The sequence below is a fragment of the Comamonas sp. FG99 genome (assembly GCF_057808605.1).
The window spans coordinates 1-57,139 of record NZ_JBMDII010000001.1; the positions used below are offsets into that span (position 1 = coordinate 1).

Here is a 57,139-nt window from a genome sequence, read left to right on the forward strand (position 1 = left end):
ACAGCTTTTTGTGCCCCGCGAGAAGTTTTTGAAATTCTTTCGAACCACCCAAACCATCTCGCCGCTTCCGCACCCCAGCACTTCTCAATGCCCCGGCACTTCCGCCCCCCCAGCCGCATCACACTGTGTGTTCTGCGCCGCGAAGACCGCTATTCTACACAGAATTTCGCCGCCCATGCAAGTTCTCGCAAAAAACTTCGGCAACGGCCGCCAGCCTGTCCAGCGGCGGGCAGCCGCCGCCTTGGATAATGCCCGTCCTATGGCATTGATTACCTTATTAGATGCGCAGCTGGCGTTCGGCCATGTGGCGCTGCTGGACCATGCAGCGTTCGCGCTGGAGGCGCAGGAGCGCGTGGGGCTGATTGGCCGCAATGGCGCGGGCAAGTCGTCGCTGCTCAAGATACTGGGCGGGCTGGAGAAGCCCGACGATGGCGAGCTGCAGATCCAGAGCGGGCTGCGCGCGGCCTATGTGGCGCAGGAGCCGGCGCTCGATCCGGCCCATTCCATCTTCGAGGCGGCATCGGCGGGGCTCAGGCACATCACCGAGCTGCGGGCGCGCTATTTCGCGGCGGCCGAGGGCGAGGACCTGGATGCGCTGCAGTCGCAGATCGAGGCGCACAACGCCTGGAACTGGGAGCAGCGCGTGGAAGAGACGCTGCAGCGCCTGCACCTGGATGCGCAGGCCATCGTCGGCACGCTGTCGGGCGGCACCCGAAAGCGGGTGGCGCTGGCGCAGGCGCTGGTGTCGCAGCCCGACGTGCTGCTGCTGGACGAGCCGACCAACCACCTGGACCTGGATTCGATCGAGTGGCTGGAGGATCTGCTGCTGGACTTCAAGGGCAGCGTGGTCACCATCACCCACGACCGAGCCTTCCTGGACCGCATTGCCACGCGCATCGTGGAGCTGGACCGCGGCATCCTGCGCAGCTACCCCGGCAATTTCGCTCAGTATGTGCAGCACAAGGAGGAGCAGCTGGCGCAGGAGGCGGTGATCAACGCCAAGGCCGACAAGCTGCTGGCGCAGGAAGAGGTGTGGATCCGCAAGGGCGTGGAGGCGCGCCGCACCCGCAGCCAAAGCCGCGTTGAGCGCCTGAAGACGCTGCGCTCCAGCCGCGAGGCCCGGCGCGAGGCGCTGGGCAGCGTGAAGCTGGACATCGCCTCGGGCATGCAGGGCAGCTACCAAGGCAAGATCGTGGCGGAGCTGAGCCACGTGGGCAAGGCCTTTGGCGACAAGACCATCGTGCGCGACTTCAGCGCCACCATCCTGCGCGGCGACAAGGTGGGGCTGATCGGCCCGAACGGCGCGGGCAAGACCACGCTGCTCAAGCTGATCCTGGGGCAGCTCGCGCCCGACAGCGGCAGCATCCGCCAGGGCGCGAACCTGCAGGTGGCCTATTTCGACCAGATGCGCGAGGCGATCGACCTCGATGCCACGCTGGAGGATTTCATCAGCCCCGGCAGCGAGTGGATAGAGATCGGCAGCCAGCGCAAGCATGTCAAGAGCTATCTGAACGATTTTCTGTTCTCGCCGGCACGGGCGCTGTCGCCGGTGCGCTCGCTGTCGGGCGGCGAGCGCAACCGCCTGCTGCTGGCGCGCCTGTTTGCCCGCCCCGCGAATGTGCTGGTGCTGGACGAGCCGACCAACGACCTGGACATCGACACGCTGGACTTGCTGGAGGAGCTGCTGCAGAACTACGAGGGCACGGTGTTCCTGGTGAGCCATGACCGCAGCTTCCTCGACAACGTGGTCACCAGCATCATCGCCGCCGAGGGCGATGGCGTCTGGCGCGAGTACGAGGGCAGCGTGCAGGATTGGCTGACGCAGTCGCGCCGCGCCAAGGAGATCGCCGCGCAGCAGCAGGCCGCCGCCAGGCCGGCGCCCGCCGCCACGGCAGCTGCGGCCGCGGCCGCCAAGCCGGTGGCCGACGGCAAGCCGCTCAAGCGCAAGCTCAGCTACAAGGAGCAGCGCGAGCTGGAGCAGCTGCCCGCCGCGATCGAGGCGCTGGAGGCGGAGCAAAAGGCGATCCAGGCCGAGCTGGCCGACGGCAGCATCTATGCCAAGGACGGCGTGCGCGCGGCGCAGCTGCACCAGCGCGACGGCGAGATCGAGGAAGCCCTGCTCGAAGCCCTGATGCGCTGGGAAACGCTGTCGGCCTAGCGGCCCGGCAGCCAGGGAATCACGGCTCGCGGTGACCGCAGTCATCGCCAATGGCGATGGCAAACCCGGATTTTCTCTATAAAATGGCGGGAGCATTCTATTTACAAGAACACTTCCCACCATGAAAAGCTCCGAGCGCAGTTTTGCGCGCCGTATCGACCTGACTTCGCTGCAGCTCTTCGTGGCCGTGTGCGAGCTGGGCAGCATCGGCCGCGCGGCGGAGCGTGAATTCATCGCGGCCTCGGCCGTGAGCAAGCGCCTATCCGACCTGGAGACCGCCGTGGACACCGCCCTGCTCTACCGCCACAGCCGCGGCGTGACGCTGACCCCCGCCGGGGAAAGCCTGCTGCACCATGCGCGCAATGTGCTGTTCGGGCTGGAGCGCATGCAGGGCGAGCTGTCCGAATACGCCGATGGCGTGCGCGGCCATGTGCGCGTGCATGCCAACATCTCGGCCATCGTGCAGTTCCTGCCCGAGGATCTGGGCAGCTTTGCGCGCCAGCATGGCCAGGTCAAGATCGACCTGCAGGAGCACCTGAGCGCCGCCGTGATCCAGGCGGTGCAGGAAGGCACGACCGACCTGGGCATCTGCAACCTCGGCGCCCGTGAGCCGGGCGAGCTGGAGCTGCAGGCCCGCCCCTACCGCAGCGACCGCCTGATGCTGGTCGTGCCGCTGGGCCATGCGCTGTCCGGCCGCGACGCGATCAGCTTCGAGGAGGCGCTGGAGTGGGACATCGTCGGCCTGCAGTCGGGCAGCAGCATCAGCCAGGCCATGCGCACTGCCTCGGGCCTGCTGCACCGGCCGCTGCGCCAGCGCATCCAGGTCACCAGCCTCGACGCCATGTGCCGCATGATCGACAACGGCCTGGGCATCGGCCTGGTGCCGGACCGCGCCTTCGCGCTGATGCACGGCGTGGGCAACCTGCGCGGCATCCCGCTCACCGACGCCTGGGCCCAGCGCGAGCTGAGGCTGATCGCGCGCGACTTCGACACCCTGCCGGTGACCGCGCGCCTGCTGGTGGAGCACCTGTGCCGCCACCATGCCGAGCTTTCCACATCCGCTGCCGCAGCCCACTGAGCGGCGCAGCCCCCCACCCCTTGTTTGACGAAAGAGAACCACGATGACCGGACGCACGCTGTACGACAAGATCTGGGACGAACATGTCGTCCACACCGAAGAGGACGGCACCGCCATCCTCTACATCGACCGCCACCTGGTGCACGAGGTGACCAGCCCGCAGGCCTTCGAGGGCCTGCGCATGGCCGGCCGCAAGCTGTGGCGCATCAGCTCGGTGGTGGCCACGGCCGACCACAACACGCCCACCACCGGCTGGGAGCGCGGCTACGACGGCATCGCAGACCCGATCAGCAAGGAGCAGATCACCACGCTCAACAGCAACATCGCCGAATTCGGCTCGGCCGCCTTCTTCCCCTTCATGGACAAGGGCCAGGGCATCGTGCACGTGATGGGCCCCGAGCAGGGCGCGACCCTGCCTGGCATGACCGTGGTCTGCGGCGACAGCCACACCTCCACGCACGGCGCTTTCGGCGCGCTGGCGCACGGCATCGGCACCAGCGAGGTCGAGCACGTGATGGCCACGCAGACCCTGCTGGCCAAGAAGGCCAAGAACATGCTGGTCAAGGTGGACGGCAAGGTCGCGCCCGGCGTGACCGCCAAGGACATCGTGCTCGCCATCATCGGCAAGATCGGCACCGCCGGCGGCACCGGCTACACCATCGAGTTCGCCGGCTCCGCGATCCGCGAGCTGTCCGTCGAAGGCCGCATGACGGTGTGCAACATGGCCATCGAGGCCGGCGCCCGCGCCGGGCTGGTGGCGGTGGACGACAAGACCATCGCCTACGTCAAGGGCCGCCCGCTGGCGCCCACCGGCGTCGAATGGGAGCAGGCGGTGCAGTACTGGAAGACGCTGCACTCCGACGCCGACGCCAAGTTCGACGCGGTGGTCACGCTGCGCGCCGAAGACATCCTGCCCCAGGTCACCTGGGGCACCAGCCCCGAGATGGTGCTGGGCGTGGACGGCACCGTGCCCGATCCCGACAAGGAAAAGGACCCGAACAAGCGTGGCGCCATCGAGCGCGCGCTGACCTACATGAACCTCGAGCCCGGCAAGCCCATCAACGACATCTTCGTGGACAAGGTCTTCATCGGCTCGTGCACCAACAGCCGCATCGAGGACATGCGCGAGGCCGCCGCCGTGGTCAAGAAGCTGGGCCAGAAGGTGGCCCGCAACGTCAAGCTGGCCATGGTCGTGCCCGGCTCGGGCATCGTCAAGGAGCAGGCCGAGCGCGAGGGGCTGGACACCATCTTCAAGGCCGCCGGCTTCGAATGGCGCGAGCCCGGCTGCTCCATGTGCCTGGCGATGAACGCCGACCGCCTGGAGCCCGGCGAGCGCTGCGCCTCCACCAGCAACCGCAACTTCGAAGGCCGCCAGGGCGCCGGTGGGCGCACCCACCTGGTCAGCCCGGCGATGGCCGCGGCCGCCGCCATCCACGGCCACTTCGTCGATATCCGCAAATTCGCCTAAGGGAGGCAGACGCCATGCAACAATTCACCGTGCACAAGGGCCTCGTGGCACCGATGGACCGCGAGAACGTCGACACCGACGCCATCATCCCCAAGCAGTTCCTCAAGTCGATCAAGAAGACCGGCTTCGGCCCCAACCTGTTCGACGAATGGCGCTACCTGGACAAGGGCGAGCCCGGCGTGCCCGAATCCGAGCGCAAGCCCAACCCCGACTTCGTGCTGAACCAGCCGCGCTACCAGGGCGCCTCCATCCTGATCGCGCGCAAGAACTTCGGCTGCGGCTCCAGCCGCGAGCATGCGCCCTGGGCGCTGGACCAGTACGGCTTTCGCGCCGTCATCGCCCCCAGCTTTGCCGACATCTTCTTCAACAACTGCTTCAAGAACGGCCTGCTGCCCATCGCGCTGCCCGAGGCCACGGTGGACCAGCTGTTCAACGAAGTCTTCGCCTTCCCCGGCTACGAGCTGACGATCGATCTGGAGCGCCAGGTGATCGTGCGCCCGCAGGGAGAAGAGATCCCGTTCGACGTCATCGCCTTCCGCAAGTACTGCCTGCTCAACGGCTTCGACGACATCGGCCTCACGCTGCGCCAGGCAGACAAGATCCGCGCCTACGAAGCCAAGCGCCTGGCCACCAAGCCCTGGCTGGCGCACAGCCTGACCCAGATCTGATTCAAAAAAGTGAGCTTCCAGCGCTTGATACATAACAGTTTCAGATAGTTTTCTATCTAAAAACAGCTTGTACAAAGCGCTGACAGCTATCAAATCAACCAGGAAACACTCATGAAAATTGCAGTTCTGCCCGGCGACGGCATCGGCCCCGAAATCGTTGCGGAAGCCATCAAGGTGCTCGACAAGCTCAATCTCGGCATCGCCATGGACAGCGCGCCCGTGGGCGGCGCCGCCTACGAGGCCGCCGGCCACCCGCTGCCCGAGAGCACGCTCAAGCTGGCCCAGGCATCCGACGCCATCCTGTTCGGCGCGGTCGGCGACTGGAAGTACGACACGCTGGAGCGCGCGCTGCGCCCCGAACAGGCCATCCTCGGCCTGCGCAAGGCCCTGGGCCTGTTCGCCAATTTCCGCCCCGCCATCTGCTACCAGGAGCTGACCCACGCCTCCAGCCTCAAGCCCGAGCTGGTCGCGGGCCTGGATATCCTCATCATCCGCGAGCTCACCGGCGACATCTACTTCGGCCAGCCGCGCGGCCGCCGCGTGGCCACCGACGGCCACTTCCCCGGCGCCGAGGAAGCCTTCGACACCATGCGCTACACCCGCCCCGAGATCGAGCGCATCGCCCATGTCGCCTTCCAGGCCGCGCAAAAACGCGGCAAGCGCGTGACCAGCGTGGACAAGGCCAACGTGCTCGAAACCTTCCAGCTGTGGAAGGACGTGGTCACCGAAGTGGGCCAGCAATACCCCGACGTGCAGCTTGACCACATGTACGTGGACAACGCCGCGATGCAGCTGGTCAAGGAGCCCAAGCGCTTCGACGTGGTGGTCACCGGCAATATGTTCGGCGACATCCTCTCCGACGAGGCCTCGATGCTCACCGGCTCCATCGGCATGCTGCCCTCGGCCTCGCTCAACGACAAGAAGCAGGGCCTGTACGAGCCCAGCCACGGCTCGGCGCCCGACATCGCCGGCAAGGGTATCGCCAACCCGCTGGCCACCATCCTCTCGGCCGCGATGATGCTGCGCTTCTCGCTGAACCAGGAAGCCGCCGCGCAGAAGATCGAGGCCGCGGTGCAGAAGGTGCTGGCCCAGGGCCTGCGCACCGCCGACATCTACAGCGAAGGCACGACCAAGGTGTCCACCGTGCAGATGGGCGACGCGGTGGTTGCCGCACTGTAAACTTCGTCGAATCGACGAAAATACAACTTCAAAATCGCCTATTCATCCAGTAGGCGGCTTTTTTTCGCTGCAATTCGTTGTTTTTCAGACCACGGGCGCCACGGTTTTTCGCCACCGCGGCGCCCGTTGCCACTACAATGGCCCGCATGATGTCCGCGCCCCGCCCGCACTCCTTGCCGAACGCGCTGCCTGCTATTGAAGCCGGCCCGGCGGTGCGCGCCATCATCGCCAAAATTACGACGATTACCGGCTGACCCAGCCTGGTTCGTCGCGCGCCCTTGATCCGGCCCAGACGAGCCGGGCGAAGCAGTCGATCCAAGCACTGTTTTCAAAACTGAAAGGGCATTCACATGAGTAAGCCACAAGAGAAGCAACTGGTAGGCCTGGTCGGCTGGCGCGGCATGGTCGGCTCCGTCCTGATGGACCGCATGCAGGCCGAAGGCGATTTCGAGCTGATCGAGCCGGTGTTCTTCTCCACCTCCAACGCCGGCGGCAAGGCCCCCGCGATGGCCAAGCTGCACACCCAGCTCAAGGATGCGAACGACATCGCCGAGCTCGCCAAGTGCGACATCGTCATCACCTGCCAGGGCGGCGACTACACCAAGGAAGTCTTCCCCAAGATCCGCGCCGCCGGCTGGAATGGCCACTGGATCGACGCCGCCTCGTCGCTGCGCATGGAAGGCGATGCGGTCATCGTGCTCGATCCGGTCAACGAAGGCCTGATCCGGCAAAAGCTCGCGGCCGGCGGCAAGAACTGGATCGGCGGCAACTGCACCAACTCCATCCTGCTGATGGGCCTGGGCGGCCTGTTCAAGGCCGGCCTGGTGGAATGGGTCTCGTCCATGACCTACCAGGCCGCATCGGGCGGCGGCGCCAACCACATGCGCGAGCTGCTCAAGGGCATGGGCGTGGTGCACGCCGCGGTGGCCGAAGAGCTGGCCACGCCGGCATCCGCCATCCTGGAGATCGACCGCAAGGTGGCCGCCACCATCCGCGAGGACGTGCCCACCGAATTCTTCGGCGCGCCGCTGGCCGGCGGCCTGATCCCCTGGATCGACGCGCAGCTGGACAACGGCCAGTCCAAGGAAGAATGGAAGGGCCAGGCCGAGGTCAACAAGATCCTGGGCACCGAGGCCACCATCCCCGTCGATGGCCTGTGCGTGCGCATCGGCGCCATGCGCTGCCACAGCCTGGCGCTCACGCTCAAGCTCAAGCAGGACCTGCCGCTGGCCGAGATCGAGGCGCTGATCAAGGGCGGCAATCCCTGGGTCAAGTTCGTTGCCAACGAGCGCGCCCTCACCGTCAAGGAACTCACGCCCGCCGCCATCACCGGCGGCCTGGAGGTGGCCGTGGGCCGCGTGCGCAAGCTCAACATGGGCCCCGAGTACGTGTCCGCCTTCGTGATCGGCGACCAGCTGCTGTGGGGCGCGGCCGAGCCGCTGCGCCGCATGCTGCGCATCCTGCTGGGCGCATGACTCGGCGCTGACGCGCGCTGCAGCTACTCGAAGTCCGTCTCCGACGGCACGCCGAGGCGCTGCACCACTTGCTCCAGCACCCGGTACAGCTGCTCCACCTCGGCCGCGCCAACCAGGCTCTCGATCTGCGCATAGGTCGACTCCGAGTGCGGCGCGATCTCGGCCACGATCCTGCGGCCGGCCTCGGTGAGGCCGAATGCCGCGCCGCGCAAATCATCGGCAAGACGCCCTCGGTGGATCAGCTCCCTGACCTCCAGCGTCTTGAGCAGGCGCGACAGGCTGGGCATGCTGATGAAGGTCATCTGCGCCATCTCCATGGGCCGCAAGCTGCGCTCGGCCGCCGACATGGCACGCAAGACCCGCCACTGCTGCTCGGTCAGGCCATGCGCCCGCAGCATGGGCCGAAAGCGCACCATGACCGACTCCCGCGCCTTGAGCAGCGCCATGGGCAAGGAACGAGAAAAAGAACGCATGGATTCGGACGCAGCGGGGGGTCTGGATTCTGTCATGGCAAAAATTGTAGGCAGACCTGCCGCTTCTCTGCCGTTGAGGGGCTACCGCGCACCTGTGCGCCAGGCCGGTTTCCTCCACCACACCGTTCTGGCGCGTGCCCTTGCTCGTGCCCTTGCGCGAGCCGTCCAGCTCGCTCAGGTAGATGGATGGAACATGTGTGATCGCGGCCCGTGCCCGAGGCCTTGGTGCCGCCAAACGGCTGGCGCAAGTTGCGCACGTTCTGGCTGTTGACGAGGCACATGCCTGCTTCCATGGATGCCGCCACGCGGTGGGCCCGGCCAATGTTCTCGGTCCACACATAGCTCGACAGGCCACAGGCGATGTCGTTGGCGATGCGGATGGCATCCGCCTGGCGCGCTCTGTCGCTGCCAGCCCCGCGCATGCCGGGAAGGCATCCTTGGCGGCCTGCACGGCGGCATTGACTGCGGCCTCGCCGCCGGAGGCGGCGCATCCCCGTGCGCCCGCGCTCGGCGGCCCGGCTTGTCACCGCCCTCCTTTGCTGATAACGTGCCCGCACTAAAAATCATTGGATGAGAGGGACGGGCGTCGTGGCAAGGACAAAGGCAAGAACCATTCCGGCGGCTCCGGCCATGCCCCGGGCCAGCTTGCGGCGCTGGCGGCTTGCGGCGCTGGCGGCGGCCACCACGGCTGCGCTGGGCCTGCATACCGACGAGGCAGCCGCGCTCGCGCTGGGCAGGATCACGGTCCAATCCGCGCTGGGCGAGCCGCTGCGCGCCGAGATCGAGCTGCTCGACCTCTCGCCGGCCGAGGCCGCCTCGCTGCAGGTCAGGCCCGCAGCGGCCGGCGTGTTCCGCGCCCAGGGTGTGGAGTACAGCGGCACGGCCGCCAGCGTGCAGATGCGCCTGCAGCAGCGCGCGGGCGGCACAGCCGCCATCGTGCTCAGCACCCGTCAGCCGGTGAACGATGCCTTTGTGGACCTGGTCATCGACGCCAGCTGGAATGCCGGCCAGCTGGTGCGCAGCTACACCCTGCTGCTGGACCCGCCCCAGCTGCAAAATCCCGCGCCCGCCCCAGCAACCGCCCCGGCAACCGCCCAGACACCAGCCCAGACATCAGCCCCAGCCCCCGCTTCAGTGCCCGCTGCCACAGCGGCGCCCGCCAGCGCGCCAGCGATCCAGGTGCGCCGCGGCGACACCGCCGGGCGCATCGCGGCCGCACACCAGGCGGTGGGCGTGTCGCTGGACCAGATGCTGATCGCGCTGCTGCAGGCCAACCCCCAGGCCTTTGTCAACGGCAACGTCAACCGCCTGAAGGCCGGCGCGGTGCTGCACCTGCCCAGCGCGGCCGAGGCACTGGCCGTCGCCCCGCGCCAGGCCCGCCAGATGGTGGCCGTGCAAAGCCGCGACTTCAACGAATACCGCCGCCAGCTCGCCGGCAGGGCCGCCGCCAGGCAGGCCGGTGGCGATGCGCGCGCGGCCGGCGGCAAGGTGCAAGTCGCCGTGGCCGACCACCAGGCCCCCGCCGCCCGGCCCGACCGGCTCACGCTGACCAAGGGCTCCATCGAGGCTGCGGACCCGCAGTCCGCCGAGGCCCGCATCGCCGCGGCCGAAACGGCCCAGGCCGCCGCCAGCCGCAGCTCCGAGCTGGAGCGCAACATCGCCGAGCTGGACCAGCTCAAGCAGGCGGCAACCGCCACCGAGCCGGCATCCCTGCCCGCAGCAGCGGCTGCCGCCGAGACGCCCCGGCCGGATGCCCATGCGCCCGCCGCAGCGGCCGCGCCCAGGCCGCCCCTGCCAGTCGAGGCGCCAGTCGCGGCACCAGCCCCGGCGGCCGAAACCGGCACGGCCGCCGAGCGGCTTGGCCACCCGCTGCTGCTGCCCGCTGGCGGCGGCCTGGCCGCGCTGCTGCTGGGCCTGCTCGGCTGGCGCGCCTACCAGCGCCGCAAGGCCCATGCCACGCCGCTCGGCGCTGGCGATGGCAATAGCAACTGCGATGGCGCCCCTGCAGGCGACTTCGAGCCGCCGCTGGCCACTGCACTACCCCTTTCGGCCCAGGCCAGGCCGAGCGAGCCAGCGCCCACGCTGGATTTCGAGCTCGGCGGCTTCGACGCGCTCAGCACCACCGCGCCCCTGCCGCCGGCCTACGGCGCTGCGCCATCCCCGCAGGGCCTGGAATTCGACCTCAGCGGCCTGGCGCTGGAGCTGCCCGGCCATGCGGGGCCGAATGAAGAAATCGAACAGGCATTGGACGACGGCGCTGCGCTCGCCACCAAGCTTGCGCTGGCCCAGGAATTCCTGGCCATCGGCGATGCCGAGGGCGCCCGCGCGCTGGCCCACGAGGTGCTGGCCGCATCCAGCAGCGCCGCGCTCAGCGCTGCCGCGCAGAAGCTGCTCGCCGACATACGCTGATCCCGGCGCGGTATGATGGCCGGATGCGCGTAGCACTGGGGATTTCCTACAACGGGCAGGCGTTGCAGGGCTGGCAGAGCCAGCCTTCCGGCAACACCGTCCAAGACCAACTCGAAGCGGCCCTGGGCCGCTTCGCCACTTGTGCCGTCTCCACCGTCTGCGCCGGGCGCACCGATGCCGGCGTGCACGGGCTGATGCAGGTGGCGCACTTCGACACCGAGCTGCAGCGCGCCGAAAGCTCCTGGGTGCGCGGCACCAACGCCTTCCTGCCGCCGGCCATCGCGGTGCAATGGGCGCGGCAGGTGCCCGATGCCTTTCACTCGCGTGCCTGCGCCGTGTCGCGCCGCTATGCCTATGTGCTGCTGCAGTCGCCGGTGCGCCCCAGCATCGAGGCCGGGCGCGTGGGCTGGGTGTTCCAGCCGCTCGATCTCGCGGCCATGCGGGCCGCCGCCGCCATGCTGCTGGGCGAGCACGATTTCAGCTCGTTCCGCGCCGCCGGCTGCCAGGCCAAGACGCCGGTCAAGACGCTGCACCGCATAGCCATCAGCCACGGCACGCCGCGCGCGAGCCCGGCGCGCGATGGCGTGCCTTCGTGCTACTGGCGCTTCGAGTTCGAGGGCAATGCCTTCCTGCACCACATGATCCGCAACATCATGGGCTGCCTCATCATGATCGGCCAGGGCGCCAAGCCCGTGGCCTGGATGCAGCAGGTGCTGGAGGCGAGAAGCCGCGAGACGGCCGCGCCCACCTTCGCGCCCGACGGGCTGTACTTCCTCGGGCCGCAATACGACGCCAGCTGGGGCCTGCCCACGCAGGCGGTTTCCTTCGACTGGCTGGCAGGATCCGCACCATGACCCACCGCACCCGAATCAAGATCTGCGGGCTGACCCGCGAACAGGACGTGGACGCCGCGGTGCAGGCCGGTGCCGACGCGATCGGCTTCGTGCTGTACGCCCGGAGCCCGCGCGCGCTCACGCCGGCGCGCGCCGCCGCGCTGGCCCGGCGCCTGCCGCCCTTCGTCACGCCGGTGCTGCTCTTCGTCAACGAAGCGCCTGCAAAAATCATGGCCGCCTGCGCTGGCATACCGGGCTCCATCGTGCAATTTCATGGAGATGAAACGCCCGAGGACTGCCTGGCCGCCACCGGCCAGGGGCAGCGCCCTTTCCTGCGCGCGGCGCGCATTCCCCTGGGCGACGGAGCAGCGCGCTTCGACCTCGTAGAATACGCCCATCGTTACTCTCGCGCCCAGGCCATCCTGCTCGACGCCCATGTCGAAGGCTATGGCGGCGGCGGCAAGGCATTCAATTGGTCACTTCTGCCAACAAGCGTCAGCTCTCACCTCGTTTTGTCTGGTGGACTCACGCCTGCAAACGTGACCGATGGCATCTTGCAGGTGCGGCCGCGGGCGCTCTCGCTCGCGGTTGACATCAGCTCCGGCGTCGAGATGACTGGCCCCGATGGGCAGCCCGTCAAGGGCATCAAGGACGCCGACAAGATCCACCGCTTCGTGGCCGCCGTGCGCGCGGCCGACGAGCCACTTGCCAGGAAATGATTTCGCATGTTTGACTACCAGCAACCCGATGCCGCCGGCCATTTCGGCCCCTATGGCGGCAGCTTCGCCAGCGAGACGCTGACCCACGCGCTGACCGAGCTGCGCGAGGCCTATGCGCGCTACCAGCACGACCCCGAGTTCCTCGCCGAATTCCGCTACGAGCTGGCGCACTACGTGGGCCGGCCCTCGCCGGTCTACCACGCGGCGCGCATGTCGCGCGAGATGGGCGGCGCGCAGATCTACCTCAAGCGCGAAGACCTGAACCACACCGGCGCGCACAAGATCAACAACGTGATCGGCCAGGCCATGCTCGCCAAGCGCATGGGCAAGCCGCGCATCATCGCCGAGACCGGCGCCGGCCAGCACGGCGTGGCCACGGCCACCATCTGCGCCCGCTACGGGCTGGAGTGCGTGGTCTACATGGGCAGCGAGGACATCAAGCGCCAAAGCCCCAACGTCTACCGCATGAAGCTGCTGGGCGCCACCGTGGTGCCGGTCGAATCCGGCAGCCGCACGCTCAAGGACGCGCTGAACGAGGCCATGCGCGACTGGGTCGCCAATGTGGACAACACTTTCTACATCATCGGCACCGTGGCCGGCCCGCACCCCTACCCGGCGATGGTGCGCGACTTCCAGAGCGTGATCGGCAATGAATGCCTCACGCAGATGCCCGAGCTGCTGAAGGCCCAGCCCGCTGCCACAGCTACGGCGGCCGAGCAGCCCGACGCGGTCGTCGCCTGCGTGGGCGGCGGCAGCAACGCCATGGGCATCTTCCACCCCTACATTCCCTACGAGAACACGCGGCTGATCGGCGTGGAGGCCGCCGGCGAGGGCCTGGACAGCGGCAAGCACTCGGCCAGCCTGCAGCGCGGCTCATCGGGCGTGCTGCACGGCAACCGCACCTTCATCCTGCAAGACGAGAACGGCCAGATCACCGAGACGCACAGCATCAGCGCCGGCCTGGACTACCCCGGCGTCGGCCCCGAGCACGCCTGGCTGCAGGAGATCGGCCGCGCGCAGTACGTGGGCATCACCGACGCCGAGGCGCTCGACGCCTTCCACTACCTGTGCCGCGCCGAGGGCATCATCCCCGCGCTCGAATCCAGCCATGCCGTCGCCCATGCGATGAAGCTGGCCAAGACCATGCGCGCCGACCAGTCCATCCTCGTGTGCCTGTCGGGCCGGGGCGACAAGGACATCGGCACCGTGGCCGACCTCTCCGGCGTCGACTTCTACACCCAGCCCTCCGCCCGCGGCGTGAGCGTGAAAGGGGCGCAAGCCAAATGAGCCGAATACAAGCCACTTTCGAACAACTGCAGCAATCCGGCCGCAAGGCGCTGATTCCGTATGTGACTGCGGGCTTTCCGTTCGCCGACATCACGCCGGCGCTGATGCACGGCATGGTCGAGGCCGGCGCCGACGTGATCGAGCTGGGCGTGCCCTTCTCCGACCCGATGGCCGACGGCATCGTCATCCAGCGCGCCGGCGAAAAAGCGCTGTCGCTGGGCATCGGCATGAAGCAGGTGCTCGCCCATGTGCACGAATTCCGCAAGAAGAACGAGCACACGCCCGTGGTGCTGATGGGCTACGCCAACCCGGTGGAGCGCTACGACCAGCTGCACGGCGCGGGCGCCTTCGTGCGCGACGCGGCCGAGGCCGGCGTGGACGGCGTGCTGGTGGTGGACTACCCGCCCGAGGAATGCGAGCAGTTCGCCGCCGAGCTGCGCGCCCATGGCATCGACCTGATCTTCCTGCTCGCCCCCACCTCCACGCCCCTGCGCATGCAGCAGGTGGCACGCATCGCCAGCGGCTATGTGTACTACGTCTCGCTCAAGGGCGTGACCGGCGCCGGCACGCTGGACACCGCGGCGGTCGAGGAGATGCTGCCCCGCATCCGCGAGCATGTGAAGATCCCCGTCGGCGTGGGCTTCGGCATCCGCGACGCGCAGACCGCGCAGGCCATCGGCCGCGTCGCCGATGCGGTGGTCATCGGCAGCCGTATCATCCAGCTCATCGAAAACCAGCCGCATGAGAAGGTGGTGCCGGTCACGGCCGACTTCCTGCGCGGCATCCGCAAGGCGCTTGACGCATAATGCGAGCCCGCGCGGCGCCGATCACCCATGGCGCCGCGCGGTACCCGGAAAGGAAAAAACCAACCATGTCCTGGCTCGAAAAACTCCTGCCCGCCAAGATCCAGCCCACCGATCCCGCGGAGCGCCGCCAGATCCCCGAAGGGCTGTGGATCAAATGCCCCAGCTGCGAATCGGTGCTGTACAAGACCGACCTGGAGCACAACCTGAGCGTCTGCCCCAAGTGCGGCCACCACCACCGCGTGTCCGCGCGCATGCGGCTGGACCAGTTCCTCGACGCCGAAGGCCGCTACGAGATCGGCCAGGAAGTGCTGCCGGTGGACGCGCTCAAGTTCAAGGACAGCCGCAAATACCCCGAGCGCCTGAAGGAGGCGCTGGAGAATACCGGCGAGACCGATGCGCTGGTCGTCATGGGCGGCGCGGTCAAGAGCGTCAACCTCGTGGCGGCCTGCTTCGAATTCGAATTCATGGGCGGCTCCATGGGCTCGGTGGTGGGCGAGCGCTTCGTGCGCGGCGTCGAGACCGCGATCGAGCAGAAGGTGCCCTTCGTCTGCTTCACCGCCACCGGCGGCGCGCGCATGCAAGAGGGCCTGCTGTCGCTGATGCAGATGGCCAAGACCAATGCTGCGCTCACCCGCCTGTCCAAGAAGGGGCTGCCCTACATCAGCGTGCTGACCGACCCCACCATGGGCGGCGTCTCGGCCGGCTTCGCCTTCATGGGCGACGTGGTGATCGCCGAGCCCAAGGCGCTGATCGGCTTTGCCGGCCCGCGCGTGATCGAGAACACCGTGCGCGTCAAGCTGCCCGAGGGCTTCCAGCGCGCCGAATTCCTGCAGAGCAAGGGCGCGGTGGACTTCATCTGCGACCGCCGCGAACTGCGCGACACCGTGGCCAGCTGCCTGGCCATGCTGCAGCGCCTGCCGGCGGATGCGGTGGCCTGAGCGCCAGTTCCATCGACCCTCGCTCCATCCTTATGGATGGAATCGCAGCCCGCGTACCGCGCGTTCTCGAAGCCACGCTGAGGGGCGAAAGCGCTGGCCGAACCGCTCGGCGAGCGCATCGCAGCGCCCGACAAATGCCGGGCAGCCCAACGTGTCCATGTAACAAAAAGTGCCTCCCGTCCATGCCGGGAAGCCCAGGCCCAGCAGCGCCCCCAGGTCTCCATCGGCCGCCGAGGCCAGCACGCCTTCTTCCAGGCAGCGGGCGGACTCGATCGCCTCGATGCAGAGCAGGCGCGCGATGATGGTATCGAGATCCGGTTGCTCGCTGCTTCGCGGGAACTGCTGTGCCAGCCCCGGCCACAAGCGCTTCCCCGACTCGGGATAATCGTAGAACCCCGCGCCGCTCTTGCGGCCCAGACGCTGGAGTTGATTCATGCGCTCCACCACAGGCTGAGCCAGCGGGCGCAGGAATTTTTCCTCCAGTCCGTCTTTGCGCGCCTGATCGATGACCAGGGCCTGCAGGTCCAGCGAAACTTCGTCGGTCACCGCCAGCGGCGACGTTGCGAAACCCGCCTGCCGTGCGGCGTTCTCGATGAGCGCGGGGTTTACGCCCTCAGCCAGCATGGCCATGCCTTCGTCGATATAGGCGCAGAAAATGCGACTGGTATAGAAGCCCGGGCTGTCATTGACCAGGATGGGGGTCTTACCCAAGCGGGCGGCCAGATCCAGCGTACGGGCGATGGTAGCCTGGTCGGTACGCGCGCCCAGAATGATCTCCAGCAAAGGCATGCGAGGAACTGGCGAGAAGAAGTGCATGCCGATGACCTGCTGCGGCACGGCCCACGCGGATGCCAAGCCATTGATCGGCAGCGTGGACGTGTTGCTGGCCCAGACAAAGTGCGCTGGCCGCTCGTTCAACATGGGGGCGGCCCGGGTCATCAAATCGGCCTTGACGGTACGGTCCTCGAACACGGCCTCAATGACGAATTCGCAGCCCTGCAAGCGCTGCAGGTCGGCCGTGGGTTCGATGCGCTGGGCGATGGCCGCGGCGCACTCGCCATGGCTGCGCGCCAGGACGGCGGCGATCTTGCCGTGCGCAGCCTGAGCACGCTCAGCGCTGGTATCCACCATGACCACGTCGATGCCCGCCGCTGCGGCCACCTGGGCAATACCTGCGCCCATCAGGCCCGAACCCAGCACACCCAACTTGCGCACGGGCTGCTCGGGCACACTCGCCGGGCGGCGCACCAGTTGCCGCGCCTGGGCCTGGTGCAGCCACTGGGAGCGGATCTGATTGGCCGTGGCCGGCTCGGCCAGCGCCTGGGCGGCGCATTGCGCCTCTACTTTCAGCGCCGCGTCTATGGGCAGTTGCGTGCCTTCGTAGACGGCCGAGAGCAGGGCCAGCGGCGCGGGCTGGGTGTCGCTGGGCTTGCGCAGGCAGGCGATGTTGTCGGTGAAGCTGCGCCCCCCGTGCGCCGCCATCGCGCCCGCACCGCCGGGCAGGCGGTAGCCTTTGGTATCCCATGGTGCCTGGGTCTGCGGGTGAACCAGGAGCCACTCGCGCGCATCTTGCAGCGCCTTCTCCAGAGGTTGCACGCCGTTCAGCAGTCCTATCCTCCGGGCAGCGTCCGCCTCCCAAGCATCGCCCGCTAACAAGCCCTTCAGCACGGCAGGAATACCCCCAAGGCGAGGCAGGCGCTGCGTGGCGCCCGCGCTAGGCGGCAGGCCGCGCTTGACCAGCGGCAAACCCAGCCGCGCGCCCGGCACGGCCCAGCGCGCGTGGCAAGCCAGTGCAAACTCCAGGCACAAGTCCATGCACGCGCCTTCGATGACGATGGCTATGGGCTTGGGCAGGCGCTCCACCACGCGCAACAGGCTGGAGCGACTCTGCAGCACGGCAGCTATGACATTGACACCATCGTCGGCGCAACCCTGATGGCACAAATCGAGCCAGGCCTGCGCGCCCGCTTCGGGCAACCAGGCTGGGCCGCTCGCGTGCACCAACATGCCCCGCACGTCAACCCGCTCGGCAGCGGCCTGAAGCGCGGCAATCAGCGCTTCGAACTGCGGCGGGCAGACTGTGTCCGCATGGACGGATTGGGGGCCCAGGCGGATGAGCGCAATTCCGCCCTCTTGCAGCGTCAAGGGAAATTGGTCCGTCATTTCAAACTCGCTCGATGATGAGAGCAGTGGATTGGCCGGCGGCCGCGCACAGCGTGACCAGGCCGGTATTCAGGTCGCAGCGCTCCAATTCGTCGAGCAGCGTTCCTAGCAACATGGCCCCCGTGGCACCCAGCGGATGGCCCAGCGCGATGGCGCCACCGTTGGGGTTGATGCGTTGCGGGTCGATGTCGAAGTGACGCGCGTATCGCATGGGCACGACGGCGAAGGCTTCGTTGACCTCGAACAGGTCAATGTCTCGAATGCTCATACCCGCCCGTGCCAGCGCCTTGTCGGTCACGGGCATTGGGCCGCCCAGACTCAAAAGCGGTTCGTCGGCGCAGGTAGCGGCAGCGCGGATACGCGCGCGTGCACGCAATCCGCCTCGCTCACCAAAGTCACCGCAGCCCAGCAACACGGCACAGGCACCATCGACGATGCTGCTGGAGTTGCCGCCGGTGTGGATGTGCTCAATGCAGTCCAAGTGTGGGTAGCGGCGCAGCACGATCGAGTCGTAGCCCATTTCGCCGAGTTTGTCGAATACGGGCTGAAGTCTGCCAAGGTCGGCCAGGGTGGTTCCAGGACGATGGGCTTCGTCTCGCGCCAGCACCACGTTACCCAGGCGATCACGCACGGGAACAAGGGACGTATCGAACCTGCCCGCCTCTACCGCCTGCGCAGCGCGGCGCTGGCTCTCGACAGCATAGGCATCGACCTCCTCGCGAGTGATGCCGTCCAGCGCGGCCATCAGGTCGGCGGCCACGCCGTTGGGGATGTAGGGGTAGCGCTTTCCAATGTCTGGGTCGGTATAGACCGCGCCGCCGTCACTGCCCATAGCCACGCGCGACATCGACTCCACGCCGCCGCCGATGGCTGCTTCCGCCTGGCCCGAGGCGACCAGGCCAAAGCCCATCTTCACCGTGTCGAGCGCCGAGGTGCAGAAACGGTTGAGCTGATAGCCCGAGACCGTGTCGCCATAGCCGGCCTCCAACAGTGCCACGCGCGTAATGTCTGCGCCCTGCTCACCGATGGGCATGACCACGCCCAGGCCCACATCGTCAATGGCGCGCGGGTCGAAGCCATTGCGCTCGCGCAGCGCACGCAAGGTCTGCGAAGCCAGTTGTACAGGCGTGATGGGATGCAGCGCACCGCCGCAACGGCCCTTGCCGCGTGGCGTACGCACATGATCGTAGATAAAAACGTCTTGCATGGAATGGCCTACTTGCGGGTGAGCAAATGGGTGCCGAAGCGCTGGCGCAGCTCCAGTTTGGAGAGCTTGCCGGTGGCGGTGAGCGGAATTTTTTCAATGAACACCACGGCATCGGGCATCCACCACTTGGCGACCTTACCGTCGAGACCGCTCAGCACCTGCTCCTGCGTCAGTGTCGCCCCCTCACGCGGCTGCACGACCAGCAGGGGCCGCTCGCCCCACTGATCGTGCTGGGCGGCGATACAGGCCGCCTGCTCTACACCGGGCACAGCCATCGCCAGGTTCTCCAGCTCGACGGAGGAAATCCATTCGCCGCCTGACTTGATTACGTCCTTGCTGCGATCGGTCAGGCGCATGAAGCCGTCCGCGTCGATAAGCGCCACGTCGCCCGTGGGCAACCAGTCATCGGGCGTGACCGCATCCACGCTGGCGCCGTAATAGCGCCGGATGACCCATGGTGCCTTCACCTGCAGATCGCCTGGCTGGCCGCTGCCCCAGGGGATCTCGCGGCCTTGCTCATCGACGGTGCGCAGGTCGCCGCCCGCCACCACGCGGCCCGCCGTCTGGTAGATGGTGCGCTGCAGTTCAGCCAGCGGCACGCCCCGCTGATGCGCCAGCGGCTGGGTAGTGGAGGTCATGGCCGCCGTCTCGGTCATGCCCCAGCCCTGGGTGACCTGCACGCCCATGGCGGCATAGGCCTCGATCAGCGACAGCGGCGTGGAAGAGCCGCCCAGCAGCAGTCGCTTGAGCGTGCCAAAGCCCAGCCCCTGCTGCTGCAGGTACGACAGCATATTGAACCAGACCGTGGGCACGCCAATGGACATGGTGACGCCCTCAGCCTCAATGAGCTGGTGCAGTGACGCCGCGTCGAGCCTCGGTCCCGGCAGCACCAGTTTAGCGCCCGTGAGCGTGGCGGAAAAAGGCGACTCCCACGCATTCGCATGAAACATAGGCACAGCGGGCATGAGTACGCTGCAGGCCGAGACGTTCTGTGAGTCGGGCAATGCCACCGCATAGGCGTGCAGCACCGTGCCTCGGTGCGTGTACATCACGCCCTTGGGCTGGCCCGTGGTGCCGGAGGTGTAGCAGAGAAAGGCATTGGCGCGCTCATCGAACTCGGGCCAGGCCAGGCTGCCGTCCTGCGAGGCCAGCAGCGCCTCGTAGCCCTGCGGCTGTGCACCGTCGATAGGAATCCAGTGCCGCACGCTGGGGCACTGGGGCTTGATCTTCTCGACCAGCTCGGCGAAGTCCTGCGCGTAGTACAGGGCCACGTCCTGCGCGTCGTTGATGATATAGACGATCTGCTCCAGAAACAGGCGCGGGTTCACCGTATGGCAGACCGCGCCCACACCGGTGACGCCGAAGTACAGTTCATAGTGCCGGTGGTCGTTCCACGCCAGCGTGGCCACGCGATCGCCCTGCTTCACGCCCAACGCCAAAAGTGCCTGGCCCAGCTTGCGCGCGCGCAGCTCGCAATCGGCATAGGTGTGACGCACGGTGCGGCCATTGATGACCGAGACGATCTCGCCGCGCCGGTGGTGGCGCGCCGCGCCGCGCAGCAGGTTTTTGAGCAGCAAGGGCGCGTCCATGGCATAGGTTGGGGCTGCTTTGTTCACAGGGCTTGTCTCCGAAAGATGTGCGAGGATGATGCGGCGCCCATAGGGAGGCGGCAATCGTCGGGAGCGACGATTTTCATAGTTCGTCGGATCGGACGATTGCGGGTGGAATTCCGGCTCCCGATACTGCCCAGCATGGAACACCACGCACACACACCAGGGCCACTGCACGGTTTGAAGGTCGTCGAGATGGAGGGTATCGGCCCCGGCCCATTTTGCGCGATGGTGCTAGCCGACCTGGGCGCAGAGGTGCTACGCATCAGCCACAAGGACCAGCAAGCCACGCCGCACGACGTGCTGGCGCGCGGGCGGCAAGTGCTGTCGCTGAACCTACGCGAGCTGCATGCGCGCGAGCGGGCTCTGGCCTTCATCGCGCACGCCGACGTGCTCATCGAGGGCTTTCGCCCCGGCGTGATGGAACGCCTCGGCCTGGGCCCCGACGTGTGCCTGGCACTCAACCCCGCACTCGTCTATGGCCGCATGACTGGCTGGGGCCAGAGCGGGCCGCTAGCGCACGCTGCGGGGCATGACATCAACTACATCGCCATCAGCGGGGCGCTGCACGCCATCGGCCAAGCGGGCCAGCGGCCCACGGTGCCACTCAACTACGTGGGCGACTTCGGCGGTGGCGCAATGCTGCTGGCCGTGGGCATCCTGAGCGCGCTGTGGGAAGCGCGCCGCACCGGACAAGGCCAGGTGGTAGACGCTGCGATGACCGACGGTGCCGCCCTGCTCTCGGCCATGTTCTATGGCCTCAAGGCCGCCGGCCAGTGGAGCAACGAGCGCGGCGAAAACCTGCTGGACGGCGGCGCGCACTTCTACGACGTGTACGCTTGCGCCGACGGCAAGTGCCTGGCCGTCGGGGCCATCGAGCCGAAGTTCTACGCCGATCTGCGCCGCCGCTGCGGCCTGGCGGACAATCCCGACTTCGACCACCAGGCGGACGCGCGCTGGTGGCCTTCGCTGAAAGTGAAGCTGGCCGACCTGTTCCTCACCCGCACGCAGGAGCAATGGTGCGCGCTGCTCGAAGGCAGCGATGCCTGCGTCGCCCCCGTGCTGAACTGGGATGAGGCCCCCGCACATCCGCACAATGCGGCGCGCGGCACTTATGTTGAGGCCAACGGCATGATGCAGCCCGCGCCTGCGCCGCGCTTCGGCCGCCACACGCTACGCGTGCCACCGGCGCCACGACCCACAGATGCCCAAGCCCTGCTCGCGCGCTGGGCACAGCACAACACCCAGGAGACTATGTCATGATCGACTTCAGACGCAGCTGGGAAGATAGCGATCTCACTCTATTCCGTCAGACCGTTGCGCATTTCATCAATGACGAGATTCAACCCAGCGATGCGCACGCACGCGATCAAGGCCACGTAGGTCACGCACTGTGGCGCAGGGCGGGCGAGCTGGGGCTGCTGTGCTCCGACATTCCCGAGGAATATGGCGGCGGCGGCGGCGACTTCCGCCACGAGGCGGTAATCGGCGAAGAGCTGTACCGCCGCTCGCTCACCGGCATGAACGTGGCAGTGCACAGCATCGTGGCCCACTACCTGCTCAATCATGGCACGCCTGAGCAAAAGGCCCGGTGGTTGCCGCGCATGGCGCGCGGCGAGATGGTGGGCGCCATCGCCATGACCGAGCCCAGCGCGGGCTCCGACCTGCAAGGCGTGCGGCTGCGCGCAGTGCGCGAGGGCGACGAATACGTGCTGAACGGCACCAAGACCTTCATCAGCAATGGATTCCTGGCCGCTCTGGTGCTGCTGGTGGCGCGCACCACCCCCGACGCGGGCTCCAAGGGCATGTCCATCATCGCGGTGGAAACCAACGGCCTGCACGGCTACCGTGTGGGTCGCCTGCTGGACAAGATCGGCATGAAGGCACAGGACACAGCCGAGTTGTTCTTCGACGACGTACGCGTGCCCGCCGCGAACCTGCTCGGCGGCACGGAAGGCCGAGGTTTTGGCCAGCTCATGTCCGATTTGTCGTACGAACGGCTGCTGATCAGCGTGCATTCGCTGGCGATGATGGAAGGCGCCTACGAGAGCACGCTGCAGTATGTGCGCGAGCGCCAGGCATTTGGCCAGCCGATCGCAGCGTTCCAGAACACGCGCTTTCAGCTTGCGGGCATTGCAACGCAGCTCCAGGTGGGAAGGGCCTTCATCGACCGCTGCGTGGAGCAATACCTGGCAGGTGGTCTGGATGCAAGCACCGCCGCGATGGCCAAGCTCTGGACTTCGGAGGCGCTGGGCCGCGCGGTGGACAATTGCGTGCAGCTGTGCGGCGGCTATGGCTATATGAACGAATACCTGATCGGCCGCATGTACCTGGATGCGCGCATACAGCGCATCTATGGCGGAACGAGCGAGATCATGAAGGAAGTGATCGCACGAGCGCTCTGACGAATTGACAGCTGCCGGCACACAAGGGGCGCACTGCTCTCACATTCATGGAATCAGTCGCAGCCGCCGCGCTAGCGCTACCGCCTGCGTGCGGCTGCTCGCGCCCAGCTTGGTATTGATGTGACGCAGATGGGTGCGCACCGTCGTGTCGGCAACGACCATCTTCTCGGCAATGGCGCTGTTGGAGTAGCCTTCAGCCAGCAATTGCAGCACATGCAGCTCCTTGCGCGTGAGCGGTTCGGCGGGCGGAGAGAGCGTGTCCGGCGCAGAGCCGGCATCCAGCGAGATGAGGGCCGACGCCTGAAGCTGACCTAGATACTCCGCATAGATCGGATCACCGTCCTTGCCGCTGCCCTGTGCGGCAATGAAGTAGGCGCCCAGCAGCGGCGTGATCCACGGCGTCTCGTCCAGCACCAGGCGCACGAAGCCTTCGCGGCACGCGGTCTGCAGCAGCGGCTCCAGCAGCGCCATGGCAGGTCTCCCGGCGCGATGCTCGGCCAGCGCGTGGATCAATCGCAGCTTGAGTGCGCGGCGGTACCGGCCCTCCCGCTCGGCGGCTGTGGCCTGGGCGGCGGCATTGCCGGCTGCCGCGAGCGCGTCGCCGAAGCAGGCATTCCAACGCAGCTGTGCGAGCTCAGGGTACTCCAGATCCTGCGCCAGCAGGCGATAGCTGCCTATCGCGCCACTGTCACAGTGCTCGGATATCGGCGCAATAGCACCAACGCGGCGCAGCTCGTCCTGCGCAGCACGGCTGTTGCACTGCTGCATGAAGATGCGCGCGCGCTCCACGTGCGCGGCGGCCACCACTCGCGGCAGATGTCGCAGGTGCCCCAGGTGTTCCAGTTCTGTAAGGGTGTGCAGTGCGCTATCGACATCGCCAGCCGCAAAAGCCAGCCGCGTGCGCAGCGCGTGGCCCAGGATCATGTGGTCGGGCAAGCTCACATCACGTGCCATCGGTAGATAAATGTTGAGCAGGTGGTCAGCCTTCTCCAGTCGGTTAGCCTCATACATCGCATAGGCATAGAGCACGCCCGCCCATGCATTGCCATGGCTCTGGCTGTAGCTGGTCTGGTGGTTGGATTCGACCGCAATGCGAAAACGTGCCGTGGCCTGGCGCATGCTGCCTTCGAACAGGTCAAGCATACCCTCCAGCGATTCGGCATACATGCGGTTGAACGGGCTGCTGCCGAAGCGCGATCGCGCCATGCCCAACAACCGGCGAGATTCGCCGGTACGACCAAGTACCGAGGAGATATTGGCCATCAGGTTCAACAAGGCGCTATCGGCGAACGGCAGCTCTGATGGCAACGCCGCCAGCGCCTGCTGGCCCACTGCGTAGGCATCGGCATAGCGATCCTGCAACGCCAGCAGCATGGCCCGCAGAGCGAGGTGCTGCTCCCCCTTCCCCTGGTCCTGGGCAGGGTAGGCGTCGCCGCAGCCCATCTGCGCCAGTGTCTCGAAGGGGCCGCGCGTGAAGCAGGCGGCCCACAGCGAGAGGTGCGTCAGACGCTTGTGGCCCTGCAGCGCGGCGGGGCTGATGGCCTGAAACCAGCGGTCGAGCAAGCGCAACCGTCCCTGTTCTACGAAGGATTCCGCATGCTCTGCCAACAACGCGATGGCGCGCGCATGATCCTGCGCGAGGACGGCGTGGTCAATCGCAGGCACGGGACGACCCTCGGCCTCGTAGGCGCGTGAAGCAGCGGCATGCAACTCATGTATCTGCGCCCCCGGCTGCTGCATCAGCCGCGCGTGCAAAAACGAGGCGAACAGGCTGTGGTAGCGCCAGGTAGGCGGTGCCTCGCCGATACGGCTGATGAATACTCCGCGCATCGCCAAATGATCCAGCATGGCCGCGCAGTCGGTCTGCGGGCAGAGCGCGGCGCAGACCGAGACGGTGAGCTGCTTGAGCACACTGGTGCGCAGCAGGAACTCGCGCACCTCGGCCAGTTCGTGCGCCAGCACGTCCTCGGCCAGGTACTCGGCCAGCGCTTGGTCGGAGCCGGAAAAATTCTCGGCCAACGCCACCATGTCACGACGGTGCTGCAATGCGAGCGAGGCCAGCCAAAGCCCCGTGGCCCAGCCCTCGCAGCGGTTGTGCAAGGTGATCAGCGCATGCTCGGGCAGCGGCTCCTGCATGGGCGCGCAGCGGTTGCGCAGGAATTCACGCGTCTCCTCCAGGCTGAAGCGCAATTGCGCAGGACCGACTTCGACGAGTTGCCCACGCACGCGCAAACGCCCCAACCCCAGATCCGGCCAGCCACGCCCGCCCAGCACCAGCAGGCCGCCACGCGGCAAGCGCTCAATTAGCTCACGCAGCAGGCCAAGTACGCCCGCATCACGCAAGGCGTCCAGCTCGTCCATGAAGAAGGTGAAGGAGCTCTGGTGCGCGGCAATCGCGTCCACCGCCTCCACGGGACCAAGCGGCGGCACGCTGGCAATGCCCGCTTGCACCATCATTTCACCCAGGTAGTGCATAAAGCGCGGGAGGTCGTTGTCCAGCGCATCCAAGGTGAGCCAGGCCACCGACTGGTTCCTGGCCTCCATCGCGCGGTGGCACTGCATCATGACCGTGCTCTTGCCGAAGCCGGCTGGTGCGCGCACCAGCACCACGCGCGCGACAGAGGGAACCTCCAGCCCTGCAGGACGGCGCTCCAGCTGATAAGGAACGGAAGCCGCGGGCGTGAGCTTGGTGGAGAGGTGGGGAATATGGGCCGGTGTCATGACACTGGCGAATTTATCCCGGTTTCAGCCTTTATTTCTTCACCAGTTTGCAAGTGCTCTGCTCGATCGGCCGGAAAGCCTTGTCCGCCGGAATCACCGCCTTGAGCTTGTAATAGTCCCAGGGCTTCTTCGACTCCTCGGGCGCCTTCACCTCAAACAGGTACATGTCATGCACCATGCGTCCATCCTCGCGCACGCGGCCGTTTTCGGCAAATACATCGTTCACGGGCTGCTTTTTCATTGCCATCACGGTGGCCTTGGCCTCGTCCGTGCCCGCGGCCTGCACGCCCTTCAAGTAGTGCAGCACAGCAGAATACGTACCCACTTGCACCATCGTCGGCATCTTCTTGCGCTGCTCGAAAAAGCGCTGCGACCAGGCGCGGCTGGCATCGTTGCGGTCCCAGTAGAAGCCATCCGTCAGGAACAGGCCTTTGGCCGTCTTCAGGCCCAGTGCATGTACGTCGGTGATATGGGTCAGCGACGCTGCAATCACCTGCTTGGGTGTTACGCCGAACTCTGCCGCTTGCTTGAGCAGGTTCGCCGAATCGCCCGCTGCGTTGGCCATACCGATCACCTCGGCCTTGGAAGACTGCGCCTGGATAATTTGCGACGAAAAGTCGCCTGCGCCCAGCGCATGCTTCGCGCCACCCACGACCGTACCGCCGGCGGCCTTGATGGCCTCCTCAAAGCCGGCTCGCAGCGCCCGCCCGCCGGCATAGTCAGCCTCGATGAAGAACCAGCTCTTTTTTCCCGACTCGGTGATCGCGCGCGCCGTGCCCTGCCCTTGCGAGTATTCATCGTAGGCCCAGTGCATCGTCGTGGCATTGCAGTCGTCATTGGTGATGCGCAGCGATGCAGGACCGACCGGAATCACCACCTTGTTCTTCTCCACGGCCAGATTCATCACGGCCAGCGTCACGGCCGAGGAAGGGATGTCGGTCACCATGTCCACGCCCTCCCGGTCAAACCAGGTGCGCGCAATCGAAGCCCCAATGTCCGGCTTGAGCTGCATGTCCGCCGAGAGCAGCTTGACCTTGAAACTGGGCTTGTACTGCGCCACGAAATCATCGATGGCCATCTGAGCGGCCAGCACCGAGCCGCGCCCGCTGGCGTCCGAATACACACCCGATAGATCGGTCAGCACGCCAATGCGCACCTCACCGTCGGAAATGCCCTGCGCCGCGGCGGTGTAGGAGGCTGCAGCCAACGCGAGGGCAGCGCTCAAGGCGCGCAAGGGCTGAAGTGCTTGGTGGGGCATGTGCATTGTCTCCTGCAACAAGGGTTGGAATGCCCACGATTGTGTTCAGCCGCCCAGCTGCACGGTATCGTCCGTTGCGACGATCTGGCGCGAACCAGCCCTCTCGTTAACCCTGAAGCCTCTTACGCCCGCTCATCCCATCACGCGCGCCTGCAGCGTCCCCAGCACGATCATCGCCACCTGCAGCAGCACCAGCACCGCCAGCGGCGACAGGTCCACGCCGCCCACCAGCGGCAGCACGCGGCGCAGCGGGCGCAGCAGCGGATTGGCCAGGCGGGCCAGCACCTCGGCGATGGGCGAGCGCGTCTGCACCCACGACAGCACCGCATAGACGATCACCAGGCCGGTCAGGCCCGACACCGCCACCCGCGCCAGGCCAAAGATGGCCAGCCACGGCAGCTTGGCCAGGCCGGCGCCCGCGCCCAGCAGCAGCCACAGCAGCAGGTATTGCGCCAGCTGCAGCAGCAGCGCGCCCACCACGCACGAAAGATCCCAGCGGCCGGCCGCGGGCACGATCTTGCGCAGCGGCAGCACCAGCCAGTCGCTGAGCGCGAACACGAAGCGGCCCACCGGGTTGTCGAAGGGCACGCGCTGCAATTGCATGTACAGGCGCAGCAGGCAGGCGCCGGTCAGCAGGCCGGCAGCCACGTCAAGCAGCAGGGAGATGATCTGGAACAGCATGAGATGAATGGCGAAGCGTCCGTGCGATGATAGCGGGGCCGCACGAATACCCTTCCATACCCCTCCATGCCCCAGCCACCGACCCTGACATCGCTGCCGCTGTTCCCGCTGGGCACGGTGCTGTTTCCGGGCGGCCTGCTGCCGCTGCGGGTGTTCGAGGTGCGCTACCTGGACATGGTGCGCAAGTGCCGGCAGGCCGGCACGCCGTTCGGCGTGGTGGCGCTCACCGAGGGGCACGAGGTGCGCCGCGCCGGCGCGCCCGAGGAGCGCTTCCACGATATCGGCACGCTGGCCACCATCGACCAGCTGCAGACGCCCCAGCCCGGCCTGCTCACGCTGCGCTGCCACGGCACGCAGCGCTTTCGCATCCTGCGGCGCAGCCTTTTGCCGCATGGGCTGTGGATCGCCGATGCGCAGCCGCTGCCAGACGACGCACCGGTTGCGCTGCCGCCCGACCTGGCGCCGCTGGCCGCCGCGCTGGCGCGGATGCAGGCGGCGCTGCGCGAGCGCGGAGCCGACCTGCCTGGCGACCTGCCCGGTGACATGCCCGCCGACTGCGGCTGGGTCGCCAACCGCTGGTGCGAGCTGCTGCCCGCGCCGCTCGAATTCAGGCAACGCCTGATGGCGCTGGACAACCCGCTGTTGCGCCTGGAACTGGTGGGCGACCTGCTGGCGCGCTCGGGCTTGGTTCCTTGAAAAAAACATAGCTATCATCGCTTACCTGTAGGCAATTTCAAATACTTTTCTATTTGAAATCAAGGCATACCAATCGCCAGCAGCTCCTGTTTTTGCATTGCCAGCGCAATATGCTGTGCCTCGTAAAAAAACTAGAATCATGGGTTTTGGCCCAATGCGGCGCATAACTGCTCCTGGGCCTGTTTGCCTGTTTCCTACGCACACCAGCCCGCGGGCTGCGCCATCCATGTCCGACAACCAGAACACCGCAGCAGCCCCGACGGCTGCGCCCCAAGACGAAAACCAGCTGATCGCCGAGCGCCGCGAAAAGCTCAAGGGTCTGCGCGAGGCCCAGGCCAAGGGCTTGGGCGTGGCCTTCCCCAACGACTTCAAGCCCAGGCACCGCGCGGCTGCGCTGCAGCAGGCCCATGCCGAGGCCTCGGCCGAGGCCCTGGACGCCGAGCCGGTCGCCGTCAGCGTGGCCGGCCGCATGATGCTCAAGCGGGTGATGGGCAAGGCCAGCTTCGCCACGGTGCAGGACGCCTCGATGGGCCCCACCGGCGGCCGCATCCAGCTCTACGTGACGCGCGACGCGGTCGGCGAAGAGGCCTATGCCGACTTCAAGAAGTGGGACCTGGGCGACATCATCGGCGCCGAGGGCACGCTGATGAAGACCAAGACCGGCGAGCTGTCGGTCAAGGTGACGCGGCTGCGCATGCTCACCAAGAGCCTGCGCCCCATGCCCGACAAGTTCCACGGCATGGCCGACCTGGAGCAGAAGGTGCGCCAGCGCTATGTGGACCTGATGATGGACGAGCAGGCGCGCCGCCGCTTCATGGCGCGCAGCAAGGCGGTGTCCGGCATCCGCGAATTCATGGTGGACAACGGCTTTCTCGAAGTCGAGACGCCGATGCTGCACCCCATTCCCGGCGGCGCCAACGCCAAGCCCTTCGTCACCCACCACAACGCGCTCGACCAGGAGATGTACCTGCGCATCGCGCCCGAGCTGTACCTCAAGCGCCTGGTGGTCGGCGGCTTCGAGCGCGTGTTCGAGATCAACCGCAACTTCCGCAACGAAGGCATCTCGGTGCGCCACAACCCCGAGTTCACGATGATGGAGTTCTACGCGGCCTACTGGAACTACCGCGACCTGATGGACTACACCGAGGCACTGATCCGCGACGCGGCGCAAAAGGCCGTGGGCACGCTGCAGCTGAGCTACGGCGGCAAGCCGGTGGACCTGGCCAAGCCCTTCGAGCGCCTGAGCATCCCCGAGGCCATCGCAAAGTACACCGAGGCCGGCGACCAGGTGGCCGACCGCGAATGGCTGACCAACGCCCTGCGCAAGCTGGGCCTGAGCGAGGAAAAGGATCGCCTGGCGAGCCGCACGCTGGCCGGCCTGCAGGTGCTGTACTTCGAGGAAGTGGTCGAGGAAAAGCTCTGGAACCCCACCTTCATCATGGAGCACCCGACCGAGATCTCGCCGCTGGCGCGCGCCAACGACGAGCGCCCCGAGGTCACCGAGCGCTTCGAGCTGTACATCACCGGGCGCGAGTTCGGCAACGGTTTTTCCGAGCTCAACGACGCCGAGGACCAGGCCGCGCGCTTCAACGCCCAGGTGGCCGCCAAGGACAGCGGCGACGACGAGGCCATGTTCTTCGACCACGACTTCGTGCGCGCGCTGGAATACGGCATGCCCCCCACCGGCGGCTGCGGCATCGGCATCGACCGGCTGATGATGCTGCTGACCGACAGCGCCAGCATCCGCGACGTGATCCTGTTCCCGGCGCTGCGCCGCGAGCAGTGAGCTCTCTTGCATGGCCTGCGCCCGCCAGCGGGCCGGCCCTGTCCTACATGGGCATCCATCAATAGCTGGCACATCCTCGATAGCGCTGCACGCATACTTTGACTCACGGCGGCCGCGGCCCACCAGCGCGGCCGAAAGCCCAACCCTTGAGGAAACTGTCATGCTTCACTACGCAGTCGTTTTTCTGGTCATTGCACTGGTCGCCGCGCTGTTCGGCTTCGGCGGCATCGCGGCAGGAGCCGTTGGCATTGCCAAAATCCTGTTCTTTGTGTTTATAGTGCTGGCCGTGATATCGTTCCTTTTCGGTCTTGTCAAAAAGTAGCAAGCCCGACGCCAGTTGGCATTTGCCGGTGTCCATGCCGCCTACGCCAATGCACGCCATGTAGTGATACGTAGAAAGAGGTCATAGTTATGAGCGTAGAAAAAACCGCCAAGGATGCTGTGGAAAAAGTGCACAACGCAGCCGAGGACGTACTCGACCATGTCGAAGACGCGGTGGACACCGCACGCGGCGCAGCCCGCTCCGCCTACAGGAAGGCCGAACACAAGCTGGACGACATGAGCGAACGTGTCAGGATCGACGATCTGGCCGCCCGGGCCCAGGACCTGGCCAACCGCGGCATCAATTACGCGGCCGACACCTCGCACCGTGCCCGCAAGCACTTCCACCGTGCGCAGGAGGCCACCACGACCTACGTCAACGAGCAGCCCGGCAAGTCGTTGGCGATGGCGATGGCCGCAGGCGCGGCGCTGGCCACGCTGGTCATCATGGCCACCCGCAGCCGCGATTGAAGATTTTTTACCGTTGTCGGTTATGCGTGGATGCAGCCGCTGATCGATACTCACCATCGTTGCCATGCATCATTTTTTCGGAGGACATAAGACCATGAAGAAAATTACCCGTACCCTCGCCATCGCAGCCATGACCGGCGCCACCCTGGTGATCGCCACCGGTTGCTCGGTTGCCCGCAAGCAGGAGACCGTGGGCGAGTACATCGACGGCTCCGCAGTGACCACCGCGGTCAAGGCCAAGCTGGCCAATGACGCCACCACCTCGGCCGCCAACATCAACGTCAAGACCATCGACGGCGGCATCGTGCAGCTGTCCGGCTTTGCCAAGTCGCAGGCCGAAAAGGATCGCGCTGGCGAACTGGCACGCTCCGTCAAGGGCGTGACCGAAGTGCGCAACAGCCTGATCGTCAAGCAGTAAGCCACGGCAGCTGCAGTAAAACGGGCCCTTCGGGGCCTGTTTTTTTCTCTACTGTCAACCATCCCCACGCCATGCAAATCTTCCACTGCGGCCAGTGCGGCCATGTGGCCTTCTTCGAGAACGTGCAATGCCTGCATTGCGGTGCGGTGCTGGCCTTTGTTCCCGAAGCCGGCGCGGTGCAGGCCGTGGCGCCGCTGGAGCCGAATGCGGCCGAGCCGCTGACCGCCCTGTGGCAGCCGCTCGGCGAAGGCCAGCCGCGCTACCGCATGTGCGCCAACCGGGTGAACCACCAGGCCTGCAACTTCGTGGTGCGCGAGGACGACCCGCACGAGCTGTGCGTCTCGTGCCGGCAGACGCAGATACAGCCCGACCTGTCCGTGCCCGGCAACCTGCTGCGCTGGCAGAAGATCGAGGCCGCCAAGCGCCAGCTCTTCTACACGCTGGCCAAGCTGGGCGTGCCGCCGCAAGCCCCCGAATGGTGGCCCAGCTACCAGTTCCTGGCCGATGTTGCGGGCGAGCCGCCGGTGCTCACCGGGCATGCCAACGGCATCATCACGCTCAACACCGCCGAGGCCGACGACGACGAGCGCGCGCGCCGCCGCGTCGAGCTGCACGAGCCCTACCGCACACTGCTGGGCCACCTGCGGCACGAATCCGGCCACTTCTACTGGGACCGCATGGTGCGCGACGGCGGCGAGCTGGAGTCGTTTCGCGCGCTGTTCGGCGACGAGCAGCAGGACTACCAGCAGGCGCTGCAGCAGCACTACCAGTCGCCGCCGGATTTCGCGCGCTGGAGCGCCTCCCACGTCAGCGCCTACGCCTGCGCCCATCCCTGGGAGGACTGGGCCGAAACCTGGGCCCACTACCTGCACATGATGGATCTGCTGGAGACCGCCGCCAGCTACCAGGTGCAGCTGGCCATCGCCGGGCCGTCGGGCTCCAATCCGGTGCAGGTGCTGGACCCGTTCGCGCCCGACGCGCCCGGCTTCGAGGCCTTGATCCAGCAATGGGTGCCGCTGACGCTGATGCTCAACAGCCTCAACCGCAGCCTGGGCCAGCTGGACGCCTATCCGTTCGCGCTGGCGTCGGGTGCGATAGAGAAGCTGGGCTATGTGCACCGCCTGGCACAGCGCTGGCGCGGCAAGGCCGAACCCGCCTGAGCCTGCGCGCCGCACCATCGCGGTGCAGGCATGGAAGTTGCTCTTTCCCCGGCATATCGCCAGGAGATACTCCATGCTGAGCCGCACCGCCGACCACCTGTTCTGGATGGCCCGTTACATGGAGCGGGCCGAAAACACCGCCCGCATGCTGCATGCGGGCTACCAGACCGCGCTGCTGCCCCGCCAGGCGGCGGCAGCCGAGCACCTCTGGCAGGGGCAGCTGTCCATCAGCGAGCTGCTGCCGGCCTATACCGCGCGCCATGGCCCGGTGGCGCCCGGGCGGGTGCTGGACTTCATGGTCGGCGACGCGGCCAATCCCTCGTCCATCCTGGCCTGCCTGTGCGCGGCGCGCGAGAATGCGCGCGCGGTGCGCGGCACGCTGAGCACCGAGGCATGGGAGGTGCAAAACCAGACCTGGCTGGAAGCCAGGCGCCTGCTGCGCGGCAACGCGCTCGAACGCGATCCGGCGCAGCTCTTCGAGTGGGTGGTCTTCCGCTCGCACCTGTCGCGCGGCGTGGCCGTGGGCACCATGCTGCAGGACGAGGCGCAGCAGTTCATGCGCCTGGGCACCTTCCTGGAGCGGGCCGACAACACTGCGCGCCTGCTCGGCGCGAAGTTCCACGCCGCGCCGCCGCCCCCGGCCCTCGGCACGGCGGCGCCGGAGCATGATCTCTACCACTGGAGCACACTGCTGGCCAGCGTCTCGGGCCTGGAGACCTACCGCAAGGTGTACCGCGACGCGGTGACGCCCGCGCGCGTGGCCGAACTGCTGATCCTGCGGCCCGACATGCCGCGCTCGCTGCACGCCAGCATGCGGCAGGTACAGGCCAACCTGGAGCTGCTGGCCGGCGACCCCCAAGGCTCCCAAAACCGCCAGGGCCAGCCAAGCGAAGCCTGCCGCCGCGGCGGCGAGTTGCTGGCGCGCCTGCGTTTTTCCCGCATCGACGAGATACTGGACAGCGGGCTGCATGCCTTCATCACCGGCTTCCTGGGCCGGCTCAACGAGCTGGGCGCGCGCATCCGCCGGGATTTCCTGGCGCCGGCCTGAGAACGTGTTTAGGGGCCCAGCATCTGCGCGGCCGGCGCCACCGTCACGCTGATGCGCAGCGCATGGTGCTCGCCGCCATGGATCACGCCGCGCAGCGGCGACACGTCGGAGAAGTCGCGGCCCCAGGCCAGGGTCACATAGTCTTCGCCCGCCGCGCGGTCGTTGGTCGGATCCAGGTCCAGCCACTGGCCGCCGCCGTCCGGCGCGGGCGACCACACCGAGACCCAGGCATGCGATGCATCCGCGCCCACCAGGCGGGGCTGGCCGGGCGGCGGCACGGTCAGCAGATAGCCGCTCACATAGCGCACCGCCAGGCCCAGGCTGCGCAGGCAGCCGATCATCACGTGGGCGAAATCCTGGCACACGCCGCGGCGCAGCCGCAGCGACTCGAGCGCCGGGGTGCCGGCATCGGTGGCCTCGGCGGCATAGGCGAAGTCCGCGTGGATGCGCGACACCAGCTCGCGCGCCGCCTGTGGCAGCGGCCGGCCCGCGGCAAAGCTCGGGCGGGCATAGGCCGCGAAATCCGCATGCCGGGGCACGTAGGGCGAGGCAAAACCGAACTGGGCCGCACTCTCGTAGCCCGCGCCGCGCCGGTAGCGCAGGCGCTCGCGCACCGCTTCCCACGGCAGGCCCGGCGCGGCCTCGGGCGGGGCACAGGTCTCGAGCAGGCTGTCCGCCCGCACGCTCAGCGCATCGTGCATGAACGGCAGGCTGAAGAAACAGCGCGGATTGCCGAAGGCATCCTCGCCGTCGCTGCATTGCGTGGGCTGCGGGCTGATGTGCAGCGCATGCGACAGCGTGCGCTGGGTGGCGGTGGCGCGCGGCCGCAAATGGGCCAGGTGCTGGGCATTGGCCGCCGGCGGGCTGTAGTCGTACACCGTTTCGTGGATCACGTGCAGCTGCATGGGCCTGTTCCTTCGCGGCCTCAAGCGCCGACGCTGTGGCGCGCCGCATCGGCCGCATGGGTGAAGTAGCGCGTGGCCAGCAGGTCCGACAGGCGCCAGGCGCCGCTGCGGCACTCGTGCAGGTGGCGCAGCAGCGCCGCATGGCGGCCGCCGCCATCCTGCGCGCACAGCGCCTGCAGCGCAAGGCCCGCGGCATCGGGGATGAGGGTGCCCGCCGCCGGCGCGGCGGCCTCGGCGGCGGCCTCGATCTTGGCCAGCCGGCCGCGCACCGTCTGCGCCACCCAGGCCAGCGAGCGCGGGTTGTCGTGGTCGAGCACCAGCAGGTCCAGCAGCGCCGGCAGGTCGCGCCGCTGCTGGTACTGGGCATGGAAGGTGATGGTGCTGTCGAACAGCGCCAACATGGCCTCGAAGCCGTCTTCGGCGAACACCGCGCCGAATTCGACGCCGCGCGCCAGCGCGTCGGCAAAAAAGCCCAGCCGCTCCAGGTAGCGGCCCACCGACAGCAGGCGCCAGCCGTCGTCGCGCGTCATGCGGTCGGACTGCTCGCCCGTCATCGCCGCGATGCGGCCCAGCAGCGCATCGAGCACGGGCACCACCTCCGGCGGCGCCAGGCCGATGCCGTCGCCGCCCTCGCGGCACTGCCGCACGAAGTCGGCATGGGCGCGCTCGATCAGGCTCCAGTACGCCGGCGAGAGGCGCTCGCGCACCGCCGATGCGGCACCGCGGATGCCGCCCAGGTTGTAGCCCACGCTGGGCGTCTCGGCATCCGCCAGCCCGGCGATCAGCGCGCGCTCGAAGCCCAGGCGCGCCGCCGTGGCCGGCACCATGCCCTGCTCCGCGGCCAGTGCGCCAATCCAGGCCAGCAGCGGGCGCGAGGCCTGCTCTTCGCCGCTGCTGCATTGCAGCGCGATGCGCGCCAGCCGCGCCGTGTTCTCGGCGCGCTCGGTATAGCGGCCCAGCCAGAACAGGTTCTCGGCCGCGCGGCTGGTGACCTGGCGGCTGCGCTGCACCACCGCCGGCGCCGCGCGCCCGGGGGGCAGCAGCGTGGTCGCGTCCACCGGGCCGCCGGTCTGCACCCAGACGTCGGCGCTGCTGCCGCCGCGCTGCATCGAGGCGATCTCGCGCTCGTCGGTGGCAATGCGCGCCAGCCCTCCGGGCAGCACCTGCCACGACTGCGCGCCGTCGCAGACCGCGAACACCCGCAGCATCACCGAGCGCAGCGCCATCGGGCTCTCGCCCGGCGCGCGCGCTTCGCGCCAGGTCGGCATCTGCGACAAGGGCTGGTAGGCCTGCACGGTATAGGCATCGCCCTGCTGGCGGATGCGCTCGGCCCATTGCTGCAGCTGCTGCGGCGCCAGCGCTCCGCCCAGCACCGCCACGCCCTGCGGGCCGGGCCAGGTGGGCCGGATCACGCTGCGCGCCAGGCGCGGCAGCACGTCGAGCATGGCGGCCTCCTCACCGCACCACCAGGTGGGCAGCGCCGGCAGCGCCAGCTCCTCGCCCAGCAGCTGGCGCGCCAGCGCGGGCATGAAGCCGAGCAGCGCGGACGACTCCAGCCAGGCCGAGCCCGGCGCATTCGCCACCAGCACATTGCCGGCGCGGATGGCCTGCAGCAGCCCGGGCACGCCCAGGCGCGAGTCCGGGCGCAGCTCTAGCGGGTCGAGGAACTCGTCGTCCAGCCGCTTGAGCATGCCGTGCACCGGCTGCAGGCCATGCAGCGTCTTGAGGTACAGGCGCGCATCGCGCACGGTGAGGTCGCTGCCCTCCACCAGCGGCAGGCCCAGGTAGCGCGCCAGGTAGGCGTGCTCGAAGTAGGTTTCGTTGTAGGGCCCGGGCGTCAGCAGCACGATGCGGGCGTCGCCGCCCTCGGGGCACATGCGCCGCAGGCCGTCGAGCAGCGCCCGGTAGGTGGCGGCGATGCGCTGCACCCGCATGGGGCCGAACGCCTCGGGAAACAGGCGCGAGACCAGCAGCCGGTTCTCCAGCAGATAGCCCAGCCCCGACGGCGCCTGGGTGCGCTGCGACACCACCCACCAGCCGCCCTGTGCATCGCGCGCCAGGTCGAAGGCCGCGATATGCAGGTGCGTGCCGCCCACCGGCCGCACGCCGTGCATGGGCCGCAGGTAGCCGGGGTGGCCATGCACCAGCGCGCCGGGCAGCAGGCCGCGCTGCAGCAGCTGCTGGGGGCCGTAGGCGTCGGCCATCATCCGCTCCAGCAGGCGCACGCGCTGCAGCACGCCGGCCTCGATGCGCTGCCAGTCGCCCTGCCCGAGGATGAGCGGAAACAGGTCCACCGACCACGGCCGCTGCGGGCCGCCGGCATCGGCATAAACGTTGTAGGTGATGCCGTTGTCGTGCACCTGGCGCTGCAGGCTGCGCATGCGGCGCCCCAGGTCCTGCAGGCCATGCGCCCCGAGCTGCGCGAAGAAGTCGCCCCAGGCGGAGCCGGCCGGCATGCCGTGGCCGCGCAGCTCGTCGAAATGCCCGGCGGCGGCCGGCGGCGCGAGCGCGGCCGCCAGGCTGGCGGCGTCGGCAAAGTCAGCCAAGCCGGCTAAGGGCGGAGTGTCTGTCAATGGATCCACAACGCCGGATTGTCCACCATGCATGGGGGCGTTCAGGGCCGCATCTGCCGGCGCAGGTCGAGCGTGAACGGGAACTCGCGGCTACCCGGCAGCTCGATCGTGGCCGGCGGCACGGCCATGCGGCCGGGCGTGTGCCCCATGCGGAAGAAGCGCGCCAGGCGGCGGCTCTCGGCCTCGTAGGCATTGACCGGGAAGGTGGCGTAGTTGCGGCCGCCGGGATGCGCCACGTGGTACTGGCAGCCGCCGAGCGAGCGCTGCATCCAGGTGTCCACGATGTCGAAGCTCAGCGGCGCATGCACACCGATGGTGGGGTGCAGCGCGCTCGGAGGGTTCCATGCCTTGTAGCGCACGCCGGCCACGAACTCGCCCTGCGTGCCCGTGGGCTGCAGCGGCAGCGGCTGGCCGTTGACGGTAATGGCGTAGCGGCTGTCGTTCAGGCCTGTGACACGCACCTCGATGCGCTCCAGCGAGGAATCGACGTAGCGCACGGTGCCGCCAATGGCGCCCTCCTCGCCCATCACATGCCATGGCTCCAGCGCGCAGCGCAGCGTGAGCTCGATGCCGCGCGACTGCACCGCGCCGACGAACGGGAAGCGGAATTCGAAATGCGGCGCGAACCATGCCGGATCGAAGGCATAGCCGGCCTCGGCCATCTCGGCCAGCACGTCGCGCAGGTCCATCTGGATGAAGCTGGGCAGCAGCCAGCGGTCGTGCAGTTCGGTGCCCCAGCGCGCGGCGGGCGCCTGGTAGGGCTCGCTCCAGAAGCGGGCGATCAGCGCGCGCAGCAGCAGCTGCTGCACCACGCTCATGCGCGCATGCGGCGGCATCTCGAAGGCGCGCAGCTCCAGCAGGCCCAGGCGGCCGGTGGCCGAGTCGGGCGAGAACATCTTGTCGATCGAGAACTCGCTGCGGTGGGTGTTGCCGGTCACGTCGACGAGGATGTTGCGCAGTGTGCGGTCCACCAGCCACGGCGGCATGTGCTGGCCGTGCAGCTCACGGTTGCGGCGGATCTCGCGCAGCGCGATCTCCAGCTCGTACAGCTGGTCGTTGCGCGCCTCGTCCACGCGCGGTGCCTGGCTGGTGGGTCCGATGAACAGGCCGCTGAACAGGTAGGACAGGCTGGGGTGGTTGTGCCAGTACAGCAGCAGGCTGGCCAGCAGCTCGGGCCGGCGCAGGAAGGGCGAGTCGGCCGGCGTGGCGCCGCCCATGACCATGTGGTTGCCGCCGCCGGTGCCGGTGTGGCGGCCGTCGGTCATGAACTTCTCGGCCGACAGGCGCGACTCCCAGGCCGCGCGGTACAGGAATTCGGTGTGCTGCACCAGTTCGCGCCAGTGGTGCGCGGGGTGGATGTTGACCTCGATCACGCCGGGGTCGGGCGTGACCTGCAGCAGCTTCAGCCGCGCATCGCGCGGCGGCGGATAGCCTTCGAGCACGATCTTCACGCCCAGCGCCTCGGCCGTGGCCTCGACTGCGGCGAGCAGCTCAAGGTAGTCGTCCAGCCGCGCCAGCGGCGGCATGAAGACATAGAGCACCCCGCCGCGGTCGGCCGCGCCCTCGGCCCGGGGGCCGTTGGCACGCTGCGGATCGCGCACCTCCACGCACAGCGCGGTGCGCAGCAGCCCTTGGGCCGAGGTGAAGCGCGCCGGCAGCCGCACGGTTTCGCCACTGCCAGCACTGCCGACCTGATCGGCCATGCCGCCGCCTTCGCCCTCGGCGAGCGGCTGGGGCGCCTGCATCGCATAGCGCGCGCGCATCGCCGCGGCGGCACGCAGCGCCGCCTGCGGCGCGCTCGGGTCCTGCGCGATCTGGTGGGGGTAGTCGCCCGCGCTCACCCAGGGCAGCGAGTCCAACGGCAGGCGCAAGCCCATGGGCGAGTCGCCGGGCACGAGGTACATGCGCTCGTCGCGGAAGAACCACGGCCCGGTGCTCCAGCGGCTACCCGCGGCCGCCGGGCCGTCGTCCGCCTGCAGCGGCAGCACGTAGCCGACCACCGCGTCGAGCTTTTGCGCGAACACGCGGCGCAGCCGCGCGCGCTCCAGCTCGTCGTCCAGCCGCGCGTCGAACGGATCGACATTCACCGGCAGGCGCCGCTCGCGCCACAGGTAGTAGAACACGTCCTCATAGCCGGCCTCGATGTGGCGCCCGCTCAGGCCGAGCCTGCCCGCCAGCGCATGGACGAAGCGGCTCGCGTCCGCACTGGTGTAGTGCGAGGGCTCGCGCTCGTCGGCGAACAGCTGCGGGTTGCCCCAGGCCGGCTGGCCATCGGCGCGCCAGCAGATCGACAGCGCCCAGCGCGGCAGCTGCTCGCCCGGATACCACTTGCCCTGGCCGAAATGCAGGAAGCCGCCCTGGCCGTATTCGGCGCGCAGCTTGTGCACCAGTTCGGTGGCAAAGCCGCGCTTGGTCGGCCCGAGCGCATCGGTGTTCCATTCGGGTGCATCGCGGTCATGCACCGCGACGAAGGTGGGCTCGCCGCCCATGGTCAGGCGCACGTCGCCGGCCTGCAGATCAGCGTCGACCTGCTCGCCCAGCGCCAGCACCGCCTGCCACTGCTCGTCGCTGTAGGGCTTGGTGACGCGCGGCGATTCGTAGACGCGCGTGACCCGCATCTCGTGCCTGAACTCCACCTCGGCCTCGTCCACCAGCCCTTCGATGGGCGCGGCTCCCGAAGGCTGCGGCGTGCAGGCCAGCGGGATATGGCCCTCGCCCGCCAGCAGCCCGCTGGTGGCGTCCAGGCCGATCCAGCCGGCGCCGGGCAGGTAGACCTCGCACCAGGCGTGCAGGTCGGTGAAGTCGTGCTCGGTGCCGCTCGGGCCGTCGAGCGCCTTGACGTCGGGTGCGAGCTGGATCAGGTAGCCCGAGACGAAGCGCGCCGCCAGGCCCAGGTGGCGCAGCAGCTGCACCAGCAGCCAGCCCGAGTCACGGCAGGAGCCGCTGGCTTTCTCCAGGGTTTCCTCGGGCGTCTGCACGCCCGGCTCCATGCGGATGAGGTAGCGGATGTCCTGCGCCACCTGGCGGTTGAGGTTCACCAGGAAGTCGATGGTGCGCTGCCCTTCGGCCCCCAGATGGCTCCTGGTCTTGTCCAGGTAGGCCTGCAGCAGCGGCGTCAGCGGCGCGGCGGCGAGATAGGGCGCCAGCTCCTGGCGCACCGTGTCGCCATACTGGAAGGGCACCTGCTCGGCCTCGGGCTCCAGGAAGAAGTCGAAGGGGTTGTACACCGCCATCTCGACCACGAGATCGACCTCGACCTTGAAGCTTTGCGTCTTCTCGGGAAACACCAGCCGCGCCTGGTAGTTGGAGAACGGGTCCTGCTGCCAGTTGATGAAATGCTGCGCGGGCTCTACCCGCAGCGAATACGACAGCACCCGGCTGCGGCAGTGCGGCGCCGGGCGCAGGCGCACGGTCTGCGGCCCCAGCTCGACAAGGCGGTCGTAGGTGTAGTGCGTGACGTGGTGGAGTGCGGCATGGATGGACATGGAATACCCGGTTCTTGGTGGCGTCCACGCCAGCGCATGCAAGTTCCAGGCCACGGACAACGCACCGAATTGGTGCACCGCGCACCAAGGGGGATCCATCGCCCCGGCTTCGGCCGGGGCAGCGGACTCAGGCGCTGCGCTGTGCCACTTTCCTGGCCAGCAGCGCCGCCACATGGGGCGAGACGAACTGGTCCACCTCGCCGCTCAGGGTGGCGATCTCGCGCACGAAGGTGCTGCTGATGAACTGGTAGCGCGTGCTGGGCGTGAGGAAGACCGTCTCCACATCGGGCATCAGCGAGCGGTTCATGCCGGCGAGCTGGAATTCATAGTCGAAATCGGTCACCGCGCGCAGGCCGCGCACCACCGCGTTCGCGCCCTGCGCCACCACGAAGTCGCGCAGCAGGCCGTCATAGGTCTCGACCCGCACGCCTTCGTAGCCCTGGACCGATTCGCGCACCATGGCCAGGCGCTCTTCCAGCGAGAACATGGTCTTCTTGTGGTGCCCGGTCGCCACGGCCACGATCACATGGCCGAAGAGCTGCCAGGCGCGACGCACCACATCCTCATGGCCCAGGGTGATCGGATCGAAGGTGCCGGGGTAGACGGCGACGACGTGGGGGGTCACAGGCAATTCCTCGTGTCAAAGCGCAGACCGCCGCAGCATAGCCGATTTCTACGCGGGCTCCGGTCGCAGCTTGGTCAGCAGGTGGGCATGCACGGCGCCGGCCTTCAGGTGGCGGTGCAGCGCCCAGCCCAGCGGCGCCAGGGCCTCGGCGCCCCAGGCCTGCGGCGCCTCCAGGTACAGGTAGCCGTCGTCGGCCAGCGCCGCATGGCCGGCCTGCAGGGCCGGCTCGAACCAGGCACCGGAAAACGGCGGGTCCAGAAAGATCGCATGCCAGTGGCCCGGCGCGCTGGCCTTGAGCGCGGCCACGCCGTCGCCGCGCACGATGTGCACCATGCCGGCGCCCAGCTTGGCACCCTGCTCGCGCAACTGCTGCGCGAGGCCGGCGTCGGACTCGACCATGCGCACCTCGGCGGCGCCGCGCGAGGCGGCTTCCCAGCCCAGCGCGCCGCTGCCGGCAAAGGCGTCGAGGCAGCGCCAACCGGCAAGGTCCTGCCCGAGCCAGTTGAACAGGGTCTCGCGCACGCGGTCGGGCGTGGGCCGCAGATCGGGCCGCTGCAGCACCTGCAGCCGGGTGCGGCGCCACTGGCCGCCGATGATGCGGATCTCGCCGCTGGCGCCGGCCGCGCCGCGCCGGGCAGGGACCGGCTTGGGGTTGGCGCGGGCCATCAGGGCTTGGCCCCCAGCACCACGGTCACCATTTTCTCGGGCTGCACCATGCGCGCCATGGCGCGGCGCACGTCCTGCACGGTCAGCGCCTCGACGCGCTCGCTCCAGTGCTCCAGGTAGTCCAGCGGCAGGCCGTTCCAGGCGATGTTGGTCACGTTGCCCAGCAGCTTGGCATTGCTGTCGATGCGCAGCGCAAAGCCGCCGATGAGGTTGTCCTTGGCGTCGCGCAGCTCCTTGTCGGTGGGGCCGCCGGCAATGAATTTCTGCAGCACCTCGCGCGTCACCTGCAAGGCCTGGGCGGCCTGGTCGGGCCGGGTCTGCAGGCCGACGACGAAGGCACCGGCATCCAGGCCCGGGCTGAAGCTGGAATACACGCCATAAGTGAGGCCGCGCTTCTCGCGCACCTCCTCCATCAGCCGCGACGCGAAACCGCCGCCGCCCAGGATATGGTTGCCCACCAGCACGGCCAGGAAGTCCGGGTCGGCGCGGCGGATGCCGGGCTGCCCGAGCAGCACCTGGGCCTGCGCGGCGGCAAAGGGAATGTCCTGCTGCTCTGCCTTGGCCAGCGGCTGCACCGCGGGCACCGCGGGCAGCGCCGCACATTGGGCCGGTATCCGCGCCAGCAGGCGCTTGACCAGCGCATCGGCCTGCGCCTGGTCCAGCGCGCCCACCAGCGTGACCTTGGCGCGGCAGGCGTCGACATGGCGCAGCAGGTAGGCCTGCATGGCGGCCGGATCGATGCGCGCCAGCGTGGCTTCGGTGGGGCGCTGGCCGTAGGGATGCGCGCCGAACACCGCGCCGTTGAGCGCCCGCGCCGCGACCACGCCCGGGCGGGTGTCGCCTTCCTTGATGGCCGCACTCCAGCGTTCGCGCTCGCGCTGCCAGATGGCGGCATCGTAGCTGGGCTGGCCGATCTGGCGCGCGGCCAGGTCGGCGGCGCGCTCCAGCAGGCTGCGATCGCTGAGCGAGCGCAGCGAGAAGCTGAGCGCATCCTCGCTGGCGCCGGCGTTGAAGCTCGCGCCCAGGTCGGCCCAGGCCTCGCCGATGGCGTTCTCGTCCATGGCGGGCTGGCTGGCGTCGGCCTTGACGCCCTTGGAGGCCATGCGCGCGGCGGCGCTGGCCAGGCCGGCCTGCTCGGCCGGGTCGCGGCGGCTGCCGGCATCGAAGTTCAGCTGCACGTCCACCATCGGGATGGTGGGGCTGTCGACCAGCCAGACCTGCGCACCGCTGTCCTGCGTCCAGTGCTGGATGGGCAGCAGCGCCCAGGCGCTGTGGGCGGACAGCAGCGCGCCGGCCCCGACCAGGGCGGCCTGCGCAAGCCGGCGAGAGAATGGGAAATGGATCATTTTTTGCATCGAATTTGGCTACAGGGCTTATCTGTATTAGGCAATCAGCTATGGATTTTGACAGTCAATGCACCGCACCATTGGCGCTGGCATCGCCTGCGCGCCGCTGCGCCGCCCGGTCGGCATCCGACAGGGGCTGCGGCACCAGCGTGGCCACGGTGAGCTGGTCATCGCCAAAGTACTTGGCCGCCGCGGCCTGCACCTGCGCCGGGGTGATGGTCTTGAGCAGCACCAGCAGCTTGTCGTTGGCATCGAGCGGCAGGCCCTGCACCCAGTTCGAGCCCAGGTCGTTGGCCTGGCCGAAGACCGAATCGCGCTCATAGACGGTCGAGGCCGTCCACTGGGTCTTGACCCGGGCCAGCTCGGCATCGCTCACCCCTTCCTGGGCCACACGCGCCACCTCGGCGCGCAGCGCGTCCTCCACTTCCTTGGCGCTGTGGCCATTGGCGGGAATGCCACCCAGCACGAAGGTCGCCGGCCCGCGGTTGACCACGTTGGCGCCGCTGAAAGTGGCATCGGCCACGCGCTTGTCGCCCTGGGTCAGGCGCCGGTCCAGCCGCGCACCGTCGTAGCCGCTGAGCACGCCCGAGAGCATCAGCAGCGCCAGCGCATCCTGGTCGCCGGCCTGGGGCGCATTGAGCGACTCCAGGTCCGGCACCTTGAAGGCCATCAGCACATAGGCCTGCTCCGCCGGCGCCTTGTAGTCGACGCGGCGCACGCCCTTTTGCTGCGGCTCGGGCCGGGGCTTGCGCCCCGGCAGCGCGCGGGCGGGAATGGAGCCATAGTATTTCTCGGCCAGCGCCCGCACCCGGGCCACATCCACGTCGCCGGCCACCACGACCACGGCATTGGCGGGCACATACCACTGGCGATGGAATTCGCGCGCATCGTCGGGCGTCATCGAATCGAGGTCGCCCATCCAGCCGATCACCGGGCGGTGGTAGGGCGAGGCGACGAAGGTGGCGGCGTTGAGCTGCTCCATCAGGCTGGCGCGCGGGCTGTCCTCGGTGCGCATGCGGCGCTCTTCCTTGATGACCTCGATCTCCTTCTTGAACTCGCTGTCGGGCCACTGGTTGTGGGCAAAGCGGTCGGACTCGAGGCGCATCACCTGCTCCAGCCGGTTCGCTGGGATCTGCTGGTAGTAGCCGGTGTAGTCGCGGTTGGTGAAGGCATTGTCCTGCCCGCCCAGCGCCGCCACCTTGCGCGAGAAATCGCCCGGCGCCACCGTGGGCGTGCCCTTGAACATCATGTGCTCCAGCGCATGGGCCAGGCCCGAGCGGCCATCCACCTCGTCGATGGAGCCGACCCGCACCCACACCATGTGCACCGCGGTGGGCGCGCGCCGGTCGGGCTGCACGATCAGGCTCATGCCGTTCTTCAGCGTGAACTGCTGCGCGCCGGCGGCGTTGGTGGCGATGGGAGCCGCGGCTGCCTTGGCGACAGGAGCAGCGGGAGGTGCCGCCGAGGCAGCGGCACAGGCGATCCAGGCCGTAGCGGCCAGCAGGGACAGGGAACGTTTCATAGAATAGGACCAATACCGTTGGCAGCCCATCGAGGTCGGGGCTGCAGACCGGTGTGATTCTACGTAGCCGCCAATGTTCAGTTTCTTTAAGAAAAAATCCCCCACCGCCGATCCCGCAGCCGCCAGCCCGGCGCCGGCACCCGCCCCCACGGAGCCAGAAGCGCCCGCCGGCAAGAGCTGGCTGCGCAACCCCTTCGGCAAGAGCGAGGCGGCGCCCCCCCCTGCACCGGCTCCCGCCGCCCTGCCCGCGCCACCGGCACCTATACCTGTACCTGCGCCTGTACCGGCACCGCAGGCGGATGACCCACCCACCGTTACCAGCACGGGCAGCGAGGCCGAGCGCCAGGGCTGGATGTTCCGGCTCAAGAGCGGGCTGCGCAAGACCGGCAGCAGCATCACCACCGTCTTCACCGGCACGCGCATCGATGAGCAGCTGTACGAGGAGCTGGAAGAAGCGCTGCTGATGGCCGATACCGGCGTCAAGGCCACGCAGCATCTGCTGGCCGACCTGAAGCGCCGCGTCAAGGAAGCCAAGGCCACCGAGCCCGCCGCGGTCAAGTCGCTGCTGGCCGATGCGCTGGCCGATCTGCTGGCGCCGCTGGAAAAGCCTTTGGTCATCGGCGAGCACCAGCCCACCGTCATCATGGTCGCAGGCGTCAACGGCGCGGGCAAGACCACCTCGATCGGCAAGCTGACCAAGCACCTGGCGGACAGCCAGCAGGCGGTGCTGCTGGCCGCGGCCGACACCTTCCGCGCCGCGGCGCGCGAGCAGCTCGGCGTCTGGGCCGACCGCAACATGGTCGAGATCGTGAGCCAGGACGGGGGCGATCCGGCGGCGGTGAGCTTCGATGCCGTCACGGCCGGCAAGGCCCGGGGCAAGGACGTGGTGCTGGTCGATACCGCCGGCCGCCTGCCCACGCAGCTGCACCTGATGGAGGAGCTGAAGAAGATCCGCCGCGTCATCACCAAGGCCGAGGGCTCGGCGCCGCACGAGGTGCTGCTGGTGATCGACGGCAATACCGGCCAGAATGCGTTGAACCAGGTCCGCGCCTTCGACGACGCGCTCTCGCTCACCGGCCTGATCGTCACCAAGCTCGACGGCACCGCCAAGGGCGGCGTGCTCGCTGCCATCGCGCAGGAGCGGCCGATCCCGGTCTACTTCATCGGCGTCGGCGAGAGGCTGGAAGACCTGGAGACCTTCAGCGCCCGGGAGTTTGCCCAGGCGCTGCTGAGTTGATGCTCAGCTTTTCCCGCGGCCCCTCAACGGGCACTCAGCGGGGAGCGGCGTGAGCGCCGCCAGGCCAGCGCACCAACCGCCCAGGAGAGCCCCAGCAGGGCGCCCGCCCCCAGTGCAGGCACCGGGGCAGGTCGGGTGGGTTGAACCGGAGCCGCGGCGCGCACCGCCACGCCGCCGGGATCGGTGATGCTGCCGTTGGCCTGCAGGTCGTCGTCGCCATCCGCACCATCGGTGAGCGTAAGCACCACCCGGTTGCCGCTGATCCGCGCACCGGAGAACTCATACCAGTGCGGCTGCGGATTGGCCCGGGTCTTGCCGTACTTGTAGTACTTGCTGTTCGCGGGTAGATCCTCCGGGTACAACAGCTCGACCGTTGCCGGCTGGCCCGCCTCGCCGCCGCTCAGCGTGAAGCCGGCCACACCGAACGGGAAGCTCAAATCCTGCGGCGCACCGGACGCCGCTGCCACCGAGAATGCGCTGCCGGCATCGAAGGCCCACAGCCCGCTGCCGCCGCCGCTCACCTGCGCCGCCACCGCGCCCGGCTTGCCGACCGGCGCCAGCGATGCCTCGGCGGGCAGCGGCGCAAAGCTGAACTCCACATGGCAGCTGCCGCTGATTTCGCCGGTGGTATAGACCGTATGCTCGCCATTCCACGAGCCGGCCGGGCAATTGCCGCCGGGCGCCGTGCCAAGCACCTGGTAACCCGGCTTGGGTGTGACGGCGCAGGCGCTGGTCTGGCCCGGCACCGCACCACTGCACGACACGCTGCCGCCGCTGGGCGAGTTCGAGCCGCCGACCACGTTGCCGGTGCCGTCGCCCGCGATCAGCGTGACGGGCTTGCCAACGATCACGTAGCTATAGCTGCTGGCGCCCATCCGGTAGCGGTAGCCGGGCATCACCACCGCGGTGCCGGCGGTCTTGAAGCTCAGCGTTCCATTCTCGGCGGGCTCGGCCGTCGCGGTGCCGCCAATCAGCACCAGCTCGTTGGCCGCCACGGTGCTGACCGCCTTGCCCTGCGTGGTGAGCTGCACGTTCAGCCCCACCGGCTGGTGCAGCGCCACCTGGGCGGGCACGCCGGTGGCCTCGATCTCCACCGGGAAGTTCGTGGCCCATTTGGCATAGTCGGTGGTGAGGCCGTGCGTGCCCCAGCTGTAGAACTTGTAGAAATCGTTCTCGTTGTTGAGCGTCCACGGCCAGAAGGTGGTGCCGCGGTGCTTGGCCGCCTCCATGGTCTCGCGCTTGAGGCCGCCGTAGGACGGGTTGTAGGTGGAGCCATTGGCCTGCGTGGCCTCCAGCACCCGGCGCAGGCTGTCGAGCACGTTCGTGCTGTCGGCATTGCTGTTGAGGTAGCCCAGCGTCAGCTCGGGTATCTGCTCGCGGCTGCGCTTGAGCTGCGCGGCGTCGAACGAGATCGCGACAGACTGGTCGGCTGCCGCCCCGTCGGCGATTTCCTGCTTGAGGCGCGTGATGACGGACGGGGTGGAACTCTTGATTTCAATGAAATGCGTGACCGGCTTGTCCTTGAACGCCTGGAAATACTCGCGCATCGTGGGAACCTGCCATTGCCTGCCCTTGGTGCGCAGCTGCTTCACCTGGGCCAGCGTCATGGACTCGATCGCCCCCGTGCCGTTGGTGGTCCGATCCACGGTGGCGTCATGCATGATGACCAGGTGCCCGTCGGTGGTGACATAGATGTCGTTCTCGACCGCATCGGCGCCCGCCGCCACCGCTGCCTGGGCGCTTTCCAGCGTGTTTTCGTCGTTCTCGCCTCCCGCGGGCATGCCGCGGTGGCCGGTGATCAGCGGCTTGCGCAGCAAGGTGTTGGCCGGCAGCTTCCTGAGCACCTCGGCAAAGAGCTCGCTGCTCGGCGTGAGCAAGCCGTTGACGCCCGTGGTCAGTACATTCGCAGCCTCCTGCGGTGTCCGGGCATCGGATGCGGCCCAGACCGTAAGCAGCATGCGCTGCAGGTACGACACGTTGGCGCGCGTGGTGAAGCTGGCGGGCAGCAAGGCGATCTTTGCGCCCGCGCGGTTCGTGTCGCCAACGATCTGGAGCAGCGTTTGCTTGCCTTCGGCCAGGGCGCTGCCCGAGAAATCCAGGACAGTGCGGCTGCCGGGCAGCTGCTCGCGCGCATAGCCGAGCAGTTGCACGTCGTCGGACAGCAGCGTGATGTCGAAGAGCATGTGCACGTCCGCGGAAAAGCCGGCCAGCGCATCCACCGTGGCCTGGTCCCGGATGCGCAGCACCGGCACGGTGATACGCGAGGCCTGCGCGAACAGGTCCTTGAGCGTGCCCAGGGGCTCGCCGTGGGCGCCGGTGAGCTTGAGCGCCGCGTCCAGCGTGAACAGCGAGTTGCTGGAGCCATCGCCTTGCTCGGTGGCGAGGGCCGACATGCTCTGCACCAGCGTGGGCGGCATCGACGCGGCCGTGCCCGTCTCCTGCACCGCGACCGGCATGTCCAGCTCCGGCAGCGCGGCAAGCTGCTCGCTCACCTTGATGCGCTTCACGCGCAGCAGCGCGCCGGCAGTCTGCATGCCGATACCGCCCTTGGCCAGGCCGCTGGTGATGGTGGTGTCGTGCAGCAGCACATCGTTCAGGTACTGGCGCACCCGGTTGCCATGCACGATCACCGTGGCCTTGTAGGTCTTGTTCTTGTCGATGGTTTCGGTGAACGGCTTGGTGCTCTGGACATTCCAGCCGCCATTATTGCGATACGCGAATTCCGTGCCGTTGCTGGCCACCGCGTTCTGGCGGATGGCGAACTGGTGGTAGGGATCGAAGGCGATCGCACCGCTCTCGGGCGAGGTGCGGTACATCACGCTGATCCAGCGCGCCGCATCGTTCACCGCGTCGATGGTGAACTCCATCTCGACGCGGTAGTTGGACAGGCGCTCCAGTTCGGCGGGCAGCATCAGCGCCGTCATGGAGGTGGAATGGGCCCGCCCGTCGATCAGCAGGTTTCCGGTGGCGCCGTCGATGGCAACCGTGCCCTTGTTCCAGTTCGGCTTGCGCCAGCCTTCAGGCAAGGCAGCGGCAGTACTATTGAAAGCCTGGTCGATATAGACCTGCTCTTGCGCAGCGGTCTTGAGCGCCATGCCTGCCGCAGTTGCCGCGCCTGCGTTGCCGGCGATGGCTGCGTTGCTGTCCGCAGTTTGTGCCGAAAAAGCGAGCAGTGTCGCCATGGCAGTAGCCAGTTTCACGCGTTGCATTCTGTTCCCTCGTAAAGAAAACGGAAGTCTTGCAAAGGTGAATGACAGCGTAGTTAACCGCCAATGACAGGCTTGTCACATCCAGAGCGTTAAAATATGTTACCCATCGTTCGATGACCAGGCGCAGGCCGTCCGACTGGGGTGCCACCCGGTATTCGATATTGCAAGCAAGCGCGCCAGGCGATTCTTTGGAGGACGCCATGAAAAATACCGCTCGTAAGCTCCTATTGGCCGCCTCGCTGGGAGCCAGCTCGTTGATGGGTCCATCCGCGCAGGCGCAATGGGTTGACTACCAGTCGATGATCAACCGCCAGATGCAGGAGATGAACCGCAACATCGCCGCCGGGCAGCAGCAGGTTCAGGCCACGGTGCAGCAGCGCATGCAGGACCCAGCGGTGCGGCAGGCCTACCAGCGCCACCTGGCCGAGGCGGCGCAGCGCGGCGTGACGCCCTACGACTACCCGACGTTCACCTACTACTACATCTACACCAACGGCTTCTCGGCGCAGGGCGTGCAGCACATGCGCCGCAATGAGGCGAACATCCAGGCCAAGGAGCAGGCGGCGGTGGCCGGAGTGAGGCAGGCCGAGGCCAATCGCGCCGCAGCGCAGCAGGGCCTGCTCAACGGCCAGGCGCGCATCGCCAACGAGCGCGGCAACCTGTTGCGCGGCAATAGCACCTTCGTGGCCGGCAATGGCAACGAACTGGTGCTGCCGCACACCTGGCAGCGCAACACCACGCACCAGTACCAGGGCAATACCTACCGGGTGGACCAGAGCGGCCAGTACTGGGTCGCCACACCGGGCGGCTGGTGGATGCCGCTGCAGCAGCGCTGAGCGCTCAAGCCTGCAGCCGCCCAGCCACCTGCTGCGCCACCCACTGGGCATAGGCGGGCGCGGCGCCGCAGGTGCCGTGCGTCCACTGCGCCAGCTCATAGGGATGCAGCGGCGCCAGGTGCGCATGCAGCGCATCGAGCTGGCGCAGGCCGGTCTTCCAGGTGATGCGCCATTCGGCCCCGGATTGCAGTTCCCCTTCCCACCAGTAATGCGATGCAATCGCCTCGACCTGCGCGCAGGCCGCCAGGCGGGCCTCGACGCCGGCCCGCGCCAGCAGCCGCGCTTGGGCCTCGCTGTCGACGGTGGTGGCCAGCCAGGCGATGTCGGCCATAGGGTGCAGGGTCGGGGATCGGCTTGCGGTGCTCATGGCCGCATGCTATCGGAGCGAGAGGAATTTTTTATGCAACTTTCTGCTAACGATTGCGTCAAACTGCCCGTATTGAATATATGGCGGCACTGGAGAGCCGTTCGAATCGCGTTGGTAAATTATTCTGAAGCGCTATCGAAATCAGTAGCGCGCGGGCAGCGCAGCATGTAAGGCCCGTCGGTTTTCCACCTACGAGACAAGCCGCTTTTCCCCGTCTTTCCAGGGGGAACTCCGAGGACTTTCGGGGAATCGAAGCGGTGTTACCATGCATCGCATGGAAGAAAGGACTTCTAGCATGACAACCCATTCTGGAGCCATCGCCGTCAACAACAACGCATTGGCTCCTGCAAATCCGTGGTCCTTGGTGCCGCCGCTGGGCAATCTCGATGCCTACATCACGGCGGTCAACCGGATCCCTCTGCTCACCGCAGAGGAGGAGTTGCGTTATGCGCGCCAGCTCAAGGAGACGTCCGACGTGGACGCCGCCGGCCGGCTGGTGTTGTCGCACCTGCGCCTGGTGGTGTCCATCGCCCGCCAGTACCTGGGCTATGGCCTGCCGCACGGCGACCTGATCCAGGAAGGCAACGTGGGCCTGATGAAGGCCGTCAAGCGCTTCGACCCCGACCAGGGCGTGCGCCTGGTGAGCTACGCCATGCACTGGATCAAGGCCGAGATCCACGAATACATCCTGAAGAGCTGGCGCATGGTCAAGGTGGCCACCACCAAGAGCCAGCGCAAGCTGTTCTTCAACCTGCGTTCGCTCAAGCAGGGCTTCAAGGCCGATGCGGGCGTGGACGATGCCAGCGTGCACCGCGAGACGCTGACCGACCGCGAGATCGACGCGATGGCCGAGCAGCTCAACGTCAAGCGCGAGGACGTGATCGAGATGGAAACCCGGTTGTCCGGCGGCGACGTGCTGCTCGACCCGAGCCCGTCCCATGACGATGACCAGGCCTTCGGCCCCATCGCCTACCTGGCCGATGCCGCGCACGAGCCGACCGCGATGATCGAGGCGCGCCAGCGCGACGTGCTGGCCACCGACGGTATCCGCGATGCGCTGGCCACCCTCGACGAGCGCAGCCGCCACATCGTGGAGGAGCGCTGGCTCAAGGTCAACGACGATGGCTCGGGCGGCATGACGCTGCACGACCTGGCCGCCATCTACGGTGTGAGCGCCGAGCGCATCCGCCAGATCGAGGCCGCCGCGATGAAGAAGATGCGCAAGGCCCTGGCCGAATACGCCTGAGCCTCGCGGCCTGCAAACCAGCAGGCCGGCCATCTTTGGCGATAATCCGAGCGCACAGCCTTTGGGTTGTGCGCTTTTTTATCGCCCCTCTCGGAGGGGCAGCGACCACACGCAGTGGGGAGCGTGGGGTGTCATTTTTTATTGGAGACCTTCTATGTTTTCGTTGCTGTCGCGCCGCGTCGCCCTGGTCGCAGCCTGCTGCGCCGCCTGGGGCGGCGCCGCCTTTGCTGCCACTGGCGACGGCTGGCCCAGCAAGCCCCTGCACCTGATCGTGGGCTTTCCCGCGGGCTCGTCGCCCGACCTGACTGCGCGCGCGCTGGCCGAGCCGCTGGAAAAGGCGCTGGGCCAGCCCATCATCGTCGAGAACCGGGTGGGCGCGGGCGGCAACATCGCCGCCGAATACGTGGCGCATGCCACCGACGGCCACACCTTCAGCGTGATGATCAACGGCAACATGACGATCGCCAAGCTGCTCAACCCCAGCGTGCGCTACGACCCGCTGAAGGACCTGCAGCCCGTGAGCCTGATCGGCGTGGCGCCGCTGGTGCTGGTGGCGCCGGCCAAGGCGCCCGAGGGCAAGGCCTTCTTCGCGGCCGCGGCCGCCGCCGGCCCGAAGTGGAGCTACGGCTCGCCGGGCGTGGGCACCGTGGGCCACCTGGGCATGGAGCTGCTCAAGAGCCGCTCGGTGATCAAGGCCGAGCACATCCCCTACCCCGGCTATCCGCAGGTGTTCAACGCCATCCAGGGCGGCGACCTGCAGCTGTCCATGCTGCCGCCGGCGCTGGCCATGGCGCAAATCCAGGCGGGTAAGCTGCGCGGCATCGGCGTCACCTCGGCGGCGCGCAGCCCGCTGGCGCCCGGCCTGCCCAGCCTCAAGGAGCTGGGCGTGCAGAACTTCGACCTGGAGATCTGGAACGCGGTGGCCGCGCCCAAGGCTATGCCGCTGTCGCATGTGGCCCAGCTGGCCACGCTGGTGAGCGACATCGTGCGCACGCCCGAGATGCGCGCCAAGCTCGCGGTGCAGGGCTGGCAGGCGGTGGGCAGCTCGCCCGAGGGGCTGGCCAACCGCATCCACGCCGACGTGAAGGCGCTGGGCAGCATCATCCGCGACCAGCATATCCAGACCCAGTAAGGCGAAAGGCTCCATGAACGCAGCAGCAGCCTTCACCCAGCTGTCCGCCTGGCAGGTCATGGCCTGGGGCCTGGCGCTGTTCGGCAGCCTGTACCTGGCCGGCGGCTGGGGCATGGGCTGGCTCACGCGCAGCCTGGCGCGCCGCGGCATTGGCCGCGTGCTGGATACGCGCCCGCTCAAGCCCGACCAGCTGCGGCGCGAATGGCGCCAGTCTTTCCACTCGGTGCTGATCTTCGGCCTGGGCATGGTGGTTCCCTGGGGCTTCGTGCAGCTGGGCTGGGCACGGCTGAACCCCGATGCCGGCGGCTGGCTGATCGCCGTCGAGATCGCGCTGCTGCTGGTGTGGAACGATGTGCATTTCTGGATCAACCACCGCCTGCTGCACACGCGCTGGTTCAAGCGCTTTCACGGCGACCACCACCGCTCGGTGGTCACCACGCCGTGGTCCACCTACAGCTTCCACCCGGTCGAGGCGCTGATGCTGGGCAATGTGATCCTGTTGCCCATGGTGCTGCACGACTTCAGCTTCTGGTCGCTGGCCGCGGTGCCGGTGCTGAGCCTGCTGCTGAATGCGATCGGGCACTCGAACTACGACTTCTTCCCGCAGGTGCCGGGCACGCACCCGCTGGCCGCCAGCCGCCGCCACCACCTGCACCACGCCCGGCCCGCAGGCAACTACGGCTTTGCGCTGGATTTCATGGACCGGCTGATGCGCACCAGCGTGAAGCCCGCCCCGCGCTGATGCCGGCACTGATGCCACGCCTGCGCTCCTGGCGGGACTTGCAGTCGCTGGCCTACATGGCGGCGCTGCCGCTGCTGGTGTGGTGGCAGTGGCGCCACGGCTGGAATCCGTGGCTGTATGCGCTTGAGCTGTTCCTGACGCTGGGCATAGGCGTCATCCACCACAACCACACGCATCTGCGCATGTGGCAGGGCCGCTGGGCCAACCGGTTCACCGACTATCTGCTGACGCTGCTGCAGGGCCACCCCACCTTCGTGTTCTGGCCCGCCCATGTGGCCAACCACCATCGCCATCGCCATGGCCCGCTCGATGCCGCGCGCACCTACCGCTTCGGCGGCGACCACAACCACCTCGGGGGCTACCTGCTGCACCCGCTGCAGGCGGCGGCGGTGCTGTACCCGCTGTTCCTGCGCTGGCTGGCCGGCCTGCGCCTGCGCCAGCCCGGCGCCTTCTGGTACTGCATGGGCCAGTACGCGCTGTGGCTCGCCAGCTGGGCCGCGCTGCTGGCGCTGGACTGGCGCAAGGCGCTGCTGCTGGTGATCGCCCCGCAGCTGCACGGGCTGCACTGGCTGCTGGCCACCAACTACCTGCAGCACGCGCATGCGGACGGCCGGCCGCTCGCCAGGGCGGCACGCCATACTCGCGGTAGCGCGCTGAACTACTCGCGCAACTTCGAGGGGCTGGTGAACCCGCTGCTTTTTAACATCGGCCTGCACACGGCACACCACGAGTGCCCGCAGGCGCACTGGTCCCAGCTGACCCGGCTGCACCGCGACCAATACCGCCACCGGGTCGATCCCCGGCTGAACGAGCCGGGGCTGGCGCCCTACATGCTGCGGGTGTTCGTGCTGGGCCTGGTGTGGAAGCCGGCGCGCAGCCGCTCCCTCATGCCACCCGAGGCGATTCATTGATATCCATCACTGCACCATGCCAGTAGCCTATTCAGACACCTATATCCAGTCCGCCGGCCTGTTCCTGCCCGGCGCCCCCGTCGCGAATGCGGACATGGACGCCTATATTGCGCCGTTGAACCGGCTGTCCGAGCGCATCAAGCGCCGCATCCTGGCCGAAAACGGCATCCAGCAGCGCCACTATGCGATCGACGGCGAGGGCCGGACGGTGCACGGCAACACGCAGATGGCGGCGGCGGCGATCCGCGCATGCCTGGCCGCCGCGGGTCGGCCGCTGGCGGAGGTGGGCTTTCTGTCGAGCGGCTCGTCGGGCGGCGACGCACTGATGCCCGGCTTTGCCAGCATGATCCAGGGCGAGCTGGCCGCGCCGCCGATGGAGCTGCTGTCGGTGCACGGCGTGTGCGCCGCCAGCGTGGGCGCGCTGCAGGCCGCCGCGCTGGCGGTGGACCGGGGCCAGCATGCGCAGGCGCTGGCGGTGGCCAGCGAGATGCCCTCACGCCTGTTCAAGCGCTCGCGCTTCGCGGCCCAGGGCTACGACACCGATTTCGATGCGCACTTTCTGCGCTGGATGCTGTCGGACGGCGCGGGCGCGGTGCTGCTGGGCAGGGCCGGCGCCTTGCCCACCGCCCCCGGCCTGCGCCTGAAGCTGCTGTGGACCCACCAGCGCAGCTTCGCCGGCGACTACCCGGTGTGCATGCAGCTGGGCCTGACGCCCGACCGCACCACCAGCCACCTCGACTTCGGCGCCTGGGGCGACGCCGAGGCCGCCGGCGCGCTGGCGCTGCGCCAGGACATCCGGCTGCTGCCGCATCTGTTCGACGTGTGCATCCACGAATACGCCCGCCTGGCGCGCGACGGCTGGGTGCCCGAGCGCGGCATCGACCATTTCCTGTGCCACTACTCGTCCGAGAAATTCATTCCCGTGGTCGACGAGCTGCTGAACAAGGCCCAGCTCGCCATCCCCCGCGAGCGCTGGTGGAGCAACCTGGCCTGGCGCGGCAATACCGGCGCGGCCTCGATCTTCATCATGCTGGCCGAGTTCCTGCAGACCCAGCAGGCACGGCTGAAGCCGGGCGATACGGTGCTGTGCTTCGTGCCCGAATCGGGCCGCTTCACCGCCGGCTACATGCTGCTGAAGGTGGAGGCCGATGCGCCGGCCACGGGCGCGCCGGCGGCTGCTTACAGCCAGCGCCAGCCCAGCCCGGCACAGGACGGCGATGCGATCGCGCCGCCGCACGATCCGGCCTCGGCCCCCACGGGGCTGGCGCCGCTGCTCACCGAGCTGGCCAGCATCTGGCACGACTACCGCTCCAAGGTCTGGCGCACGCCGCTGCTGCAGCGCATCCGCGGCGGCGAACTCACGAGCGCCGACTATGTGCGCTGGATGAGCCACTGGATTCCGCAGGTGCGCGAGGGCAGCCTGTGGATGCGCGAGGGCGCGGCCTCGCTGAGCGGCGACTATGCGGCGCTGGCGGCGCTGATGGGGGTGCACGCCGGCGAGGAGCAGAACGACTTCAAGATCCTGCACAGCGACTACCTGAAGGCCGGCGGCACCGAGACCGACATCGCCCGGCTGCGCCGCAACCCCGGCGGCGAGGCGCTCAACGCCTACCTGCACGGCCTGGCGGCCACCGCCAATCCCATCGGCCTGCTGGGCGCGATCTACATCATTGAGGGCACGGGCCAGCGCATCGTACCCAGCCTGCTGCCGCTGCTGCGCGCCGGCCTGCCGCTGCCGCCCGATGCGTTCCGCTTCCTCGAATACCACGGCGCCAACGACGAGAACCACCTGGAGCGCTGGCTCACCGCGGTGCAGATGGTGATGGCGCTGGACGAGCACGGCGACGCCCCGCGGGCGATCGCGGCCACCGCCAGGCGCACCGCCCAGCTGTACCTGATGCAGTTCGAGCACGTGCTGGAGGAAACCACATGAGCACCGATTTCCGCGACCTGCCGCACGACGAGCGCGACCCCAGCCCCTGGCTGGCGCTGTACCTGGACCAGAGCACGCCGCTGCCCGACGAGGTCAAGGCCGCGTGGCTGCGCGACTCCAGCAGCCGCTCGCGCCAATGGCTGCTGCCCTTTCTGCGCCCGCTGGCGCGCGCCAGCATCATCCTGATCCAGATCTTCAAGGCGCTGGTGCCGGGCAACTGGGCGCACTCCAGGCTGCTGCACCGGCTGCTGGCCTTCAGCATGAACCGCTTCGTCTCGCCCGAGGCCAACTGGTTCATCCTGCGCCATTTCCATCTGGGCTCGCAGATCCTGGCCTTCGTCGCGGCGAATGCGCCCACGCCGGTTTCCACCGCACCGCTCGAGCCCGAGAACATCGATGCGATCAAGGATGAGCTGTTCCTCAAGCACGACCTGAACCTGTTCAACTTCGTGATCCGCCTGAACACCGCGCTACGCGCCGCCGGCCAGCGCCTGCAGCCGGTGCAGCAGCCCGACTTCTCGATGGTGCGCGAGCCGCCGCTGCGCCTGCAGGACATGCCGCGCGGGCGCCTGAACATCCTCGATTTGCAAAGCGCCATCGAGGTCTACACGCCGGTCTACCAGCTGCTGCTGACCGACCACGACTTCTGGCGCGCCAGCAACTCGCTGCAGCTCGACGAAACCGTGGCCATCTACGTGGCCACCCTGCTGAACACGCCCGAGCACCTGGTGATGCTGAACAACAAGCATCCGCTGGTGCCGCTGTCCACCCTCAAGGCCGGCCACCGGCTGGTGCTGCACGGCCTGTCCACCGAGATGCTGCACTGCCTGCTGATGCGCATGGCGCAGGCCTCCCCCGCCGGGCCCGCACTCGATTGAGAAATACAATTACGCAATAGTTACAAATTCTCAACAAAACCCTAAGATGCAGATTCCATAGATTGCAGCGTTGCCATGGCAATGGCCGCG

46 protein-coding genes and 1 pseudogene are annotated in these 57,139 nt (G+C 67.9%); 29 read left to right on the plus strand and 18 right to left on the minus strand.

All coding sequences use genetic code 11. From position 1 onward, the window contains the following. The first annotated feature begins 259 nt into the window (after positions 1-259). The 5 genes from ACODRX_RS00005 (at position 260) to leuB (ending at position 6,551) form a co-directional block, all read left to right on the plus strand. Positions 260-2,158 (plus strand): ATP-binding cassette domain-containing protein, encoded by a 1,899-nt coding sequence (locus tag ACODRX_RS00005; RefSeq protein WP_488868749.1) that lies wholly within the window; start codon positions 260-262, stop codon positions 2,156-2,158. Positions 2,159-2,279: 121 nt separating this feature from the next. Further along, positions 2,280-3,236 carry a LysR substrate-binding domain-containing protein gene (locus ACODRX_RS00010; protein ID WP_488868751.1) on the plus strand — a complete coding sequence of 319 codons (957 nt, stop codon included), beginning with the start codon at positions 2,280-2,282 and terminating at the stop codon, positions 3,234-3,236. 43 nt (positions 3,237-3,279) lie between these two features. Then, positions 3,280-4,704, plus strand: a complete 1,425-nt coding sequence (leuC, locus tag ACODRX_RS00015; RefSeq protein ID WP_488868753.1) for a 3-isopropylmalate dehydratase large subunit — start codon at positions 3,280-3,282, stop codon at positions 4,702-4,704. A gap of 14 nt (positions 4,705-4,718) precedes the next feature. Continuing rightward, complete coding sequence (leuD, locus tag ACODRX_RS00020; RefSeq protein ID WP_488868755.1) at positions 4,719-5,372, plus strand: 3-isopropylmalate dehydratase small subunit; 654 nt, start codon at positions 4,719-4,721, stop codon at positions 5,370-5,372. 111 nt (positions 5,373-5,483) lie between these two features. Continuing rightward, a complete protein-coding gene (leuB, locus tag ACODRX_RS00025; RefSeq protein ID WP_488868757.1) occupies positions 5,484-6,551 on the plus strand; it encodes a 3-isopropylmalate dehydrogenase in 1,068 nt (355 codons plus the stop codon). Between the two features lie 28 nt (positions 6,552-6,579). On the opposite strand, the gene ACODRX_RS00030 is transcribed toward leuB, so the two are convergent. Continuing rightward, positions 6,580-6,870, minus strand: a complete 291-nt coding sequence (locus ACODRX_RS00030) for a hypothetical protein (protein WP_488868759.1) — start codon at positions 6,868-6,870, stop codon at positions 6,580-6,582. A 31-nt stretch (positions 6,871-6,901) separates the two neighbouring features. Here ACODRX_RS00030 and asd point away from each other — a divergent pair, with 31 nt between their 5' ends. Continuing rightward, positions 6,902-8,026: an aspartate-semialdehyde dehydrogenase gene (asd, locus tag ACODRX_RS00035; RefSeq protein ID WP_488868761.1), complete on the plus strand. Its 1,125-nt coding sequence runs from the start codon at positions 6,902-6,904 to the stop codon at positions 8,024-8,026. 23 nt (positions 8,027-8,049) lie between these two features. On the opposite strand, the gene hpaR is transcribed toward asd, so the two are convergent. Then, positions 8,050-8,499 carry a homoprotocatechuate degradation operon regulator HpaR gene (gene hpaR / locus ACODRX_RS00040; protein WP_488868763.1) on the minus strand — a complete coding sequence of 150 codons (450 nt, stop codon included), beginning with the start codon at positions 8,497-8,499 and terminating at the stop codon, positions 8,050-8,052. Positions 8,500-8,699: 200 nt separating this feature from the next. Next, positions 8,700-8,891 (minus strand): annotated as a pseudogene (locus tag ACODRX_RS00045) (aldehyde dehydrogenase family protein); the annotation flags it as partial. A gap of 238 nt (positions 8,892-9,129) precedes the next feature. Between ACODRX_RS00045 and ACODRX_RS00050 the strand changes: the two are divergent. From ACODRX_RS00050 to accD, 6 genes are all read left to right on the plus strand, one after another. Further along, on the plus strand, positions 9,130-10,908 hold the full coding sequence (locus ACODRX_RS00050; protein WP_488868765.1) for a type IV pilus assembly protein FimV: 1,779 nt from the start codon (positions 9,130-9,132) through the stop codon (positions 10,906-10,908). A 23-nt stretch (positions 10,909-10,931) separates the two neighbouring features. Next, the gene (gene truA, locus ACODRX_RS00055; protein ID WP_488868767.1) at positions 10,932-11,762 is read left to right on the plus strand and encodes a tRNA pseudouridine(38-40) synthase TruA; all 831 of its coding nucleotides are present in this window, start codon (positions 10,932-10,934) and stop codon (positions 11,760-11,762) included. Continuing rightward, a complete protein-coding gene (locus ACODRX_RS00060) occupies positions 11,759-12,460 on the plus strand; it encodes a phosphoribosylanthranilate isomerase (protein WP_488868769.1) in 702 nt (233 codons plus the stop codon). The genes truA and ACODRX_RS00060 overlap by 4 nt, the downstream gene beginning before the upstream one ends. 6 nt (positions 12,461-12,466) lie before the next feature. Then, positions 12,467-13,747 (plus strand): tryptophan synthase subunit beta, encoded by a 1,281-nt coding sequence (trpB, locus tag ACODRX_RS00065; protein ID WP_488868771.1) that lies wholly within the window; start codon positions 12,467-12,469, stop codon positions 13,745-13,747. Continuing rightward, entirely contained in the window at positions 13,744-14,553 is an 810-nt protein-coding gene (gene trpA, locus ACODRX_RS00070) for a tryptophan synthase subunit alpha (protein ID WP_488868773.1), read from the plus strand. The genes trpB and trpA overlap by 4 nt, the downstream gene beginning before the upstream one ends. Before the next feature lie 65 nt (positions 14,554-14,618). Next, positions 14,619-15,491 carry an acetyl-CoA carboxylase, carboxyltransferase subunit beta gene (accD, locus tag ACODRX_RS00075; protein WP_488868775.1) on the plus strand — a complete coding sequence of 291 codons (873 nt, stop codon included), beginning with the start codon at positions 14,619-14,621 and terminating at the stop codon, positions 15,489-15,491. Positions 15,492-15,521: 30 nt separating this feature from the next. Here accD and ACODRX_RS00080 read toward each other — a convergent pair whose 3' ends face one another. The 3 genes from ACODRX_RS00080 to ACODRX_RS00090 are packed head-to-tail and all read right to left on the minus strand — an operon-like array spanning position 15,522 to position 20,450. Continuing rightward, positions 15,522-17,636, minus strand: a complete 2,115-nt coding sequence (locus ACODRX_RS00080) for a 3-hydroxyacyl-CoA dehydrogenase NAD-binding domain-containing protein (RefSeq protein WP_488868777.1) — start codon at positions 17,634-17,636, stop codon at positions 15,522-15,524. Between the two features lie 19 nt (positions 17,637-17,655). Beyond that, complete coding sequence (locus ACODRX_RS00085; RefSeq protein WP_488868779.1) at positions 17,656-18,861, minus strand: acetyl-CoA C-acetyltransferase; 1,206 nt, start codon at positions 18,859-18,861, stop codon at positions 17,656-17,658. 8 nt (positions 18,862-18,869) lie between these two features. Then, the gene (locus tag ACODRX_RS00090; RefSeq protein WP_488869249.1) at positions 18,870-20,450 is read right to left on the minus strand and encodes a long-chain-fatty-acid--CoA ligase; all 1,581 of its coding nucleotides are present in this window, start codon (positions 20,448-20,450) and stop codon (positions 18,870-18,872) included. A gap of 162 nt (positions 20,451-20,612) precedes the next feature. Between ACODRX_RS00090 and ACODRX_RS00095 the strand changes: the two genes are divergently transcribed. Continuing rightward, entirely contained in the window at positions 20,613-21,734 is a 1,122-nt protein-coding gene (locus ACODRX_RS00095) for a CaiB/BaiF CoA transferase family protein (protein ID WP_488868781.1), read from the plus strand. Next, entirely contained in the window at positions 21,731-22,876 is a 1,146-nt protein-coding gene (locus ACODRX_RS00100; protein ID WP_488868783.1) for an acyl-CoA dehydrogenase family protein, read from the plus strand. Before ACODRX_RS00095 ends, ACODRX_RS00100 begins: the two co-directional genes overlap by 4 nt. 45 nt (positions 22,877-22,921) lie before the next feature. Here ACODRX_RS00100 and ACODRX_RS00105 read toward each other — a convergent pair whose 3' ends face one another. The 3 genes from ACODRX_RS00105 to ACODRX_RS00115 form a co-directional block, all read right to left on the minus strand. Continuing rightward, a complete protein-coding gene (locus ACODRX_RS00105; RefSeq protein ID WP_488868785.1) occupies positions 22,922-25,597 on the minus strand; it encodes a winged helix-turn-helix domain-containing protein in 2,676 nt (891 codons plus the stop codon). A 31-nt stretch (positions 25,598-25,628) separates the two neighbouring features. Beyond that, the gene (locus tag ACODRX_RS00110) at positions 25,629-26,861 is read right to left on the minus strand and encodes an ABC transporter substrate-binding protein (protein WP_488868787.1); all 1,233 of its coding nucleotides are present in this window, start codon (positions 26,859-26,861) and stop codon (positions 25,629-25,631) included. A gap of 126 nt (positions 26,862-26,987) precedes the next feature. Further along, a complete protein-coding gene (locus ACODRX_RS00115) occupies positions 26,988-27,536 on the minus strand; it encodes a YggT family protein (protein ID WP_488868789.1) in 549 nt (182 codons plus the stop codon). Positions 27,537-27,602: 66 nt separating this feature from the next. Here ACODRX_RS00115 and ACODRX_RS00120 point away from each other — a divergent pair, with 66 nt between their 5' ends. The 7 genes from ACODRX_RS00120 (at position 27,603) to ACODRX_RS00150 (ending at position 33,436) form a co-directional block, all read left to right on the plus strand. Then, positions 27,603-28,232 (plus strand): LON peptidase substrate-binding domain-containing protein, encoded by a 630-nt coding sequence (locus ACODRX_RS00120; protein ID WP_488868791.1) that lies wholly within the window; start codon positions 27,603-27,605, stop codon positions 28,230-28,232. Between the two features lie 226 nt (positions 28,233-28,458). Beyond that, positions 28,459-30,018 (plus strand): lysine--tRNA ligase, encoded by a 1,560-nt coding sequence (lysS, locus tag ACODRX_RS00125; RefSeq protein ID WP_488868793.1) that lies wholly within the window; start codon positions 28,459-28,461, stop codon positions 30,016-30,018. A 160-nt stretch (positions 30,019-30,178) separates the two neighbouring features. Further along, complete coding sequence (locus ACODRX_RS00130) at positions 30,179-30,340, plus strand: DUF1328 domain-containing protein (RefSeq protein ID WP_488868795.1); 162 nt, start codon at positions 30,179-30,181, stop codon at positions 30,338-30,340. A gap of 89 nt (positions 30,341-30,429) precedes the next feature. After that, positions 30,430-30,810, plus strand: coding sequence for a hypothetical protein (locus tag ACODRX_RS00135; protein ID WP_488868797.1), 381 nt, complete (start codon positions 30,430-30,432; stop codon positions 30,808-30,810). A gap of 94 nt (positions 30,811-30,904) precedes the next feature. Beyond that, entirely contained in the window at positions 30,905-31,228 is a 324-nt protein-coding gene (locus tag ACODRX_RS00140; RefSeq protein WP_488868799.1) for a BON domain-containing protein, read from the plus strand. 71 nt (positions 31,229-31,299) lie between these two features. Beyond that, positions 31,300-32,388 (plus strand): zinc-binding metallopeptidase family protein, encoded by a 1,089-nt coding sequence (locus ACODRX_RS00145; RefSeq protein WP_488868801.1) that lies wholly within the window; start codon positions 31,300-31,302, stop codon positions 32,386-32,388. A 73-nt stretch (positions 32,389-32,461) separates the two neighbouring features. Further along, complete coding sequence (locus ACODRX_RS00150; RefSeq protein ID WP_488868803.1) at positions 32,462-33,436, plus strand: alpha-E domain-containing protein; 975 nt, start codon at positions 32,462-32,464, stop codon at positions 33,434-33,436. An 8-nt stretch (positions 33,437-33,444) separates the two neighbouring features. On the opposite strand, the gene ACODRX_RS00155 is transcribed toward ACODRX_RS00150, so the two are convergent. The 7 genes from ACODRX_RS00155 to ACODRX_RS00185 form a co-directional block, all read right to left on the minus strand. Next, on the minus strand, positions 33,445-34,341 hold the full coding sequence (locus tag ACODRX_RS00155) for a transglutaminase family protein (RefSeq protein WP_488868805.1): 897 nt from the start codon (positions 34,339-34,341) through the stop codon (positions 33,445-33,447). 20 nt (positions 34,342-34,361) lie between these two features. Beyond that, a complete protein-coding gene (locus ACODRX_RS00160; RefSeq protein ID WP_488868806.1) occupies positions 34,362-36,947 on the minus strand; it encodes a circularly permuted type 2 ATP-grasp protein in 2,586 nt (861 codons plus the stop codon). A gap of 8 nt (positions 36,948-36,955) precedes the next feature. Next, positions 36,956-40,399: a transglutaminase family protein gene (locus tag ACODRX_RS00165; protein ID WP_488868808.1), complete on the minus strand. Its 3,444-nt coding sequence runs from the start codon at positions 40,397-40,399 to the stop codon at positions 36,956-36,958. 127 nt (positions 40,400-40,526) lie between these two features. Continuing rightward, positions 40,527-41,024: a pantetheine-phosphate adenylyltransferase gene (coaD, locus tag ACODRX_RS00170; RefSeq protein WP_488868810.1), complete on the minus strand. Its 498-nt coding sequence runs from the start codon at positions 41,022-41,024 to the stop codon at positions 40,527-40,529. A gap of 48 nt (positions 41,025-41,072) precedes the next feature. Next, positions 41,073-41,690: a 16S rRNA (guanine(966)-N(2))-methyltransferase RsmD gene (gene rsmD / locus ACODRX_RS00175; protein ID WP_488868812.1), complete on the minus strand. Its 618-nt coding sequence runs from the start codon at positions 41,688-41,690 to the stop codon at positions 41,073-41,075. After that, entirely contained in the window at positions 41,690-43,036 is a 1,347-nt protein-coding gene (locus tag ACODRX_RS00180; RefSeq protein WP_488868814.1) for a M16 family metallopeptidase, read from the minus strand. Before ACODRX_RS00180 ends, rsmD begins: the two co-directional genes overlap by 1 nt. Positions 43,037-43,100: 64 nt before the next feature. Beyond that, positions 43,101-44,558, minus strand: coding sequence for a M16 family metallopeptidase (locus tag ACODRX_RS00185; protein WP_488868816.1), 1,458 nt, complete (start codon positions 44,556-44,558; stop codon positions 43,101-43,103). Between the two features lie 73 nt (positions 44,559-44,631). On the opposite strand from ACODRX_RS00185, the gene ftsY reads away from it, so the two are divergent. Beyond that, the gene (gene ftsY / locus ACODRX_RS00190; protein WP_488868818.1) at positions 44,632-45,795 is read left to right on the plus strand and encodes a signal recognition particle-docking protein FtsY; all 1,164 of its coding nucleotides are present in this window, start codon (positions 44,632-44,634) and stop codon (positions 45,793-45,795) included. Positions 45,796-45,818: 23 nt separating this feature from the next. On the opposite strand, the gene ACODRX_RS00195 is transcribed toward ftsY, so the two are convergent. Then, positions 45,819-48,977: a glycerophosphodiester phosphodiesterase family protein gene (locus ACODRX_RS00195; protein WP_488868820.1), complete on the minus strand. Its 3,159-nt coding sequence runs from the start codon at positions 48,975-48,977 to the stop codon at positions 45,819-45,821. A gap of 227 nt (positions 48,978-49,204) precedes the next feature. Here ACODRX_RS00195 and ACODRX_RS00200 point away from each other — a divergent pair, with 227 nt between their 5' ends. Then, positions 49,205-49,840, plus strand: coding sequence for a hypothetical protein (locus ACODRX_RS00200; RefSeq protein ID WP_488868822.1), 636 nt, complete (start codon positions 49,205-49,207; stop codon positions 49,838-49,840). 4 nt (positions 49,841-49,844) lie between these two features. Here the strand turns inward: ACODRX_RS00200 and cutA are convergent, their stop codons facing one another. Continuing rightward, complete coding sequence (gene cutA, locus ACODRX_RS00205) at positions 49,845-50,207, minus strand: divalent-cation tolerance protein CutA (protein WP_488868824.1); 363 nt, start codon at positions 50,205-50,207, stop codon at positions 49,845-49,847. Between the two features lie 295 nt (positions 50,208-50,502). Between cutA and rpoH the strand changes: the two genes are divergently transcribed. The 6 genes from rpoH (at position 50,503) to ACODRX_RS00235 (ending at position 57,049) form a co-directional block, all read left to right on the plus strand. Continuing rightward, positions 50,503-51,453, plus strand: coding sequence for an RNA polymerase sigma factor RpoH (gene rpoH / locus ACODRX_RS00210; RefSeq protein ID WP_488868826.1), 951 nt, complete (start codon positions 50,503-50,505; stop codon positions 51,451-51,453). 154 nt (positions 51,454-51,607) lie between these two features. Then, on the plus strand, positions 51,608-52,585 hold the full coding sequence (locus tag ACODRX_RS00215) for a Bug family tripartite tricarboxylate transporter substrate binding protein (RefSeq protein ID WP_488868828.1): 978 nt from the start codon (positions 51,608-51,610) through the stop codon (positions 52,583-52,585). 13 nt (positions 52,586-52,598) lie between these two features. Continuing rightward, complete coding sequence (locus tag ACODRX_RS00220; RefSeq protein WP_488868829.1) at positions 52,599-53,327, plus strand: sterol desaturase family protein; 729 nt, start codon at positions 52,599-52,601, stop codon at positions 53,325-53,327. Then, positions 53,327-54,238, plus strand: coding sequence for a fatty acid desaturase (locus ACODRX_RS00225; protein ID WP_488868831.1), 912 nt, complete (start codon positions 53,327-53,329; stop codon positions 54,236-54,238). Before ACODRX_RS00220 ends, ACODRX_RS00225 begins: the two co-directional genes overlap by 1 nt. A gap of 16 nt (positions 54,239-54,254) precedes the next feature. After that, the gene (locus ACODRX_RS00230) at positions 54,255-56,171 is read left to right on the plus strand and encodes a 3-oxoacyl-[acyl-carrier-protein] synthase III C-terminal domain-containing protein (protein ID WP_488868833.1); all 1,917 of its coding nucleotides are present in this window, start codon (positions 54,255-54,257) and stop codon (positions 56,169-56,171) included. Continuing rightward, positions 56,168-57,049: a DUF6999 family protein gene (locus tag ACODRX_RS00235; RefSeq protein ID WP_488868835.1), complete on the plus strand. Its 882-nt coding sequence runs from the start codon at positions 56,168-56,170 to the stop codon at positions 57,047-57,049. The genes ACODRX_RS00230 and ACODRX_RS00235 overlap by 4 nt, the downstream gene beginning before the upstream one ends. Positions 57,050-57,139 lie beyond the last annotated feature (90 nt).

What these genes read in the sequence shown, in the direction of transcription:
- ACODRX_RS00005 (WP_488868749.1), top strand. Translation starts at nt 260, where the DNA reads ATGGCATTGATTACCTTATTAGATGCGCAGCTGGCGTTCGGCCATGTG.
- ACODRX_RS00010 (WP_488868751.1), top strand. Translation starts at nt 2,280, where the DNA reads ATGAAAAGCTCCGAGCGCAGTTTTGCGCGCCGTATCGACCTGACTTCG.
- leuC (WP_488868753.1), top strand. Translation starts at nt 3,280, where the DNA reads ATGACCGGACGCACGCTGTACGACAAGATCTGGGACGAACATGTCGTC.
- leuD (WP_488868755.1), top strand. Translation starts at nt 4,719, where the DNA reads ATGCAACAATTCACCGTGCACAAGGGCCTCGTGGCACCGATGGACCGC.
- leuB (WP_488868757.1), top strand. Translation starts at nt 5,484, where the DNA reads ATGAAAATTGCAGTTCTGCCCGGCGACGGCATCGGCCCCGAAATCGTT.
- asd (WP_488868761.1), top strand. Translation starts at nt 6,902, where the DNA reads ATGAGTAAGCCACAAGAGAAGCAACTGGTAGGCCTGGTCGGCTGGCGC.
- hpaR (WP_488868763.1), bottom strand. Translation starts at nt 8,499, where the DNA reads ATGCGTTCTTTTTCTCGTTCCTTGCCCATGGCGCTGCTCAAGGCGCGG.
- ACODRX_RS00050 (WP_488868765.1), top strand. Translation starts at nt 9,130, where the DNA reads ATGCCCCGGGCCAGCTTGCGGCGCTGGCGGCTTGCGGCGCTGGCGGCG.
- truA (WP_488868767.1), top strand. Translation starts at nt 10,932, where the DNA reads ATGCGCGTAGCACTGGGGATTTCCTACAACGGGCAGGCGTTGCAGGGC.
- ACODRX_RS00060 (WP_488868769.1), top strand. Translation starts at nt 11,759, where the DNA reads ATGACCCACCGCACCCGAATCAAGATCTGCGGGCTGACCCGCGAACAG.
- trpB (WP_488868771.1), top strand. Translation starts at nt 12,467, where the DNA reads ATGTTTGACTACCAGCAACCCGATGCCGCCGGCCATTTCGGCCCCTAT.
- trpA (WP_488868773.1), top strand. Translation starts at nt 13,744, where the DNA reads ATGAGCCGAATACAAGCCACTTTCGAACAACTGCAGCAATCCGGCCGC.
- accD (WP_488868775.1), top strand. Translation starts at nt 14,619, where the DNA reads ATGTCCTGGCTCGAAAAACTCCTGCCCGCCAAGATCCAGCCCACCGAT.
- ACODRX_RS00085 (WP_488868779.1), bottom strand. Translation starts at nt 18,861, where the DNA reads ATGCAAGACGTTTTTATCTACGATCATGTGCGTACGCCACGCGGCAAG.
- ACODRX_RS00090 (WP_488869249.1), bottom strand. Translation starts at nt 20,450, where the DNA reads ATGGACGCGCCCTTGCTGCTCAAAAACCTGCTGCGCGGCGCGGCGCGC.
- ACODRX_RS00095 (WP_488868781.1), top strand. Translation starts at nt 20,613, where the DNA reads ATGGAACACCACGCACACACACCAGGGCCACTGCACGGTTTGAAGGTC.
- ACODRX_RS00100 (WP_488868783.1), top strand. Translation starts at nt 21,731, where the DNA reads ATGATCGACTTCAGACGCAGCTGGGAAGATAGCGATCTCACTCTATTC.
- ACODRX_RS00105 (WP_488868785.1), bottom strand. Translation starts at nt 25,597, where the DNA reads ATGACACCGGCCCATATTCCCCACCTCTCCACCAAGCTCACGCCCGCG.
- ACODRX_RS00110 (WP_488868787.1), bottom strand. Translation starts at nt 26,861, where the DNA reads ATGCACATGCCCCACCAAGCACTTCAGCCCTTGCGCGCCTTGAGCGCT.
- ACODRX_RS00115 (WP_488868789.1), bottom strand. Translation starts at nt 27,536, where the DNA reads ATGCTGTTCCAGATCATCTCCCTGCTGCTTGACGTGGCTGCCGGCCTG.
- ACODRX_RS00120 (WP_488868791.1), top strand. Translation starts at nt 27,603, where the DNA reads ATGCCCCAGCCACCGACCCTGACATCGCTGCCGCTGTTCCCGCTGGGC.
- lysS (WP_488868793.1), top strand. Translation starts at nt 28,459, where the DNA reads ATGTCCGACAACCAGAACACCGCAGCAGCCCCGACGGCTGCGCCCCAA.
- ACODRX_RS00130 (WP_488868795.1), top strand. Translation starts at nt 30,179, where the DNA reads ATGCTTCACTACGCAGTCGTTTTTCTGGTCATTGCACTGGTCGCCGCG.
- ACODRX_RS00135 (WP_488868797.1), top strand. Translation starts at nt 30,430, where the DNA reads ATGAGCGTAGAAAAAACCGCCAAGGATGCTGTGGAAAAAGTGCACAAC.
- ACODRX_RS00140 (WP_488868799.1), top strand. Translation starts at nt 30,905, where the DNA reads ATGAAGAAAATTACCCGTACCCTCGCCATCGCAGCCATGACCGGCGCC.
- ACODRX_RS00145 (WP_488868801.1), top strand. Translation starts at nt 31,300, where the DNA reads ATGCAAATCTTCCACTGCGGCCAGTGCGGCCATGTGGCCTTCTTCGAG.
- ACODRX_RS00150 (WP_488868803.1), top strand. Translation starts at nt 32,462, where the DNA reads ATGCTGAGCCGCACCGCCGACCACCTGTTCTGGATGGCCCGTTACATG.
- ACODRX_RS00155 (WP_488868805.1), bottom strand. Translation starts at nt 34,341, where the DNA reads ATGCAGCTGCACGTGATCCACGAAACGGTGTACGACTACAGCCCGCCG.
- ACODRX_RS00160 (WP_488868806.1), bottom strand. Translation starts at nt 36,947, where the DNA reads ATGCATGGTGGACAATCCGGCGTTGTGGATCCATTGACAGACACTCCG.
- ACODRX_RS00165 (WP_488868808.1), bottom strand. Translation starts at nt 40,399, where the DNA reads ATGTCCATCCATGCCGCACTCCACCACGTCACGCACTACACCTACGAC.
- rsmD (WP_488868812.1), bottom strand. Translation starts at nt 41,690, where the DNA reads ATGGCCCGCGCCAACCCCAAGCCGGTCCCTGCCCGGCGCGGCGCGGCC.
- ACODRX_RS00180 (WP_488868814.1), bottom strand. Translation starts at nt 43,036, where the DNA reads ATGATCCATTTCCCATTCTCTCGCCGGCTTGCGCAGGCCGCCCTGGTC.
- ACODRX_RS00185 (WP_488868816.1), bottom strand. Translation starts at nt 44,558, where the DNA reads ATGAAACGTTCCCTGTCCCTGCTGGCCGCTACGGCCTGGATCGCCTGT.
- ftsY (WP_488868818.1), top strand. Translation starts at nt 44,632, where the DNA reads ATGTTCAGTTTCTTTAAGAAAAAATCCCCCACCGCCGATCCCGCAGCC.
- ACODRX_RS00195 (WP_488868820.1), bottom strand. Translation starts at nt 48,977, where the DNA reads ATGGCGACACTGCTCGCTTTTTCGGCACAAACTGCGGACAGCAACGCA.
- ACODRX_RS00200 (WP_488868822.1), top strand. Translation starts at nt 49,205, where the DNA reads ATGAAAAATACCGCTCGTAAGCTCCTATTGGCCGCCTCGCTGGGAGCC.
- cutA (WP_488868824.1), bottom strand. Translation starts at nt 50,207, where the DNA reads ATGAGCACCGCAAGCCGATCCCCGACCCTGCACCCTATGGCCGACATC.
- rpoH (WP_488868826.1), top strand. Translation starts at nt 50,503, where the DNA reads ATGACAACCCATTCTGGAGCCATCGCCGTCAACAACAACGCATTGGCT.
- ACODRX_RS00215 (WP_488868828.1), top strand. Translation starts at nt 51,608, where the DNA reads ATGTTTTCGTTGCTGTCGCGCCGCGTCGCCCTGGTCGCAGCCTGCTGC.
- ACODRX_RS00220 (WP_488868829.1), top strand. Translation starts at nt 52,599, where the DNA reads ATGAACGCAGCAGCAGCCTTCACCCAGCTGTCCGCCTGGCAGGTCATG.
- ACODRX_RS00225 (WP_488868831.1), top strand. Translation starts at nt 53,327, where the DNA reads ATGCCGGCACTGATGCCACGCCTGCGCTCCTGGCGGGACTTGCAGTCG.
- ACODRX_RS00230 (WP_488868833.1), top strand. Translation starts at nt 54,255, where the DNA reads ATGCCAGTAGCCTATTCAGACACCTATATCCAGTCCGCCGGCCTGTTC.
- ACODRX_RS00235 (WP_488868835.1), top strand. Translation starts at nt 56,168, where the DNA reads ATGAGCACCGATTTCCGCGACCTGCCGCACGACGAGCGCGACCCCAGC.